The 54,952-nt window shown below is 57.5% G+C and carries 64 protein-coding genes and 1 pseudogene (1 of these 65 cut by a window edge); 40 read left to right on the top strand and 25 right to left on the bottom strand.

Features of this window, described 5'->3' with window-relative positions; translation table 11 throughout:
- The 22 genes from NL116_RS17075 to NL116_RS16970 form a co-directional block, all read left to right on the top strand.
- Positions 1 to 389, top strand: the 3' portion of a protein-coding gene (locus NL116_RS17075; RefSeq protein WP_494373206.1) for a hypothetical protein. It extends 142 nt beyond the left edge of the window; 389 of the gene's 531 nt are visible here — the last part of the coding sequence; the start codon falls outside the window, past its left edge; the stop codon is at positions 387 to 389.
- Positions 386 to 952: a phage baseplate assembly protein V gene (locus NL116_RS17070; RefSeq protein ID WP_494373205.1), complete on the top strand. Its 567-nt coding sequence runs from the start codon at positions 386 to 388 to the stop codon at positions 950 to 952. The genes NL116_RS17075 and NL116_RS17070 overlap by 4 nt, the downstream gene beginning before the upstream one ends.
- Positions 953 to 1,009: 57 nt before the next feature.
- Complete coding sequence (locus NL116_RS17065; protein WP_494373204.1) at positions 1,010 to 1,303, top strand: hypothetical protein; 294 nt, start codon at positions 1,010 to 1,012, stop codon at positions 1,301 to 1,303.
- A gap of 5 nt (positions 1,304 to 1,308) precedes the next feature.
- A complete protein-coding gene (locus tag NL116_RS17060) occupies positions 1,309 to 1,635 on the top strand; it encodes a GPW/gp25 family protein (protein ID WP_494373203.1) in 327 nt (108 codons plus the stop codon).
- The gene (locus tag NL116_RS17055) at positions 1,632 to 2,510 is read left to right on the top strand and encodes a baseplate assembly protein (RefSeq protein WP_494373202.1); all 879 of its coding nucleotides are present in this window, start codon (positions 1,632 to 1,634) and stop codon (positions 2,508 to 2,510) included. Before NL116_RS17060 ends, NL116_RS17055 begins: the two co-directional genes overlap by 4 nt.
- Position 2,511: 1 nt before the next feature.
- Positions 2,512 to 3,117, top strand: a complete 606-nt coding sequence (locus NL116_RS17050) for a phage tail protein I (RefSeq protein WP_494373201.1) — start codon at positions 2,512 to 2,514, stop codon at positions 3,115 to 3,117.
- Positions 3,114 to 5,504 (top strand): phage tail protein, encoded by a 2,391-nt coding sequence (locus NL116_RS17045; protein WP_494373200.1) that lies wholly within the window; start codon positions 3,114 to 3,116, stop codon positions 5,502 to 5,504. The genes NL116_RS17050 and NL116_RS17045 overlap by 4 nt, the downstream gene beginning before the upstream one ends.
- 16 nt (positions 5,505 to 5,520) lie before the next feature.
- A complete protein-coding gene (locus NL116_RS17040) occupies positions 5,521 to 6,138 on the top strand; it encodes a phage tail assembly chaperone (protein WP_494373199.1) in 618 nt (205 codons plus the stop codon).
- A 99-nt stretch (positions 6,139 to 6,237) separates the two neighbouring features.
- Complete coding sequence (locus NL116_RS17035; RefSeq protein WP_494373198.1) at positions 6,238 to 7,401, top strand: phage tail sheath subtilisin-like domain-containing protein; 1,164 nt, start codon at positions 6,238 to 6,240, stop codon at positions 7,399 to 7,401.
- Positions 7,402 to 7,413: 12 nt separating this feature from the next.
- Complete coding sequence (locus NL116_RS17030) at positions 7,414 to 7,917, top strand: phage major tail tube protein (protein ID WP_494373197.1); 504 nt, start codon at positions 7,414 to 7,416, stop codon at positions 7,915 to 7,917.
- A 10-nt stretch (positions 7,918 to 7,927) separates the two neighbouring features.
- Entirely contained in the window at positions 7,928 to 8,236 is a 309-nt protein-coding gene (locus NL116_RS17025; RefSeq protein ID WP_494373196.1) for a phage tail assembly protein, read from the top strand.
- A gap of 141 nt (positions 8,237 to 8,377) precedes the next feature.
- Positions 8,378 to 10,750, top strand: a complete 2,373-nt coding sequence (locus NL116_RS17020; RefSeq protein ID WP_494373195.1) for a phage tail tape measure protein — start codon at positions 8,378 to 8,380, stop codon at positions 10,748 to 10,750.
- Positions 10,751 to 10,762: 12 nt separating this feature from the next.
- Entirely contained in the window at positions 10,763 to 11,608 is an 846-nt protein-coding gene (locus NL116_RS17015; RefSeq protein ID WP_494373194.1) for a phage tail protein, read from the top strand.
- A complete protein-coding gene (locus tag NL116_RS17010) occupies positions 11,583 to 11,789 on the top strand; it encodes a tail protein X (protein WP_494373193.1) in 207 nt (68 codons plus the stop codon). Before NL116_RS17015 ends, NL116_RS17010 begins: the two co-directional genes overlap by 26 nt.
- 56 nt (positions 11,790 to 11,845) lie before the next feature.
- The gene (locus NL116_RS17005; protein WP_494373192.1) at positions 11,846 to 12,895 is read left to right on the top strand and encodes a phage late control D family protein; all 1,050 of its coding nucleotides are present in this window, start codon (positions 11,846 to 11,848) and stop codon (positions 12,893 to 12,895) included.
- Between the two features lie 66 nt (positions 12,896 to 12,961).
- A complete protein-coding gene (locus NL116_RS17000; protein ID WP_494373191.1) occupies positions 12,962 to 13,519 on the top strand; it encodes a glycoside hydrolase family 19 protein in 558 nt (185 codons plus the stop codon).
- Complete coding sequence (locus NL116_RS16995) at positions 13,519 to 14,136, top strand: hypothetical protein (protein WP_494373190.1); 618 nt, start codon at positions 13,519 to 13,521, stop codon at positions 14,134 to 14,136. Before NL116_RS17000 ends, NL116_RS16995 begins: the two co-directional genes overlap by 1 nt.
- Complete coding sequence (locus NL116_RS16990; RefSeq protein ID WP_494373189.1) at positions 14,133 to 14,636, top strand: DUF2514 domain-containing protein; 504 nt, start codon at positions 14,133 to 14,135, stop codon at positions 14,634 to 14,636. The genes NL116_RS16995 and NL116_RS16990 overlap by 4 nt, the downstream gene beginning before the upstream one ends.
- 34 nt (positions 14,637 to 14,670) lie before the next feature.
- Entirely contained in the window at positions 14,671 to 14,868 is a 198-nt protein-coding gene (locus tag NL116_RS16985) for a Cro/CI family transcriptional regulator (RefSeq protein WP_494373188.1), read from the top strand.
- Positions 14,869 to 14,955: 87 nt separating this feature from the next.
- Positions 14,956 to 15,807 (top strand): hypothetical protein, encoded by an 852-nt coding sequence (locus tag NL116_RS16980; protein WP_494373187.1) that lies wholly within the window; start codon positions 14,956 to 14,958, stop codon positions 15,805 to 15,807.
- Between the two features lie 50 nt (positions 15,808 to 15,857).
- On the top strand, positions 15,858 to 16,166 hold the full coding sequence (locus NL116_RS16975; protein ID WP_494373186.1) for a hypothetical protein: 309 nt from the start codon (positions 15,858 to 15,860) through the stop codon (positions 16,164 to 16,166).
- An 18-nt stretch (positions 16,167 to 16,184) separates the two neighbouring features.
- On the top strand, positions 16,185 to 16,979 hold the full coding sequence (locus tag NL116_RS16970) for a DNA adenine methylase (RefSeq protein WP_494373185.1): 795 nt from the start codon (positions 16,185 to 16,187) through the stop codon (positions 16,977 to 16,979).
- Positions 16,980 to 17,100: 121 nt separating this feature from the next.
- On the opposite strand, the gene NL116_RS16965 is transcribed toward NL116_RS16970, so the two are convergent.
- The 5 genes from NL116_RS16965 to NL116_RS16945 all read right to left on the bottom strand — a co-directional run bounded on the left by NL116_RS16965 (position 17,101) and on the right by NL116_RS16945 (position 19,730).
- Positions 17,101 to 17,379 (bottom strand): hypothetical protein, encoded by a 279-nt coding sequence (locus tag NL116_RS16965; protein ID WP_494373184.1) that lies wholly within the window; start codon positions 17,377 to 17,379, stop codon positions 17,101 to 17,103.
- A 37-nt stretch (positions 17,380 to 17,416) separates the two neighbouring features.
- A complete protein-coding gene (locus tag NL116_RS16960; protein ID WP_494373183.1) occupies positions 17,417 to 17,776 on the bottom strand; it encodes a helix-turn-helix domain-containing protein in 360 nt (119 codons plus the stop codon).
- On the bottom strand, positions 17,776 to 18,075 hold the full coding sequence (locus NL116_RS16955; RefSeq protein WP_494378080.1) for a type II toxin-antitoxin system HigB family toxin: 300 nt from the start codon (positions 18,073 to 18,075) through the stop codon (positions 17,776 to 17,778). Before NL116_RS16955 ends, NL116_RS16960 begins: the two co-directional genes overlap by 1 nt.
- A gap of 213 nt (positions 18,076 to 18,288) precedes the next feature.
- Positions 18,289 to 18,930 (bottom strand): hypothetical protein, encoded by a 642-nt coding sequence (locus NL116_RS16950; RefSeq protein ID WP_494373182.1) that lies wholly within the window; start codon positions 18,928 to 18,930, stop codon positions 18,289 to 18,291.
- Positions 18,931 to 19,094: 164 nt separating this feature from the next.
- Positions 19,095 to 19,730 (bottom strand): antA/AntB antirepressor family protein, encoded by a 636-nt coding sequence (locus NL116_RS16945; protein WP_494373181.1) that lies wholly within the window; start codon positions 19,728 to 19,730, stop codon positions 19,095 to 19,097.
- Between the two features lie 690 nt (positions 19,731 to 20,420).
- Here NL116_RS16945 and NL116_RS16940 point away from each other — a divergent pair.
- Positions 20,421 to 20,552 (top strand): annotated as a pseudogene (locus NL116_RS16940) (DNA adenine methylase); the annotation flags it as partial.
- 193 nt (positions 20,553 to 20,745) lie between these two features.
- On the opposite strand, the gene ehuA reads toward NL116_RS16940, so the two are convergent.
- From ehuA to ehuB, 4 genes are all read right to left on the bottom strand, one after another.
- Entirely contained in the window at positions 20,746 to 21,540 is a 795-nt protein-coding gene (ehuA, locus tag NL116_RS16935; protein ID WP_494378079.1) for an ectoine/hydroxyectoine ABC transporter ATP-binding protein EhuA, read from the bottom strand.
- 80 nt (positions 21,541 to 21,620) lie between these two features.
- Positions 21,621 to 22,277 carry an ectoine/hydroxyectoine ABC transporter permease subunit EhuD gene (ehuD, locus tag NL116_RS16930; protein ID WP_494373180.1) on the bottom strand — a complete coding sequence of 219 codons (657 nt, stop codon included), beginning with the start codon at positions 22,275 to 22,277 and terminating at the stop codon, positions 21,621 to 21,623.
- Positions 22,274 to 22,933: an ectoine/hydroxyectoine ABC transporter permease subunit EhuC gene (gene ehuC, locus NL116_RS16925; RefSeq protein WP_494373179.1), complete on the bottom strand. Its 660-nt coding sequence runs from the start codon at positions 22,931 to 22,933 to the stop codon at positions 22,274 to 22,276. Before ehuC ends, ehuD begins: the two co-directional genes overlap by 4 nt.
- A gap of 68 nt (positions 22,934 to 23,001) precedes the next feature.
- Positions 23,002 to 23,859 (bottom strand): ectoine/hydroxyectoine ABC transporter substrate-binding protein EhuB, encoded by an 858-nt coding sequence (gene ehuB / locus NL116_RS16920; RefSeq protein WP_494373178.1) that lies wholly within the window; start codon positions 23,857 to 23,859, stop codon positions 23,002 to 23,004.
- 280 nt (positions 23,860 to 24,139) lie between these two features.
- Between ehuB and ehuR the strand changes: the two genes are divergently transcribed.
- The 9 genes from ehuR (at position 24,140) to NL116_RS16875 (ending at position 34,666) form a co-directional block, all read left to right on the top strand.
- Positions 24,140 to 25,534 carry a MocR-like ectoine utilization transcription factor EhuR gene (ehuR, locus tag NL116_RS16915; protein ID WP_494378078.1) on the top strand — a complete coding sequence of 465 codons (1,395 nt, stop codon included), beginning with the start codon at positions 24,140 to 24,142 and terminating at the stop codon, positions 25,532 to 25,534.
- Between the two features lie 107 nt (positions 25,535 to 25,641).
- Positions 25,642 to 26,613 (top strand): hydroxyectoine utilization dehydratase EutB, encoded by a 972-nt coding sequence (gene eutB, locus NL116_RS16910; protein ID WP_494373177.1) that lies wholly within the window; start codon positions 25,642 to 25,644, stop codon positions 26,611 to 26,613.
- Positions 26,614 to 26,647: 34 nt separating this feature from the next.
- Entirely contained in the window at positions 26,648 to 27,640 is a 993-nt protein-coding gene (gene eutC, locus NL116_RS16905; protein WP_494373176.1) for an ectoine utilization protein EutC, read from the top strand.
- 43 nt (positions 27,641 to 27,683) lie between these two features.
- Positions 27,684 to 28,874, top strand: a complete 1,191-nt coding sequence (gene doeA / locus NL116_RS16900) for an ectoine hydrolase DoeA (protein ID WP_494373175.1) — start codon at positions 27,684 to 27,686, stop codon at positions 28,872 to 28,874.
- 3 nt (positions 28,875 to 28,877) lie between these two features.
- Positions 28,878 to 29,879: a N(2)-acetyl-L-2,4-diaminobutanoate deacetylase DoeB gene (gene doeB / locus NL116_RS16895; RefSeq protein WP_494373174.1), complete on the top strand. Its 1,002-nt coding sequence runs from the start codon at positions 28,878 to 28,880 to the stop codon at positions 29,877 to 29,879.
- Between the two features lie 95 nt (positions 29,880 to 29,974).
- Positions 29,975 to 30,454: an Lrp/AsnC family transcriptional regulator gene (locus NL116_RS16890; protein ID WP_494373173.1), complete on the top strand. Its 480-nt coding sequence runs from the start codon at positions 29,975 to 29,977 to the stop codon at positions 30,452 to 30,454.
- Between the two features lie 145 nt (positions 30,455 to 30,599).
- A complete protein-coding gene (locus NL116_RS16885; protein WP_494373172.1) occupies positions 30,600 to 32,072 on the top strand; it encodes an NAD-dependent succinate-semialdehyde dehydrogenase in 1,473 nt (490 codons plus the stop codon).
- Positions 32,073 to 32,095: 23 nt separating this feature from the next.
- On the top strand, positions 32,096 to 33,490 hold the full coding sequence (locus NL116_RS16880; RefSeq protein ID WP_494373171.1) for an aspartate aminotransferase family protein: 1,395 nt from the start codon (positions 32,096 to 32,098) through the stop codon (positions 33,488 to 33,490).
- Between the two features lie 477 nt (positions 33,491 to 33,967).
- Positions 33,968 to 34,666 (top strand): ion channel, encoded by a 699-nt coding sequence (locus NL116_RS16875; RefSeq protein ID WP_494373170.1) that lies wholly within the window; start codon positions 33,968 to 33,970, stop codon positions 34,664 to 34,666.
- Positions 34,667 to 35,821: 1,155 nt separating this feature from the next.
- On the opposite strand, the gene NL116_RS16870 is transcribed toward NL116_RS16875, so the two are convergent.
- The 8 genes from NL116_RS16870 to NL116_RS16835 form a co-directional block, all read right to left on the bottom strand.
- Positions 35,822 to 36,106, bottom strand: coding sequence for a hypothetical protein (locus NL116_RS16870; protein WP_494373169.1), 285 nt, complete (start codon positions 36,104 to 36,106; stop codon positions 35,822 to 35,824).
- A gap of 307 nt (positions 36,107 to 36,413) precedes the next feature.
- Entirely contained in the window at positions 36,414 to 36,644 is a 231-nt protein-coding gene (locus NL116_RS16865; RefSeq protein ID WP_007946177.1) for a hypothetical protein, read from the bottom strand.
- 129 nt (positions 36,645 to 36,773) lie between these two features.
- Positions 36,774 to 36,995, bottom strand: a complete 222-nt coding sequence (locus NL116_RS16860; protein ID WP_494373168.1) for a hypothetical protein — start codon at positions 36,993 to 36,995, stop codon at positions 36,774 to 36,776.
- Positions 36,996 to 37,067: 72 nt separating this feature from the next.
- Complete coding sequence (locus NL116_RS16855; protein ID WP_494373167.1) at positions 37,068 to 38,108, bottom strand: DNA topoisomerase IB; 1,041 nt, start codon at positions 38,106 to 38,108, stop codon at positions 37,068 to 37,070.
- Positions 38,109 to 38,186: 78 nt separating this feature from the next.
- Positions 38,187 to 39,266, bottom strand: coding sequence for a molybdenum ABC transporter ATP-binding protein (modC, locus tag NL116_RS16850; RefSeq protein ID WP_494373166.1), 1,080 nt, complete (start codon positions 39,264 to 39,266; stop codon positions 38,187 to 38,189).
- Between the two features lie 2 nt (positions 39,267 to 39,268).
- Positions 39,269 to 39,949: a molybdate ABC transporter permease subunit gene (gene modB / locus NL116_RS16845; RefSeq protein ID WP_494373165.1), complete on the bottom strand. Its 681-nt coding sequence runs from the start codon at positions 39,947 to 39,949 to the stop codon at positions 39,269 to 39,271.
- The gene (modA, locus tag NL116_RS16840; protein ID WP_494373164.1) at positions 39,950 to 40,717 is read right to left on the bottom strand and encodes a molybdate ABC transporter substrate-binding protein; all 768 of its coding nucleotides are present in this window, start codon (positions 40,715 to 40,717) and stop codon (positions 39,950 to 39,952) included.
- Between the two features lie 154 nt (positions 40,718 to 40,871).
- On the bottom strand, positions 40,872 to 41,936 hold the full coding sequence (locus NL116_RS16835; RefSeq protein ID WP_494373163.1) for an NAD(P)H-dependent flavin oxidoreductase: 1,065 nt from the start codon (positions 41,934 to 41,936) through the stop codon (positions 40,872 to 40,874).
- Between the two features lie 186 nt (positions 41,937 to 42,122).
- On the opposite strand from NL116_RS16835, the gene acuI reads away from it, so the two are divergent.
- Entirely contained in the window at positions 42,123 to 43,106 is a 984-nt protein-coding gene (acuI, locus tag NL116_RS16830; protein WP_494373162.1) for an acrylyl-CoA reductase (NADPH), read from the top strand.
- Here acuI and ada read toward each other — a convergent pair whose 3' ends face one another.
- The 5 genes from ada to NL116_RS16805 all read right to left on the bottom strand — a co-directional run bounded on the left by ada (position 43,107) and on the right by NL116_RS16805 (position 46,231).
- Entirely contained in the window at positions 43,107 to 44,171 is a 1,065-nt protein-coding gene (ada, locus tag NL116_RS16825) for a bifunctional DNA-binding transcriptional regulator/O6-methylguanine-DNA methyltransferase Ada (RefSeq protein WP_494373161.1), read from the bottom strand.
- 87 nt (positions 44,172 to 44,258) lie between these two features.
- The gene (gene alkB / locus NL116_RS16820; RefSeq protein WP_494373160.1) at positions 44,259 to 44,924 is read right to left on the bottom strand and encodes a DNA oxidative demethylase AlkB; all 666 of its coding nucleotides are present in this window, start codon (positions 44,922 to 44,924) and stop codon (positions 44,259 to 44,261) included.
- A 3-nt stretch (positions 44,925 to 44,927) separates the two neighbouring features.
- Positions 44,928 to 45,596: a 2OG-Fe(II) oxygenase gene (locus NL116_RS16815; RefSeq protein ID WP_494373159.1), complete on the bottom strand. Its 669-nt coding sequence runs from the start codon at positions 45,594 to 45,596 to the stop codon at positions 44,928 to 44,930.
- 125 nt (positions 45,597 to 45,721) lie between these two features.
- The gene (locus NL116_RS16810) at positions 45,722 to 45,898 is read right to left on the bottom strand and encodes a hypothetical protein (protein WP_155953714.1); all 177 of its coding nucleotides are present in this window, start codon (positions 45,896 to 45,898) and stop codon (positions 45,722 to 45,724) included.
- Between the two features lie 30 nt (positions 45,899 to 45,928).
- Positions 45,929 to 46,231 (bottom strand): DUF1883 domain-containing protein, encoded by a 303-nt coding sequence (locus NL116_RS16805; RefSeq protein ID WP_007946189.1) that lies wholly within the window; start codon positions 46,229 to 46,231, stop codon positions 45,929 to 45,931.
- A 212-nt stretch (positions 46,232 to 46,443) separates the two neighbouring features.
- Here NL116_RS16805 and NL116_RS16800 point away from each other — a divergent pair, with 212 nt between their 5' ends.
- Positions 46,444 to 46,800 carry a hypothetical protein gene (locus NL116_RS16800; protein WP_494373158.1) on the top strand — a complete coding sequence of 119 codons (357 nt, stop codon included), beginning with the start codon at positions 46,444 to 46,446 and terminating at the stop codon, positions 46,798 to 46,800.
- A 72-nt stretch (positions 46,801 to 46,872) separates the two neighbouring features.
- A complete protein-coding gene (locus tag NL116_RS16795) occupies positions 46,873 to 47,103 on the top strand; it encodes a hypothetical protein (RefSeq protein ID WP_027922990.1) in 231 nt (76 codons plus the stop codon).
- Between the two features lie 8 nt (positions 47,104 to 47,111).
- Here the strand turns inward: NL116_RS16795 and NL116_RS16790 are convergent, their stop codons facing one another.
- Both NL116_RS16790 and NL116_RS16785 read right to left on the bottom strand, forming a co-directional pair.
- Positions 47,112 to 47,393 (bottom strand): hypothetical protein, encoded by a 282-nt coding sequence (locus tag NL116_RS16790; protein ID WP_494373157.1) that lies wholly within the window; start codon positions 47,391 to 47,393, stop codon positions 47,112 to 47,114.
- A 139-nt stretch (positions 47,394 to 47,532) separates the two neighbouring features.
- Positions 47,533 to 47,721 carry an SH3 domain-containing protein gene (locus NL116_RS16785; RefSeq protein ID WP_494373156.1) on the bottom strand — a complete coding sequence of 63 codons (189 nt, stop codon included), beginning with the start codon at positions 47,719 to 47,721 and terminating at the stop codon, positions 47,533 to 47,535.
- Between the two features lie 294 nt (positions 47,722 to 48,015).
- Here NL116_RS16785 and galU point away from each other — a divergent pair, with 294 nt between their 5' ends.
- Positions 48,016 to 48,855, top strand: a complete 840-nt coding sequence (gene galU / locus NL116_RS16780) for a UTP--glucose-1-phosphate uridylyltransferase GalU (RefSeq protein WP_010460715.1) — start codon at positions 48,016 to 48,018, stop codon at positions 48,853 to 48,855.
- Between the two features lie 131 nt (positions 48,856 to 48,986).
- Entirely contained in the window at positions 48,987 to 50,345 is a 1,359-nt protein-coding gene (gorA, locus tag NL116_RS16775; protein ID WP_494373155.1) for a glutathione-disulfide reductase, read from the top strand.
- Here the strand turns inward: gorA and NL116_RS16770 are convergent.
- A complete protein-coding gene (locus NL116_RS16770; RefSeq protein WP_494373154.1) occupies positions 50,342 to 51,352 on the bottom strand; it encodes a DNA-binding protein in 1,011 nt (336 codons plus the stop codon). The two genes, gorA and NL116_RS16770, sit on opposite strands and share 4 nt — an antisense overlap.
- Positions 51,353 to 51,530: 178 nt before the next feature.
- On the opposite strand from NL116_RS16770, the gene NL116_RS16765 reads away from it, so the two are divergent.
- The 3 genes from NL116_RS16765 (at position 51,531) to ahpF (ending at position 54,886) form a co-directional block, all read left to right on the top strand.
- A complete protein-coding gene (locus tag NL116_RS16765) occupies positions 51,531 to 52,469 on the top strand; it encodes a site-specific integrase (protein ID WP_494373153.1) in 939 nt (312 codons plus the stop codon).
- A gap of 150 nt (positions 52,470 to 52,619) precedes the next feature.
- Entirely contained in the window at positions 52,620 to 53,183 is a 564-nt protein-coding gene (gene ahpC, locus NL116_RS16760; RefSeq protein WP_090183539.1) for an alkyl hydroperoxide reductase subunit C, read from the top strand.
- Positions 53,184 to 53,320: 137 nt separating this feature from the next.
- Positions 53,321 to 54,886 carry an alkyl hydroperoxide reductase subunit F gene (ahpF, locus tag NL116_RS16755; RefSeq protein ID WP_494373152.1) on the top strand — a complete coding sequence of 522 codons (1,566 nt, stop codon included), beginning with the start codon at positions 53,321 to 53,323 and terminating at the stop codon, positions 54,884 to 54,886.
- Positions 54,887 to 54,952 lie beyond the last annotated feature (66 nt).

The following is a 54,952-nucleotide window of genomic DNA, read 5'->3' as shown; positions in this document are numbered from 1 at the left end:
CCGCTGAGTTTGAACCGGGTGAGGACAGTGGTACCGGTGAAACGGTGCTCGTCCTACGGTTTGAAGCGCGGATCATCGTCGAGCCGGAGCGTGCACAACACCAACTGAAAGCGGCCCAGATGGCGGCGCAGCTGGCGGTGCTGCTGCGCGCTCAGACGTGGGGGCAACCGGTGGAGTTTGCGCAGTTCGTTCAGGCCCGGCAGGACTTTACCAAGCCTGAGCTGGATGGTTACACCGTGTGGTTGGTGGAGTGGTTCCAGACGATCTACCTCGGTGAGGTGGAATGGCCTTGGCCTGTCGAGCCACCAGGTACGTTGTACCTGAACATCGACGGCGAGACCGGTATCGGCAACGAAGAGAATTACTTCCGGCCGGAGGACTTGGTGTGAGTTACGCAAGCGCCGAGCACGACCGCATGATCGCCGGGCTGGTCAAGTCGTGTTACGTGGTAGCTGTCGATCTGGCTGCGTCACCGCCGGCATGTCGGGTTTCCGATGGTCAATGGGTCAGTGCTTGGGTGCGCTGGCACAGCGTGGCGGCTGGCAAGGCGCGTCACTGGCGGGCACCGAGCATGGGTGAGCAGGGCGTGCTGGTCAGCCCGAGCGGCGAGCTGGCGACAGGCACCTTTGTGCCGGGGTTGTACGGTGATGCCGGACCACCACCGGACAATCGTGATCACGTCGAGGTCTGGCGTTTTGACGATGGTGGGTCGCTGGTCTACGACTGGCAGGCCAAGACCTACACCATTGATTTGCCGAGTGGTGCCAGCGCAACGATCAAGGTGGGCGGCTCATTATTCGAAGTGACTCCCGATCAGGTTGGGATCGTATCCCCGCTGATCGCCATGGTCGGCAATGTGACGATCGATGGCACGCTGAACACCACCGGCGACATCAACAGCGCCGGAAAGATTATTGATGCGGGTGGCAACACACCGAACCATCAGCACTGATGTATCACTCTTTATCAGCCCGCCGCGTGCGGGTTTTTTTGTACCTGGAGAACAGTTATGTCCGACAAAAACAACGAGGACCGTTTGCCGATGATTGTCGAGCAAGAGGATGACCTTGAAGATGAGGTGCCACCGCAGGTGGTATCACGAGAGCAAAACTCAGGACGTGGCCAGAGACGCACGAGCACGCCTCAGACGTTCCGCGACAAGGTTTATACCTCCCGCGTTCTGATCCTTCCAGGTGAGCGTCAGTTGCCAGTCGCGAAGGGCCGCGTGACCGTTGCTGCCGATGACGTCGACGCGTTGGCCTACCTGCAGAAACATGCTGATTTCGAACCGCTGCTGGAGTAATCGGGATGATCGGACTGGATCGCCGCACCGGCCAGCTCATTTCCGGCCTTGATCATTTGCGGCAATCCATTGAGGACATCCTGACCACGCCATTGGGCAGTCGCCGGATGCGTCCGGCTTACGGCAGCAAGCTGCGGCGTTTTGTCGACCTGCCGGTTAACGATGGCTGGAAAAGCGCGGTACAGGCCGAGGTAGCCCGTTCCCTTGGTCGCTGGGAGCCGCGCCTGAAGCTCGAGCGGGTTCGGGTAGTGGCGGTTCTCGGCGGCAGTATTACCTTTCAGTTGTCTGGCCAGTACCTGGGCGATGATGTGTTATTGGAGGTGACCGCATGACCATGGATCTGGCGGCCTTGCCACCGCCGCAAGTACTGGAAGACCTCGATTTTGAAGCCGTATATCAGGAAGAGCTGGAAACATTTCGCCTGGCCATGGGCGATAATTGGAGTGCAGTGTTGGAAAGCGACCCTGTGCTGAAGCTGCTCGAGCAGGCGGCCTATCGCAAAATCCAGAACCGGGCACGGGTCAATGATGCGGGCAAGGCTTTGTTGTTGGCCCACGCGGAAAGGGCAGACCTAGATCAACTGGCGGCCAATGTCGACCTGCAGCGGTTGGTGATTCAGGCCGAGGATCTGACGACGGTACCGCCAACACCTAGGGTGATGGAGGAAGATGCCGCACTCCGTGAGCGGATCCAGTTGGCTTATGAAGGGTTGACCACGGCAGGCCCACGCAACAGCTATATATTCCACGCGCGCAATGCGTCGGGGTTGGTGGCCGATGCTACGGCAGAAAGCCCATCACCGGCAGTGGTGGTGGTCACGGTCCTGAGTCTGGAAGGCAACGGCGTGGCCAGTCCGGTGTTGATCGAACAGGTCCGGGTGGCGCTCAGCGACGACGATGTACGACCGGTGGCGGATCGACTCACGGTGCAAAGTGCGGCGGTGATCGAGTACAGCATTGAAGCGGTGGTGTATCCACAGGCCTCCGGCCCGGAAAATGAAGCCTATCTGGAAGAATGTAAGACTCGCCTGGCTGCGTGGATCAACCCACCACATCGACTTGGGTTGGAGGTGGCGCGTTCGGGCGTTCATGCCCAGCTGCATATTCCCGGGATCGCTCGCGTCGAACTGGTTGGCTGGACTGACCTCAAGCCGACCAAAGCCGAGGCCGCGTATTGCACCGGCTATGTCGTGACGCTGGGAGCCTGATATGAGCAGCCTGTTACCGCTCAACAGTACGCCGCTGGAGTTGGCCCTCGAGGCCGCCGACGAGGAGCGTACCGAGATTCCGTTGCGCTCGCTGTACAACGCCGATACCTGCCCGGTGCATCTGCTGCCGCATTTGGCATGGTCTTGGTCGGTGGATCGTTGGGATGATCGCTGGTCCGAGGAAGCCAAGCGTGCGGCGATCCGCAGTGCGTTTTTCGTCCATGCACGCAAGGGCACCATCGGCGCGCTGCGTCGGGTGGTCGAACCGCTGGGCTATTTGATCGAGGTGCAAGAGTGGTGGCAGACCACGCCTGAAGGGGTGCCGGGTACGTTCGCACTGGAGGTCGGCCTCAACGATGAGGGCATCACCGAAGAGATGTTTCAGGAGCTGACGTGGCTGATCGATGACGCGCGTCCGGTCACGCGCCATCTGACCAACCTCACGATCAGTCTTGAGTCGCAGGGAATCCTGGACATCGCCGTCTGTGTCTATGAAGGCGAAGAGATCGATGTGTACCCACCGACGCCCCTCGATATTGAAGTGACCGGCCATTTCGGTCCGGCGCTGTGCATTGATGAAACAGACACTATGGACATCTACCCATGATTGATCAGACCAGCCAGTTTTTCGCCATGCTCACGGCGGTAGGCGAAGCCAAGCATGCCAACGCGATCGCGCTTGGTTTGGATTGGATGTTTACCGAGATGGGTATTGGCGATGCCAATGACACCAACCCCATCCCGGATCGCCTGCAAACCCAGTTGATCAACGAATGGCGTCGGGCGCCGATCAACCAAATCCGAGTGTCACCGACGGATGCCCGCGTAGTGATCACCGAGCAGGTGATTCCAGCGGACGTCGGTGGCAAGTGGATTCGCGAAATCGGTTTGTACGATATCGATGGCGACCTGGTGGCGGTGGCCAACTGTGCGCCAAGCTTCAAGCCGTTGTTGTCGCAGGGCACGGGCAAGACCCAAGTCGTACGAATGAACTTTATCGTCAGCAGCTCGGCCAGCATTGTTCTGAAGATCGATCCGGCCGTAGTTCTGGCGACACGTGAATACGTCGACCAGAAGGTGAAAGAAGAAATCGCCAAGCTCGATCACAAGGAGTCGGTGCTGTATGCGACGACGGGCGCGATCGTGTTATCGGGGCTGAGCGTGCAGGCTGGCGGTGACTGGCCGGTAGCGTTATCTGCGGGCGCTCGGGTGCTGGTCAAGGACCAAGCGGCGGCCAAAGATAACGGCCTGTATAGCGCAGCAGCTGGGACCTGGGTTCGGACGGCAGACGCTGACAGCAATGTCGATGTCACGTCGGGACTGGTCGTTGCGGTTGAACAGGGCGCGACACTGGCCGACACCCGTTGGCAGTTGGTGACGGATGGCAATGTGGTGCTAGGCACCACGGCGCTGACGTTTAAAACGGCAAATAACCCGACAGCAACCACCGCGCCGCAGTTCGACAATAGCAAGTTGATTGCAACGACGGAGTTTGTGCGGCGACAAGGTTTGCAATACAGCGATGGGGTTGTGTCGGGAAGTGGTTCATCTTCGCTGAACGCCAGTCATATTGGCGGAATTGCGCATCTCTATCTCAGTGCGAATGGCACCATCACTCTGCCTCCGGTGGCTGGTGTGCCCGTGGGTGCCACCGTTACGCTGGCGGGGAATATGAGCGTAGGCGTCACTGCCACGCTGTTAGCTCCAGGTAGTGGCTCGCTTCGCCACGTCAGTGGTCTGCCTATGGTCGGACCGGTGACGATGAGGCGGGAAGAGGTCGCCGTATTTCAGATGTTTTCGGCCGGCGGGGAATGGCGCCTGATCGGTGGCACGGTCGCAGCGCGGTACGCGGCGGCTTCCCCAGAAGCCAACTTCATCACGATGCCGCAGTTTGACAATTCCAAGGCACTTTCGACGACTGAGTTCGTCAAGCGATCCAGTGGTAACTACTCCGGCCATATGGGGCTGACGGGAAATACCGCATTGACCCCGGCAGCCATCGGTACGGTGGTCGCGGTCGAAGGGGATCTATCCATCAGCTTGCCTGCGGCCAACACTACATCCGACGGCGGCACGATTAACTTCCGCAACATGGGGTTGGGTGTGGTCAACGTCGTATGTGCTGGCTTTGACTTGATCGCCGGCGGCAGCGGCAACTTGCCTTCCGGCATCGCGATGCAACCCGGCGCCACTTTGGAACTGACTAGTAACGGCGTAGACGTCTGGCTGGCGTCGGGGTCAGCGCAGTTGCAGTATTCCAAAGTGGATGGTGTTACGCCGCCATTGTTTGATAGCAGTAAGGCGCTGCCCACTACCGAATTTGTACAGCGAGCGCTGGGGAATAGAAATAGTTGCCAATGGCTGCAAGGCAGTCGCGCCATTGCGCTGACTGATTTTGGCGGTGAATTTGTTATTTCTGAGGTGGCGGGTTCGACGCTGACCTTTCCGGCCATTGGCTCGGTGCCTCTTGGCGCCAGTATTCGCTTTGTCAATTTGGGGTCGTCGAACTGTGTATTTACCGCGGCTGCTGGCGAGTTCTTTATTGGTGCTTACGATACCTCGGGTACGGCTACCTCGTTCACGTTGAGTCCGTCCGACGAAGTGTCGATTACCTGTTATGCCGGTGCCCATTGGGTGGTGGTGGGCAGCGGCTCGCTTAATGGTTCGCTCGCCTATGGCACGCGAACCCTTGGCGGTGGATTGATTTTGCAGTGGGGCACTGTGGTGGGGCCTGCGAACCCGCCGAGTGATCGTTGGGACTTCGATATTACGTTCCCACGCGTCTTTCCCAATCAGTGTTTTGGTGTCGTTGGCAGCCCTGGGATTGCGGCAGTTGACCTGGATCTTGTCGATGGAGGGGGTGGAACATACCGCTCCTGCCGATCAGATTCGGGGACCAGTATTCCCACTAACGCCGGGTTTGAGGCCGTGGTGCATTACACCACTGGCGCAGCAGACTCTCGTATTTTTATGTGGCAAGCCCTGGGTAACTGACCCGAAGGAAAACAACATGACGATTTATTATGGCGTAAGCCCGCGAGGTTTTTACGACGACGCGGATTTTGGACCGCGAACGATGCTGGTTCCTGACCCGGATTGGATTCGCCCTACCAAGAGCATTGAGCTTCTGTCGGGCGATTCCATCGACGTCGATGGCGAAACGATCACGAACACAGGCGAGACGCCGTTGATGGTCCCTGTATTGGATGACTCGTCTGTGCATCCGTTGATCCGCGTGGACAATCCAGCCTGCCGCATCCCGGCTGATGCCGTGTCGATTTCTAAAGAACGACATTTGGAACTGCTCGATGGTCAGGCTGCGGGACAGTTGATTCGCGAAGATGCTGGGGGAAATCCCATCCTGATTGATCTGCCGGCCCCTTCCATGGAGCAGTTGACTGCTTCTGAGCGGAGTTGGCGAGACATTGAATTGAGTGCCACTGACGGTGTGGTTGCGCGACATCGTGACGAAATCGAGGAGGGAACGAAACTAACCTTGGAGTCAGAGCAATACGTCGAGCTACAAGCTTATCGCCGGGGGCTGCGCGACTGGCCAAGCGCGGAGCATTTTCCGAATGCAGACCACCGGCCAGCTAAACCGACCTGGCTCGACCAGCCACCGTCATAACGGCCTGCACTGACGGGGCGTTTTCTTTTCCGTTATGCGTAACAACGAACATCTCACCAGCCCGCACTGCGGGTTTTTTTGTACCTGGAGAAAAGTCCTATGAGCTTCTTTCACGGCGTCACCGTCACCCTGGTCGATACCGGCGCGCGTACGATCGCGCTGCCGTCATCGTCAATCATCGGTCTGTGCAACACGTTCAAGGTGGCACCACCGGCGACGGCCAAAGCCAATGAGCTGCTGCTGATCACCCGCGAAAGCGAAGCCGTCGCTGCGTGGGGGGCAGACGCGGCGATCACCAAGGACTGCAAGGCCGTTTTTGCTCGAGCCAAGGCGGTGATCGTGGCAGTCGGTGTGGCTGAATTCGTGGACCCTGCGGAACAAATTTCCGCGATCATCGGTGGCGTTTGGGCGGACGGTACACGCACTGGCATGCAGGCGTTGCTCGATGGCAAGAGCAAGTTCAACGCCCAGCCGCGGCTGTTGATCAGCCCGAAATATACGGCGACGCAGGCGGTGGCCACCGCGCTGATCGGCCTGGCCGACAAACTGCGCGCAATGGCCATTCTCGATGGGCCGAACACCACCGATGAAGAGGCCATGGAATACGCTGCCAACTTCGGTAGCAAGCATGCCTACATGGTCGACCCGGGTGTGAAGTACTGGGATACGGAGTCCAGTGCGACGGTGGATGCGCCGGCCTCGGCGTGGACTGCTGGCCTTTTCGCTTGGACTGATGCGACTTACGGTTTCTGGGCCTCACCGTCGAACAAGGAATTTACCGGCATCACCGGTACCACGCGGCCAGTCGAGTTTCTCGACGGCGACGAAACCTGCCGGGCCAACCTGCTCAACAACGCCTTCATCACCACCATCATTCGAGACGGCGGCTACCGCCTGTGGGGTAACCGCACGCTGTCCGCTGACCCCAAATGGTCCTTTGTTACGCGCGTGCGGACGGTGGACATCGTCATGGACGCGATCCTGTACGCGCACAAATGGGCGGTCGACCGCTCGATCACGTCCACTTATGTCAAGGATGTGACTGAGGGGCTGCAGGCGTTCATGCGCGACCTGAAAAACATGGGCGCGATCATCAACTTCGAAGTCTATCCGGACGAGGAGTTGAACACGTCCAGCCAGCTCAGCCAGGGCAAGGTGTACTGGAACATTCGGTTCACGGATGTGCCGCCTGCCGAGAACCCGAATTTCCGCGTGGAAGTGACCGACCAGTGGATCACCGAAGTGCTCGACACTGCCGCCTAAGGAGGCCGCCCCATGATTCCTGAAGTGCTCTACAACACCAACATGTTCGTCGACGGCATCAGCCTGTCAGGCGAAGTGCCCAGCCTGACCTTGCCCAAGGTGACTCTGAAGACGGATGAATACCGTGCCGGCGGCATGGACGGTCCGATTGAAATCGATATGGGTATGGAAAAGCTTGAAGCCAGCTTCACCACCAATGGCGTGCGTAAAGAGGTGCTGAAGTTTTTCGGCCTGCTTGATCAGACCGCTTTCAACGGATCATTCCGCGGTGCTTTTAAAGGTCAGAAGGGGGCCGTCAAGCAGGTGGTCGCCACGTTCCGCGGTGGTCTGAAAGAAGTCGATCCAGGTGACTGGAAACCGGGTGATAAAGCTGAGTTCAAATATGCGATCGCCGTCAGCTACTACAAGCTCGAAATCGATGGCCGCGTGATGTACGAATTTGATCTGCTCGCCTCGGTGCGTGTGATCGATGGTGTCGACCAATTGGCCGCTGTACGAGCTGCCCTGGGCTTATAAGGAGTAATGCATGAGTAACGATAAGACCGCTGTACTGCCCAAGTGGCTTAAGCTGGATGGTGAAATCGCCACCGTAAGTCTGTCCAAGCCGATCGAGGTCAGTGGCGTGAAAGTCGACACGCTGACCATGCGCGAACCGACAGTAAAAGAGACGCGAGCTGCCACGCTTCAATCAAAAGGTGATGATGAGGAGCAGGAACTCAATCTGTTTTGTACCCTTGCCTCAATCACCAGAAACGAATTGGAGGGCCTGCTGATGCGTGACTATCGTCGTCTGCAGGCCGCGTATTTTCGTGTGGGAGCAGACGACGGGATTTAACCCCAAGCTGCAAAAGACATTGGCCAAGCGCTTGGCCGTCGAACTGAATTTTTCGGCGGCCGAGATTCAGGTCATGTCTTTTTCCGACATGGTGTGGTGGCTCACGGATTGAGCCCATTCCCGTATGGGTAGGTGGATCAGATGGCGAACAAACTCGCGATAGGCCTGGTGATCGGCGGCGCAGTCAGCTCAACAGTTGGGGCAGCTTTCAAGAGCGTCAGCTCCGGGATTCAGAAGCTGGAAGCCCAAGGGGCCAAGGCGCGGGTGCTGCAGAAGACTATTGGCGAAACAATTCGATTACGTGATGAGTTGAAAAAGGCGCATGCCAATGGTGCGGAAGGGGCTGACAAACTGCAGAAGAAGCTAGATGCAAATCTTGCCAGTTTGAAAAAGCAGGGCATCGAAGTTACGCAGCTGAACAAAGAGTACAAAGCGTTGGGTCAAGTCGCGCGTAGCGCCGATCTCAAAGCCAAGGGCATGGGACAAGTTCAGGCTGGCAAGGAAAGCCTGCGTAGTGGGATTGGCCAAGCTGTTGCTGGCACCGCGCTTGTTGCCGTGCCGACCAAGATCAGTGCTGATTTTCAAGCAATTATTCGAGACATTGCGATCAAGGCCAATGTCGCTGGCACGCCGCAAGAAGAAGAAATGGCCAAGGCCATGATCAAGATTTCACGCGACACCGGCATGGCTCGTAACGAAGTTGCGGATCTGCTGAACAACCTGGTCACTGGCGGTATGGACGTGAAAGAGGCGCTGCAGTTCGTCCCTGACGCAGCGAAGTTTGCGGTTGGGCAGGGATCCGCTGGCGGTGAAACCGCTGGCATGATTGGTGCGCTTCGCAAGAACGCCAAGATCCAGAACCCAAAGGAGATGCTGCAAGCACTTGAGACAATCGCGTACCAAGGGAAGGCTGGTAGTTTTGAAGCCGCTGATATGGCCAAGCATTTTCCAAGCCTGCTGGCCATGATGGCTGCTATGGGGGTGACCGGGCAGGATGCGGTCGTGCAATTGGGTTCGATGCTGCAGGTGCAGATGAACTCAGCGGGCAGCGCTGATGAAGCGGCCACCAACCTGAAGAACTTGATTTCAAAAGTCGGCTCGGGAGAGACGGTAAAAGCTTTTGACAAGGCTGGGATTAAGTTTAAGGAGTCGATGGCACTGGCTATTGGTCAGGGCAGATCTCCATTAGAAGCGCTGATTGATCTGACACAGGAATATGTCGAGAAAACGAATCCCACGAAAGCGGCAGAATTGCGTGAGAACGTTGCCAAGATTGATCAGGAGAAAGACCCGGCCAAACGTGATGCCATGATCAAGGCTTTCGAGGAAATGCTGCGCACTGGCGATATCATTGTTGATATGCAAGCTAAGACTGCACTGATTGCAGCCATACAAAATAGGGCAATGTACAAAGAACTAAAAACGAATTCTGGGTCTGCTGCTGGTGAGCTGGATAAGGGGCTGGCTGATCGTCGTGAGACTTCCGCACAGATCTGGAAAGAGACAGCGCAGTCCATTGATGATTCGATGCGAGCTATTGGTGATGCCATTCGCCCGGCTACGGACATGGCTGCCAAGGCCATTGGGTCGGTAGCCAAGAGCCTTGGCGACTTGACTGATAAGTCTCCTGGTTTGGTGATGGGTATTGGGTCTGTAGTGGCTGGTGTGGTCGCGCTGCGTAACGCATTGGCGGTTATCAAGATTGGCCGTGGATTGGCCAACGTTGCTCGTGGCTCAATGGGTGGTGGGGGCAATATCGTCCAGCGGGTATTCGTCACTAATCCCGCGATCGGTGGTACCGATACTGGTATTGGTGATGGGGGTGGTAGGGGGGGCAAGAAGGGTGGGGCGAAGGTGGGCGGGACGGTAGCCGCGAAGGCGCTTGATGTGGCCAAGACTGGAGCCCGCTCATTGAAGGGGTCCGCGCCTGTTGCGGTGTTAGATGCGGGCTTCAAGGTCGTTGATACATATCAAAATGCCGAGACTCGAAATCAAAAAGCAGAAGGTTACGGCGAGGCGGCTGGAGGGCTGGCAGGCACACTGGCCGGTGCCGCGATCGGTGCTGCGATCGGTTCGGTGGTTCCTGTAATTGGCACCTTCGTCGGTGGCCTTATTGGCGGAACGATTGGTGCGTTTGGGGGGAAGTCGCTAGGGAAAACTGCAGGTAGGGCTGCATTTGGTGAGGATGTTCCAGGTGCGTCAGGCCGGCCACTAATGATGCTCCCGGAAGATAATCCAGCAATGGGGGATGTGGTTCGCTCGATGACGGCGTCGTCACCACCAGCGGCTCCTGGGGCGTTGCTATTGGCCAAGGCTGCCGAATCGGCCAAGCCTGCGTTGACGAAAGTTGATCAGCAATTCAGCTTCGCTCCGCAATCAACGATTACTGTTCAAGGGGATGTGAAGGATCCCGAGCAGATGGCTCAGCAGCTGGCGCCATTTTGGCGGCGCCAATTTGAGGAGTTCAGTCGCGAAGTTAAATCACGCCAATTGTACGATGCCCCGGATGTTTGATAAGGAGGTTGTATGACCTATATGGAGCAGATGCAATCCGGGCTGACGTACATGGTCAGTGCCGGAGAAACGGGACGTCATAGCCTGGATGGCATGATCGGGCCGATTAATGGTGCGATCAGCGACATGAACGGAGCAGCCAGTGATCTGGAGAGTTTGCCCTTCATCGGACCTGAAGCTGCAGCGAAGGCGAAGCGGCTCATGGGTTCAGTAAATTCCGCCCAGAACAAAATCAACTCGGTGGTGAATACCTACAACAAAGCCCAGCGGGCGCTATCACAGATAGATGAACGAGTGACGGCTCTAGCGGGGCAAATTGCTCGTGCTGGGACCGCGCTTAAAAACATCGCCGGCAAGGTCAACGCCATGCTGGGCAACATTTTTCCGACGGAGTTTTTCGAGACGCCGCTAACACCGGAACCAGAGGCAGTGAAGCCGTTTCCGCATTTGCTGATCATCTATCCGCTCAGGCCGGATGAGCGCCCGTATTATTTTAACCTGGACACGGCGGCCTTCGATGAACTGCGTCGGCAGACCTCGTTTCGGTGGGCTTCGCAGGAGCGGCTGTCGCGTCGACCAGCGCAGCAGGCGGTAGGTTTCGGAGATGAGAAAATCACCATCAAGGGGGCGATTTATCCAGGTCGAGTAGGCGGGCTGAATCAACTCAATACCCTGCGCAGCATTGGCGCCAAGTTGCTTCCGCTCAATTTGACCACTGGTTATGGCGAAGTGCTGGGCAATTGGTGCCTGACCAGTATCGAGGAAGAGCAAAGCGCGTTGCTGCCGGGAGCTATTCCGCGCAAGCAGGGGTTCTCAATGGAGTTTGTCCGTTATGGTGAAGATATGCAGAACGTCTGATGGGGACCTGCTCGATACCCTTTGTCAGAACTTTTACGGCCATCTCGTTGGTACCGTTGAGGCGGTGCTAAATGCCAACCAAGGCCTGGCCGATGAGCCTCAGCCCTTTCGTGCAGGGCTGTTGATCAAGCTGCCGGAGCTGGTCACCGAGACCGATGATGTCATTCAGTTGTGGAGTTGATTCCGCAGTCGTAACCAGCCCGCCTAGTGCGGGTTTTCTTTTTCTGGAATGTCCCTATGAAACCAGTTTTTCGGATTGTTGCCGACGGCGCCGATATTTCTGCGCTGATCAATGACCGCTTGCTGTCGCTGCAAACCTCGGACAAGCCCGGCATGGAGTCGGACACGTTTGAGCTGCGCATTGATGATCGTGACGGTGCGATGTCACTGCCCAGTCGTGGTGCCAATATTGAAGTGTATCTGGGCTACGACGGCGTCGAGCTCACGCGCATTGGGCGCTATACCGTAGACGAAGTCACCTTGTCGGGTCCGCCGGACACTTTGGTCATCAGCGGTAAGGCCAGCGATATGCGGGGCAGTGGTAAGACCTCTCGCAGTGGCGGGTGGGAGAATGTCAGTCTGGCCACTATTGTCGGAGAGATCGCCGCGCGCAATGGCTGGCAACCGGCCTGCCCGGTCACCACCCTAGTGCCGCGGATCGATCAATCGAATGAATCAGATTTCAACTTCATCACCCGGCTGGCCAAGAAGCATAACTGCACCGCGAAGGTCGCTGATGGCAAGTTGTTGGTCATGCCCAGAGAGGGTGGATTGAGCGCGACCGGCAAAACGTTAAGTGTTATTTCCATAGGACGTAGCGACGTCAGTCGGTGGCAATTCCGCCTCAGCGACCGCAGTACCTATAAGGGTGTAAATGCCCAATACCAGAACAAGAAAAAAGGTGACTCGATCGTTCTCCATTTGGCGAACCCAGATGCACCTGATGGATTGCCTCCCGTACATACCGATCGCCATATCTATCCCAACAAGTCGGCCGCTGAGGCAGCGGCCAAGGCACGCTTGGTGGCCTTCAACCGCTCGACCGCCGGGATTCGGCTGGAAATGCCGGGGCGGACTGATCTATTCGCGGAGTGCCAGATTAATGCCCAAGGTTTCAAAACTGGGCTCGATGGTGAGTACCTGGTTGAATCGGTGGAGCAAACCTTTACCGCGGGCGGCTGGAGCACCACGGTCGAATGCAATGGTGGGAAGAAGGGCAAGTCCAAGGCCAAGGGCAAGAAGAAAAAGCCGGAGCCGGTAGTGCTACATCTTCCGCCGAACACCTGAACCTTTGCCTAATTTAATGCTGGCTACAAGTGCTGGCGTTTTTCTTAATTTTATGGTGGAAACAATATGTCCATTTCCAAGCAGCAGTTGCTGCAGATCCTTCCTAACGCCGGCGCCCAAGCCGGCGTTTTTGTAACCGCATTAAACGTGGCCATGGGGCGCTACCAGATTGTCGGCGCCAGACGCATCGCGGCATTCATTGCCCAGATCGGCCATGAATCTGGCCAGCTGAATTACGTTCGCGAGCTGGGCGGTAACGCCTACCTGGCGAAGTACGACACCGGCGCTTTGGCCAAGCGTCTTGGCAACACGCCCGAGGCCGACGGCGATGGCCAGAAGTATTGCGGGCGAGGGCTGATCCAGGTAACTGGTCGCCATAACTACCGTCAATGCAGCCTCGGGCTGTTTGACGATGAGCGTTTGCTGGACACGCCTGAGCTACTGGAGCAGCCGCAATGGGCGGCGATGTCGGCGGCCTGGTACTGGGCCACTAATGGGCTGAACACACTGGCGGACGCTGGCCAATTTGAAACTATCACTCGCCGCATTAATGGTGGGCTCAATGGCCTGGCTGATCGCCAAGCCCTGCATAAACGAGCGTTAACAGTTTTGGAAGCTGCGTAATGAAAATCGACTCTGGAGAGGCTGTGGGCCTGTTCAAATTTATCGTTAACAAGATGAGCTGGAAGCTGGCCGCGCAATTCATTGTGATCGGAACATTTTGTGGAGTTTCGTATTTCGTGTGGGAGGCGCGCTGGAAGATTTACACCGAGACCGCAAATCGATGGGCGCGGCCAGAGATTATCGAGGATCGATTGCCCCAGGTCATTGATGAGCTGGCCATAGAGGTACGACCAAAGACCATTTTTATTTGGGCTGCCAACGTCGCCGGCGATACGAAGCGGCCAATCTATGTGTGGGTCGATGGGCAGCGGCATCCAGAACTAGAAGGCCGCACTGAGCCGCTTTTTCCGGACGGCATCGATGGCGTCTTGCAAGTCGCTAGGCTCATCCGGGGAGAGGAGTTTTGCGGGGATCACAACCACTTGGCACGTGATCGGCCAATCCTACGTGAGGCGGGAGTGGTCTGGGGCTGTGCAATCAGTATTCCCCCTGAGTATGGCGCAATCATTGGCGCAATCACTGTCGGCTTCACGAGCGATCGAAGCGCTGATTACAGCACCATTCGATCATCGCTGGATCGCTGGTCGAAGTTCTCCACCGGTAGAGATCTTAAGTGAGCCTGAAGACTTTGCGATGGCGCCTGATCGGCGCTGTGGTGGTGGCCCTGTTCGTCTATCAATTCGGGCGCGGCACCATGGACACCGAATGGCAGGCACGCTGGGCTGAGTACGGCGAGTTCCAGGCCAAGGCCAGATCAAGCGCCGAGTCATCGGCCCGAATAGAAGAGCAGCGCCGTCAGACCGAAATCAACCAGGTGAGAAATGATGCGAGAGCACAAAGCAAAAACGCGGTTGCTGACAGCGTTGGGGCTGATGCTGCTGGTGAGCGGCTGCACATCGCCGCCGTCCAGCTGGCCGCCCATCAGTGCACCAGCGATACCGGAATTGCCAGAAGAGGCGAGGCAGCCACCCGCGCCTCCATGGTGCTCTCCGACCTGTTCCAGCGGGCTGACAAGCGAGCGGGAGAGCTGGCGAAGGCTTATGACAGCGCCCGAATAGCCGGGCAAGCCTGCGAGCGCAGTTACGACGCGATAAAAAAGAATAGACCGACTGAATGATGTAATTCCTCAAATCACTCCAGGGCTTGAAGTCATGATCGAAGTCACCCTTAACGAGTACGTGAAAAAAGTTACGCAAAAAGTTGCGGCATCTTCATTGAACGTCACGCCCGGAGCGATAGGTAAGGCCGTCAATTCCGATCGGAAAATCATCGTTCGAACGGACGACCAAGGCGTGGTGATTGCTGCCTATGAAGTAAAAAGTTTCGGCAATATACCTGCGGTATTTTAGAAAATTGCCCACCTGTACATGTCGTTCAATACTCGTTGTGCATGCCAAGGCGCTACTTAAACCAAGCGTCAGCAGCGGAGGTGAAGCATGCCGGAAGTCGATGGGACAACTCAGGCAGAACCTGCTCCTAAACCTGTGCATGAGCACAGGCACGAGCACAAACACGAGGATTTAGACATGGGCGGTATCAGTGAGCAATTGGACAAAATCAATATCAACATGCCGGGTGCGGACGGCGGCATGGGGGGCATCGGCGGCATCCTTGCTGCAATGATGGCAAACAAAGATCAGGGTGGTATGGGTGGCTCGATGTGGCCAATCCTCTTGCTTCTGCTGCTGCGTCGCGGCGGACTGGATGGCGATGTTGGAACTGTCGCTGCTGCAACCGGTGTCGATCGCTGCGAAATTACTGCGATCCTTTCCAAGCTGGGTGACCTGCAGGCTGCTGGCCCGCTGTCGACTGCACAGATCGAAACTTTTCTGGCAACTCAGACTGGTCAGATCAGCAATCAGATCAGCCAACAAACCTTGTTCATTTCGCAGGGCTTCGCCAACCTGGGCGACAAGGTCACCAATTCGGCCACTGCTGTTTTGGCGTCGGGCCAAGCCAACACCAACCAAATCCTGGTGGCGATCCAGGGCGTGAAGGATCAAGCCACCACGTTCGAAATGAGCAACCTGCAACGTCAATTGGCGGTGGCCGACTCTGCACTTTTGGATGAGCGTCACAGTCGTCGCAGCCGGGATGTTGAGGTCAACGTGACTCAGCAGGTCAATCAGCAACAACAGCAGTCTCAGCTGCAGGCGCAGATCAGTGGCTTGTTCAGCGCTTTTCAGTCGCTTTTGATCCAAAACAACCGTCAAGGTCAGGACATCGTCAACCTTGGCACCATGACTGCCAGCGGTACCCAGGCGGCGGCGAACACCAACGTTCGTTAATTGGGGGATAGGCGGGGGCTTCGGCCCCCGTTCTTTTGTGGGAGATTGAAATGGATCCGCTAACACAAGCAATTGAAGCTTTGCGTCAACTCATGATTCCGCCGGCGCCGGCCAGCAACATGGCCATGATTCGTCACCTGGTCAGCGCGGAGTACGCACGGCTCGAGGCACCTCAGGTCATCAGCTTTATTGGTGATGGTGAGCGTGAGCTGTTCGAGCAGCATAAGGATAAAGTGCAGGACTTCCTGCAGTCGCCCGATGGTGGCGATGCGTGGGGGCTGTTGGTACAGGCATTCCAGTCTTTTATCGATCCTCCGAAACAACCCGAGGATATCCCTGAGGATATCGAAGCAGAATAATCAACAGAGGTCGGCCTTATGTCTGGTCCGATTGTTCCATGGATGGGAGGAAAGCGCCGACTTGCAGATCGGCTGATCCCGCTCTTTCCTCCCCATGAGTGCTATGTCGAGGTCTTTGCTGGTGGTGCCGCGCTGTTCTTTCTTCGGCCTCAGCCCGCACCGGTGGAGGTACTCAACGATATCAATGGTGACCTGGTCGCTCTGTACCGCGTTGTGCAGAACCATCCTGAGGAGTTCGTGCGCCAATTCAAGTGGGCACTCAGTTCCCGGCAGATTTTTGAATGGCAGAAAATGACCCGGCCGGAGACCCTGACCGACATCCAGCGCGCGGCCAGATTCTTTTATCTGCAGCATCATGCTTTCGGCGCTAAGGGTTCCGGACAAACGTTCGGTACCGCCACTACTGGCCCGGCTATCAATCTGATGCGGATTGAGGAGAACCTATCCTCGGCCTGGCAGCGTCTTGCTGGGACCTATGTTGAGAACCTGCCATGGCTTGAATGTGCTGAACGCTACGATCGCGCTCACACATTCCACTACATGGACCCTCCGTACTGGCAGACCGAAGGCTATGGCGTAGAATTTTCTTTTGATAACTATGAGCGCATGGCCGACTTCATGCGTCGATGCAAAGGCAAGGTGATGGTCAGCATCAACGATCATCCAGACATCCGCCGGGTGTTCGATGGCTTTCACTTTGAGACGTTGGACATTCGTTACACCACAGCCAACCAGCGCCAAGCCAAGGCTGTGGTGACAGGGGAGTTGGTGATTATGAGTTGGGAGCCGGAGGCGCTAGGAGGATTGTTCTAGTTGGATCGTAGGGGATGAAGATTGAAAAATAAAGAGGTTCGCTGGGGAAAGCAAGCAATTGACGAGCTGGGAAACAGTCGCTTGCTGGCCCCTTCAGCGATTTTATATCCCGTACGTGTAATTAAAAATCCTGGGTGTGGCCTACAAGCTCCAGCTTCACCATTAGTTTGTGGACTATGTTGGTTTTTGTTTGAAATAAAAGGTGGTTGAGATCTTTAATTCTAAGCTCTATTTCGCCGTTTGGTAGCTTGCTCCAAACAGCATCAATTCCCCTATGATCGAAGCGATCACCGATGCTTAACGCCAAAAATGGGGTAGTTGTCGTAGCGTCCCACACAGGGTCGTTGATAAAAGAATCTTCGTAAACCTCGATGTGATATTCGATTGGCAGTAGGTTCATTATGTCTTTCCTTGCGTTATACGACATTGGGTTGCATTTAAGATACTTCACTCAATAGGCTTTCATAGGGAATTCGAAGACCATTGTGTAGTCGCTTTATCATGGCCAGGCTTAGCGAGCGCTTATGATTCAGCACCTCAGAAACACGCCCGCTCGAGCCGATGAACGCTTCAAGGTCGCGAGCATTTAGCCCTTGCTGTTCCATCATGAATTTGATCGCTTCGACTGGATCGCTTGGCCCGATCGGATGATGATCGTCTTCGTATTTTTCGATCAGCATCGAGAGCACTTCAAGCTCGTCGCCCTCTGGAGATCCTGCAGCAGCTCCCCAAAGCGCCTCAAGGCGAGCAAAAGCGCTATTGAGCTCGTCTTCGCTACGAATCGGTTTTAGGTTCATCACACAGTCTCCACATCAATTTGATCGTACTGGGCGTGGGTGCCTATGAACTTGACCCATGCAATTTGCAGGCGGTAATCAATGGCCGCCACCAGTCGATATTTGTTGCCAGCGATATTGAAGACGACTCTACCGCCTTTGATGATGCTCGCAGTGGCAATGTCAGCCTTCAGTTCCTGAGGGGTATCCCAAATCACTTTAAGCATCATGTTGTGCCATTCCGTGAGTGGTCGCTCAGCGTCCTTGCATCCTGGCTTCTCCCAGAAATCTTTCAGTGTTCGCTTGGCGATAACTCTCATTTCTTGCGGTTTCTCAAGGTTATCTCCCGTTATGGGAGAAGTATGGTGCCACCACCTATAGGTGTCAAGGCAAGGAATTTTGGTGTTTCTGAAGGGGGAATGGTAACGCATGGCAGAACGCCGGAGAGGGGGCCCGCTCCTGGCTGGTAGCGGGCAGTTGGAAGTATTGCTCAGCACGCAGTTTTCGTAAGGTTTCAGCTGATCTTGCTTGGGTCAAGACTTAGCTATTGAAGCTGGACAGGTCCATTCGCTGATGACTGGCTTTTCTTTGAGATGAACGATCTCCAGGCAACCATGAAATGGTGGGGTATTTTGTTTTGGTGGACCAGCTATAGTAACTGTAGGTGCAGGTTCATTTTGAGTTTGTTTGTTGCACTCGAGTGCATACTGATTGTAATTTCTAATGGCCTCATCGATAGGTTCTGTTTTTATAATGTCTGCTGATACATCCCATAGTACTCTTGCGTACATCCCAGCAGAGCGACAGGCGTGTAAACTTGTAGCTGGCTCACTGAAAAGTGTTCCGAATACCTCGCCCTCATTTTCAAGGCCAATCATTTTTTTGCTTGTGGCCACTAGCTCCTTGCCTTCAGGTACGTATTCCATTGCATCAATGGCTACCGCCATTTCGTGTACTTTGTTTATGTATTTTTTAGCGCTCGGAAGCAATACCTTGTAAGTGGAGATTTCGTATTTATTGTCCCCGGTTACGGCAAACTCGGTGCCTTCAGAGTTTTTAATTCTTGGTCCTGCTATTGATTCGATTGGACTTTTTTCACGCGCTAAATCGTACACGCCATACAGTATTACAAATGCTCCAAAGGCATAAAACAAACCAAAAAATATGTTCTTCACGCATGTCCCCTAGATAAATAAAAATGCAACACTAAAGTGGCTCGAGCCAGTTTGCATCTTCATGCTGTATCTAATTGTTTCTGTGTGGTGGTTTAGTCGGTGATTATCCTGCGCACGCACGCACGCACGCACGCACGCACGCAGGTATAGGCAAAGGGCACCGGTTAAGGCGTGGTTTGGCTGGAGCTTAGGTATCGCTGCTGAAGGATAGACATTAGTTTCATGGTGAGCTCAAACAGCTCAGGTCTTTCTAATGCCATTTCCTGCGGGCAAGTAAGGTACTCGACGAACCGCGGTACGGTCATGATGCAGGCATCCATCGGCAGTAGATGAGTGTGCTGCTGTCCAGCGCTATCGAAGGTCGTCAACCAGCGCTGGGCAATTAGCGGTGGGAGTTCGGGCGCGGGCTGGGCGGATGCGACCTCAAGTGCCTTTCGCTCCATTCTGATGAAGTAGCGGCGAGCCGCTCGGCCTTGCTCGTTGTTCTCCACCATCGATAGCTCTTTGGCCATGTCCAGAGTGAGATGGTAATCCTTTCGATTTTGTCCGCCGCGTTTTGCTTTGGTTGTCTGCAAAGCAATTTCGCTCCCCGGATTTGGGGAGCAAATCAAAAAATCTCGATTCTCTTCAAAGCCATACTTTTTTATGCGCTCGTTCATCCAGGTGGAGAAATCACGAGCGACCTCAAGGAAAGCATGCAGTTCACGGGCATTGCAGAGGCTGACATTGATGCCGTCGATCTGGCCGCTGAAGACGTGAACGAGTTGAGTTTCTGGTGTGGCGAGCGTGATGTTCGACATGGTGAATCTCCATTCTCAGATTGGAGTCCGCGACCATCGTTACCAAGCGAAAGGAGGCGAACTGTACGCAGGTTGGTAAACCGGGGAATGGAGACCCGGCAGCCCCGAAGGACTCCCACGCACAGCTCGCCATAAAGCGAGCACAAAAAAACCGCTTTCGCGGCACTGTGCGCCATTCATATCCGGGTTACCAAGCCCGTGTCACAGGATTGACTGCGACGGGTGAAAGGTAAACCGGGAGCGGGAGCGCGTCAAGTTTGGGGTGAAGGGCGTATGCACAAACGGCATACGAAACCAATTCTCGTTTGTCTGGTTAGCCAGGACGAGCCTGAGGATTTTTGATTGCAGTTTTCAGGGCCGCAATGGTTTTGCAGGTCTTGTAGCATCTGGCCTGTAAGGGCGTGGCTTTAGTAAGATTGCGGCCCCAGAATAACGCCGAAAGCCTTGTAAACCGGGCATCTTACTCAGGACTTAAAATCCCCCGCTCGTAAGGGCGTGCCGGTTCGATTCCGGCTTCGGGCACCATACATATCAAGGGCTTGCGTGAGATACCTCACGCAGGCCCTTGTTCGTTTCCGGTCCGCAATTATTGGATTGGTCCGCCAAGTAAGCAAGGTCCATCGCATCCCGAAGACCCACAAGGCGTTGGCCATGCTCAAGACCGACCGGGGTCTGGCCAGCACCGCGCGCGGTTCGGCCACCACCACTCCGACAATCCACCTCTTGCGCATCAAGGAAAACCTATCGGCCGCCTGGTATCGGTTCTCCGGCACGTTCGTGGAAAACCTGCCTAGGCTGGAATGCGCCGAACGCTACGATCGGGCGCCCTAGGCCCACAGCTCCGACAGGTTCTTTCCTTATGTTTACCATCCGCTTCAACGACCGCCGCAGATTCACCACAGGTCAAGCGAGTCATGAACTACTCCTTTTGGCTGTACCAATCCCCCGGCGGGACGATGAACAACGATCCAACGCGTAATCGATCCGACTGGTGGCCAGGGCTGATGGATTTTGCCTAGTTGGCTTCCTTTACCGCACTGAGAAATGCGCACGTGCGCTCCTGCTGCGGGTGTTCGAAGATTTGCGCCGGGGTGCCCTGCTCGTGAATCTGCCCTTTGTAGAAAAAGCACACACGATCAGCGAATTCCCGGGCGAAACCCATCTGGTGCGTGACCATCAACATGGTCAGGTTGTGTTCGGCGCCGAGCTTGCGAATCACGTTGAGCACTTCGCCGCACAGTTCCGGGTCGAGCGCCGAGGTCACTTCGTCGAACAGCATGACTTTCGGGCGCATGGCCAATGCCCGAGCGATGGCCACCCGTTGTTGCTGACCACCGGACAACTGCGACGGGTAATGCCCGAGTTTGCTGCCCAGCCCCACCAATTCCAGTAAATCCGCTGCACGTTCACGTGCCTCGGCGGGTTTCATGCCGAGGACTTGGACGGGCGCCTCGATGACGTTTTGCAAGGCCGTCATGTGCGGGAACAGGTTGAAACTTTGGAAGACCATGCCGATCTTGCCACGCACTCGCCGGATGTGCCGGTCATTGGCTGGCACCAATACACCGTTGCGATTGGGCATGTGGGTCAGCAAGTCGTCTTCAATGCGGATCAGTCCGTCATCGATGCCTTCGAGCGTCATCAGGACCCGTAATAGTGTGGATTTTCCCGAGCCGCTGGGGCCTATGATTGCGACTTTTTCACCCGGCGTGACGTCCAGGTTCAAGTGATCGAGCACAGTAAAGTTGCCGTAGCTCTTGGTGACATCCTGGAAGCTGACGATCGGCTTGACCGATTGGGTTTCCTGCATGGCCGTAGCCTCCTGCGGATGCAGTGGGGTAGGGTTGCTGTGCCGGGAAAGGTCGCTGGGTGTTGAGAGTGAAGAAGTCATTAGCGTAGCTCCAGGCGCACTTCAAGGCGCCGTACCAGATAAGCCAAGGCGATGCTCAGGGCGAGGAAAAACAGACCGACCATGGTGATCGGCTCCAGGTAGCGGAAGTTCTCGGAGCCGATGTTCTTGGCCTGTTGCATGATTTCCACCACGGTAATCGCCGACAGCACCGGCGTGTCCTTGAGCATCGCCACCAGGTAGTTGCCCAATGGCGGCAGGATTGGCCGCAAGGCCTGGGGCAGGATGATGTTGCGATAAGCGCTGTACGGGGCGATGTTCAGCGCGGTGACAGCCTCCCATTGCGCCCGCGGCACGGCGTCAAGGCCGCCGCGATACACCTCGGCGATGTAGCAGGCGTAATGCAGGCCGATGCCGAGAATCCCGACTTGCATTGCCGACATGCTGACGCCGTAGTTGGGCAGCACGTAGTAGAGGAAATACACCTGGATCAGCAGCGGCGTGCTGCGAATGAACTCGATCACGGCGGTAGCCGGCCACGACAGCCAGACTCTGCGGCTGCGTCGGCCGATGGCCAGGAACAGCCCCAGCACAATGGCGATCAGGAAGCCGATCAGGGTAATCCCCACGGTGTTAAGCGAAGCGCGAAGCAAATCAGGGAGGATCTGCCAGGCATAGGTCCAGTCGAACAGCGTCATGACAGACCTCCACGCATCCGCCCGCGAGCCAGGCGGCGTTCAATCTGGCGCATGCCGATGTTGATGGCTTGGGCCAGGACGAAATACATCACCAACGCCAGGCTGAAAATCTCCAGGGTCTGGAAGGTCGCCTGATCCAGTTGCCGAGCCCGGAAGCTCAGGTCAGACAACGTGATCAGCGACACCAGCGAGGTGTTTTTCAGCAGTTCGATCAGCAGGTTGGTGCCCGGCGGGATAGCCGCCAGCAATGCCTGTGGAAGAATGATGCGGCGAAAGCGCTTGTAGCCGCTGAAGTTCAGCGCCGTGGACGCCTCGTACTGACCCTTGGCGACAGAGCTGATTGCACCGCGCATCACCTCCGCGCCGTAAGCGCCGATGTGCAAGCCGAGGCCGACGATGGCCACGCTGTAGGGGCTCAGTTCAAGGTTGAACGGCGGCAGCGGCAGCACGAAAAACAGCCAGAACAATTGCACCAGCAACGACGTACCGCGAAACACTTCAATGTAGGCAATGGAAAACCAGCGCAATGGCCGCCATGGCGACATGCGCCCCAGGGCCGCGAGAATCGCCGCGACAATCGCCAGCAGCGAACCGAAGAATGTCACCTGGAGCGTGACCCAGGCGCCTTGTATCAATAGCGGAAGTAATTCACCCATGGTTAAACCTGGCCATCCGGACTAAGTAGGGAAATAGGGATCGCGCCGTGGCGCCATGCCTGTTTCGACTATTGAGCGCAGAGCTCGGCAGCCGTTTTGCTTGTCACGTTGGATTTGTCGAACCCGAAAGGTGCGACTGCCTTGAGGTGCTCTTCGGAGCCCAACCACTTTTTCATCTCGGCATTGACCGCATCGCGCAGGTCTTTGTCTTCCGGGCGGAAGGCGAGAGCACCGTAACCGATGTGCGACGGGTCGTCCTTGAACTCGGTGACTGCTTCGACTTTGTCGCCACCCTTGGCGGCCAGGCCTTTCATCGTCAATTGAGTACCCACGGCGGCATCGGCCCGACCGGCGCGCACGGCTTGCAACTGGGCGGTGGTGTCCGGTACCTGGAGGATCTGTGCGTCTTTCACGCCTGAATCCCGCGCATACGCCAGGTTCACCGTACCGGCCATGATCGCCAGTTTCACCTCGGGATTCTTGGCGATGTCTTCGTAGCTGTGCAGACCCTTCGGGTTGCCTTTGGCGGTCAGCAGCGCGTCCGGCAGTTGATACTGCGGATCGGTAAACAACACCTGCTTGCAGCGGGCCGGGGTGATGTACATGCCGGCAGCAATCACGTCGAAACGCCCAGCCCGCAGGCCCGGAATCAACGAGCCCCATTCGGTCAACACGCCGTCAACTTGTTTGATGCCCATTTTGGCGAAGATGGCTTTAGCGATTTCCGGTGACTCACCGGTGACCCTGCCATCGGTTTCGGTATAGGCGAACGGGGTTTCGTTGGCATAACCGATACGGATGCTGCTGTTTTGTCTGACGGTTTCCAGAGTTGTAGCGGCTTGGGCGCTGGCGGCCAGGCCGAACATCGCGCAAGCCACGAACAGACGACGCAAAGCATGGGTGGTGCCGGAGGGGAAATTGCTCATCGATAAAATCTCCTGTTTCTTGTGGATCCGTCGTTGACGGCTCTGTGGTAGGAGGCAGTGTTACAAGAGCAAAGCGTACAAAGACTGATCCCATGGAGCGGGGCGCAGTTCCGGTACAGATCGACTGGTTTTGTTGTGGGGCGTGAAACGTGCCCGGCTATCGACCTTGAACCGAGCATACAAAAGCCCTGAGCCTCATTGCATTGCACTAGGACAATTGCTTTGCATGGATTCTCGCGGGATGCTGTCCCGACGAGCACAGACGCGGGTTTTAGCGCTGATGGACAAGTGGAAAGCAGCATTGCAGATCGCCCGCAGCGGCGAGTCCAAATACAAGATTCTGGTGCAGTCGATTGCCGACGATATCGAAAAGGGTGTTTTGGCCAACGATCAGCGCCTGCCGCCTCAGCGCAATGTTGCCGATGCCATGGGCATCAGCGTGCAGACGGTCACCAACGCCTATAAAGAGCTGGAGCGTCAGGGGCTGGTGCGTTGCGAAGTCGGGCGCGGCAGCTTTGTGTCGCGGCGAATGAGCGATCGCGTGGCTACTTATATTCTCGATAGCCCCGAACGCGCGCTGGTGGATTTTTCCATCGCAAGGATCTTGCACACCCGCGAGCACGACCAGTTCTGGCGTGACACTTGCCGTGAGCTCAGCACGGAAGAGGATCAGCCGTGGATTCACGCATTTCGTCCGATTGCCGGTTTCGAGTCGCACCGCGAAGAGGCCATGCGCTGGATCGGACGGCAAGGACTGCGGGTTGAGCGCGACGACATCCTGATTACTAATGGCGCGGCCCACGGTATCTTCCTTGCGCTGGCCTCACTGGCTGGTCCCGATGACGTTGTGCTCTGCGAAGGGGTGACCGATCACGGAGTAATCGGCAACTCTCAGGTATTGGGGTTTACCCTCAAAGGCCTGGAAATGGACCGCTATGGCATTGACCCGGAACATTTCGAAGACATGTGCAGCAACGAGCGCATCACCGCGCTGGTGTGCACGCCGAACCTGAACAACCCGACCACCAGCTTGATGCCGGACAGTCGTCGGCGGGAGATTGCCGACATTGCCCGACGTTTCGGCGTGCACATCATCGAGGACGATGTATACGGTCCGTTGCTGGATGAACATCGCGCGCCGCCGATAAGCCATTACCTGCCAGAACTGTCGTTCTATTGCACCAGCATGACCAAGTCAGTGCTCACCGGTTTACGCATTGGCTACCTGGTGGTGCCCAAGCGTCTGGCGCTACGCACCGAGAGCATTTTGCGGGTCAATAGCTGGATGGCCACGCCCATGGTCTCCGAAATCGCCGCGCGCTGGATTCGCGACGGGCGCGCCGACACACTTGTGCGTTTGCAGCGCAAACTGTTGGCCGGCCGTCAGTCGATGGTCAGCGAATACCTGGGCGAGCACCTGCTTGGCCAGCATCCTTATGCATTGAATGCGTGGGTCGGCATTCCCCCGCATTGGGAGGTCGACAGCCTGGTGCGGGCCCTGCGTCACCGTCACATTGCCGTCACGTCTCCTGACCCATTCACCGTGCGTGGAACGCCTCGGGCTCGAGCGGTGAGGATGTGTGTCGGCGCCGAATGCAGCGACGAAGAAATGCGGGACGCATTGATGAGCATGCGCGAGATATTCGGGCAGTACCCCCAAATCCACGATTTTTGATCGGGAAAAGTCCGCCAAAAACTTTGTCGGCTAAATTGCCCTAGTACATTCATCGCGACAATCCAGCCCTCTTAGACTGCGCCCAACACCTCATTCGGGACGCGGTCATGTCAGCGCTGCAGCTAAACGATATTTACCTCGCTCGCCAGCGCATCGAATCGCTGGTACGGCGTACCGCCATGGAATACTCGCCGAGTCTTTCGCAGCGATTGGGCGTGGCGGTCTACCTCAAGCTCGAATCCCAGCAAATCACCGGCAGTTTCAAACTGCGCGGCGCGAGCAATGCCGTGGCGCAGCTCAGCGCCGAGCAGAAAGCACGTGGCGTGGTGGCGGCGTCGACCGGTAATCACGGTCGGGCACTGGCGTATGCCGCGTCCCGGCAAGGCGTGAAGGCGACGATCTGTCTCTCGCATCGGGTGCCCGCGAACAAGGTTCAGGCCATTCGGGATCTGGGTGCCGAAGTCTGCATCGTCGGCCAGTCTCAGGACGATGCCCAGCGTGAAGCCGAACGGATGGCCGACGAGCAGGGCGCGACCTTGCTGCCGCCGTTCGATCATACGGCCATCATCGCCGGGCAGGGCACCCTCGGTCTGGAAATCCTCGAACAGCAACCGGACGTGGCGCAAATCCTCGTGCCGCTGTCCGGCGGCGGGTTGTTTGCCGGCGTCGCGCTGGCAATCAAAAGTGCCAGTGCAAACATCGTCACTCACGGCATCAGCATGCAACGCGGTGCGGCCATGCACGCCAGCCTCGCAGCCGGGCATCCGGTGGACGTCGAAGAGCTGCCGACCTTGGCCGACTCGCTCGGCGGCGGCATCGGCCCGGACAACCGTTACACCTTCAACATGACCCGCAACCTGTGCGATCACTTGCATTTGCTCAGTGAGACGTCCATCGCCAATGCCATCCGCCATGCCTATCGCGAGGAGCGACTTGTGCTCGAAGGCGCGGCCGTGGTCGGGATTGCCGCGTTGCTGGAGGGAGTGATTGAGCCGCGCGGGCCGATCGTCGTGGTGGTCAGCGGCCGTAACGTCGACATCGATCAGCACCTGCGCGTCCTCGCGGGCGCAGAGGCGTGAACCCAAACAATAACAACTCAGGAGTGCCGCATTGATGAGTGAGATCACCTTATTGAGCGAAGCAGATCTGCGAGCTTGTGTGGCATTGGACCTGCCGAGCATCGAAGCCATCGAACAAGCCTTCGTGCTGCTGGCCACAGCGGCGGTGGCGATGCCGCCGATCTTGCGTCTGGACATCCCCGAACACAATGGCGAAGTGGACGTGAAGACGGCCTATCTGCCGGGCCTGGAGCGTTTTGCGATCAAGGTCAGCCCGGGTTTTTTCGACAACCCGAAACTTGGCCTGCCGAGCCTCAACGGCATGATGATGTTGCTGTCGGCACGCACCGGTTTGCTCGATGCCTTGCTGTTGGATAACGGTTACCTGACCGCGGTACGCACCGCGGCGGCCGGTGCAGTCGCTGCGCGAGCCCTGTCGCGGGTCGACAGTCGCAGCGTCGCGCTGATCGGGGCTGGCGAGCAGGCCGCGTTACAGCTTCAGGCGTTGCGTCTGGTGCGGTCGATTGAATTCGTTCGAGTCTGGGCCCGTGACTACGCCAAGGCCGAAGCCTTCAGCGCCGAGCTGGTGCGCGACAGCGGTCTGACGGTCACGCCTTGCGCGAGCATCGACGAGGCCATGACCGGCGTGGACATTGCAATCACCTGCACCCCAAGCCGCGCACCCTTGATTGAAGCGCGCCATCTGCACCCCGGCCTGCACATCACCGCCATGGGTTCCGATGCCGAACACAAAAACGAAATTGCCCCCCAGGCGCTGGCACAAGTCGACTGCTACGTGGCGGATCGCTTGAGCCAGACGCGAATCCTCGGCGAATTGCATCACGCTCTGGCGGCCGACGTTATTGCCGACGAATCGGGCTTGGCCGAGTTGGGGCAAATACTCGCGGGCCAGCGCCCGGGTCGGACCAGCGATACGCAAGTCACCTTGTGCGATCTCACCGGAACCGGTGCCCAAGACACCGCCATGGCCAATCTGGCCTTTGAGCGCGCGCGCTCGACCGGCAAGGGTTTTCAGTTCGGCAGCTAATCCACTTTTTTCATCCGTGCGTCATTTATCAGAGGGCATGTGCATGTCTCAGATAGTCGTCAATCTCCCGTTCGAACGGGAGGAATACGCCCAGCGTCTGGCCAAGGCTCGAGTGGCCATGCAGGTTCAGGGCATCGAGCTGTTGCTGGTCACCGATCCGTCGAACATGGCCTGGTTGACCGGCTATGACGGTTGGTCGTTTTACGTTCACCAATGCGTGTTGTTGGCGCTCGACGGCGAGCCGGTCTGGTTCGGTCGCGGGCAAGACGCCAACGGCGCCAAGCGCACGGTGTTCATGCAGCACGAGAACATCGTCGGTTACCCGGACATCTATGTGCAGTCCCGGGAACGCCACCCGATGGATTACCTGTCGCGGGAAGTCATCAGTGCCCGGGGGTGGGACGCGCTGACCATCGGCGTGGAAATGGATAACTATTACTTCAGTGCCGCGGCGTATTTGTCGCTGCAGAAAAATCTGCCGCAGGCCAGGCTGATCGACGCGGTCGGGTTGGTGAACTGGCAGCGAGCGATCAAGTCACCCCAGGAAATCGCCTACATGCGCATCGCTGCGCGCATCGTCGAAAACATGCACGGGCGGATCTTCGAACGGATCGAGCCGGGCATGCGCAAAAATGAGCTGGTGGCTGAAATCTACAGCAGCGGGATCCTCGGCGCTGATGGCCATGGCGGCGATTACCCGGCCATCGTACCGCTCTTGCCGACCGGTGCCGACGCCAGTGCCCCGCACCTGACCTGGGACGATTCGCCGTTTGAAAAAGGTGCCGGGACCTTCTTTGAAATCGCCGGTTGCTACAAGCGTTATCACTGCCCGCTGTCGCGCACGATCTATTTGGGCAAACCACCTCAGCACTTTCTGGACGGCGAAAAAGCTGTGGTCGAAGGCATCGCCGCGGGGCTGGAAGCAGCGAAACCGGGCAACACCACCGGCGACATTGCCGTCGCGTTTTTCAACGTGCTGGAGAAGTTCGGCATCCACAAGGACAGCCGTTGCGGCTACCCGATCGGCATCAGCTACCCGCCTGACTGGGGCGAACGCACCATGAGCCTGCGTCCCGGCGACACCAGCGTGTTGCAACCGGGCATGACGTTCCACTTCATGCCGGGCCTGTGGATGGACGATTGGGGGCTGGAAATCACCGAAAGCATTCTGATCACCGAGACCGGCGTCGAGACGCTGTGTAACGTGCCACGCCAATTGTTCGTGAAGGATTGAGCCATGAGCGAATTGCCTGACAATCCGATCAGCGCCACCGTGGATTTTGCCCGCGATGGCGTGCAGCACGGATTCCTCAAATTGCCGTACTCCCGGGACGACTCGGCCTGGGGTGCGGTGATGATTCCGGTCACAGTGATTCAGCGCGGTCAGGGTCCGACCGCGCTCCTCACCGGCGGTAACCACGGTGACGAATACGAAGGTCCGGTCGCGTTGAGCAAACTGGCCCAGGGCCTGACGGCCGCCGATGTCACGGGGCGGGTGATTATCATCCCGTTCATGAACACCCCGGCGTTCCATGCCGGGCGGCGCACGTCGCCGATCGACAAGGGCAACCTCAATCGCAGTTTTCCCGGTAAGCCGGACGGCACCGTGACCGAGAAAATCGCCGATTACTTCAACCGAACCTTGTTGCCCTTGGCCGACATCGTGCTGGACATTCATTCCGGCGGCCGCACCCTGGATTTCCTGCCGTTCGCGGCTTGTCATGTGCTGCCCGACAAAAGTCAGCAGGCGCAATGCGAAGCCGGCATGCGCGCCTTCAATGCTCCCTACAGCATGCGCATGCTGGAACTCGATGCCGGGGCGATGTACGACACCGCCGCCGAGCGTCAGGGCAAAGTATTTGTCACCACCGAGCTGGGTGGCGGGGGCACGTCCACGGCGCGCAGTGTGGCGATTGCCGAGCGCGGGGTGCGCAATGTGTTGATACATGCGGGGCTTCTGGAAGGTGAGATCCAGACCACGGCGTCAATCATGCTCGATATGCCCGATGCCACTTGCTTCATCGCCAGTGAACACGATGGCTTGCTGGAAATGTGCCGCGATCTGGGCGACAAAGTGAGCAAGGGCGAGGTGATCGCCCGCGTTTACGACGCCACTCGCAGTGGCGTCGCCCCAGTGGAGTATCGCGCCGCTCGCAGTGGTTTACTGGCTGCGCGGCATTTTCCCGGGCTGGTGCGCTGTGGCGACACCGTTGCGGTCATCGCCGATGTATTGACCTGACAGGTTGGACCGACACCTTGTGGAAGCGAGCCTGCTCGCTCCCGCAAGTCAGTGTTCCAGCCTAACCTCTTTAATCAACCGGAGTCCCCCGGACCATGCACAAGCTCGATCGGTATGACCTGAATATCCTGCGAATCCTCGCCGAAGACGGTCGGATCACCAAGTCGAGCCTGGCCGAGGCGATCAATCTTTCGGTGACCCCGGCATGGGAGCGAGTTCGCAAGCTGGAGGCGCTTGGGCTGATCAAAGGGTACCGGGCGCAAATCGACTGGAACGCGGTGTTCAAAAGCCAGCAAGTGCTGGTGGAAATCACCCTGGCCCGGCACACCGCCCAAGACATGCGGCGTTTCGAGCAACGCATGAACGAGGCCGCCGAAGTGGCGTTCTGTTACGCCACCGGTGGCGGTGTTGATTACATGGCAATGATTCAGGCGCGAGACATCGACCATTACCAGCGGTTTATCGACCAGTTGTTGCTCGATGACCTTGGCATTGAGCGCTACTTCACCTACATCGTGACCAAGATCATCAAGACCGCGGGTGCCCTGCCGACCGATCTGGCGCAAGAGCCATAAACCGTGGCAAAACCCTCACCGCAAAAAGCCCCTGTTTGTCGGTGCATAAACAGAAAAAAACGGGGGTTACACCCCGTCAAACGCCAAATCACCCGGGCTGTGCTGGCCTAGCATGGACTCACGCACACGGTTCGGAGTGAACGCCATGACATACAAACATCCGCTGTTGTTCAAAGCGCTCTGCTACGTCAACGGGCATTGGGTCCACAGTGACAGCGGCCACAGCGTCGCCGTGCACAACCCGGCCGATCAAACGTTGATCGGTCATGTTCCGATGCTCGATCAGCCACAGATCATCGCCGCCGTTGATGCCGCACACCGGGCGTTTTCAGCCTGGCGTGAACAAAGCCTGGATGCCCGCGGGACGATTCTGCGGCGCTGGGCGGCATTGATTCTTGAGCATCAGGAAGACCTGGCGCACATCCTCAGCCTGGAACAAGGCAAACCCCTGGCTGAGTCACGCGGCGAAATCGCTTACGCCGCCAGCTTCATTCCCTGGTTTGCCGAAGAGGCGCGGCGCCTTTACGGGCAGAACATCCCCAGCCATATCCCAGGAGCGCATTTGGGCACGATCAAGGAGCCGGTGGGTGTCTGTGCGCTGCTGACCCCGTGGAATTTCCCTTCGGCAATGATCACCCGTAAAGCCGCTGCGGCACTGGCGGCCGGTTGCACCGTGGTGATCAAACCGGCCCATGAAACGCCGTTTTCCGCGTTGGCTCTGGCGCAACTGGCCGAGGAGGCGGGCTTCCCGGCTGGCGTGTTCAACGTGGTGCTGGGCGAACCGCAAATGGCCATGCAAACCCTGGTGCAAGACAGTCGTGTGCGCTCGGTCAGCTTCACCGGCTCAACCCGCGTCGGTAAGTTGGTCCTGCAAGCGGCGGCCCAGGATGTGAAGAAGGTGTCACTGGAGTTGGGCGGCAACGCGCCATTCATTGTCTGCGCTGATGCCAACCTGGAACTGGCGGTGAAAGTCGCGGTGGAGGCCAAGTTCCAGACCTCCGGCCAGGATTGCTGTGCAGCCAACCGGATCATGGTCGAGCGGTCGCTCTACCCGGAATTTCTCAAGTGCTTTGCCGCTGCCGTCCGCTCGCTGCGGGTCGGCCCGGCGTTGGTGGGTGATCAGGAGCAAAGCGTCGACATCGGCCCGCTGATGCATCAGGCCGCGTTTGATGCCACGACTGCGCGCGTCGAAGACGCCCTGCAACTTGGCGCCCAGCGACTGGTGGGTGGCGAAGCACATGCCCTTGGTGGGTTGTTCTATCAGCCGACAGTTCTGTCCGGCGTTACGCCGCAGATGCGCATCTACCGTGAAGAGAATTTCGCACCCATCGCTGGCGTCATGCCTTTCGACACCCTCGAGCAAGCGATCGAAATGGCCAACGACACCGAATACGGTCTGGCTGCCTACATTTGTTCCAACCGCCTGGACCAGATCTACCCCCTGATTCGCCGCCTCGACCACGCCATGGTCGCGGTCAATGGCGTCAAGTTTACCGGCCATCCGATCCCGTTCGGTGGCATGAAAGCCTCGGGGCTGGGCCGCGAAGGTGGCACCGAGGGCTTCGAAGCCTTTGTCGAAACCAAATACTTTTGCCTGCACCATCAAGGCCAGTTCTAAGGCCAGTTCTCAGGAGACATGCCATGAACCAAGAACTCGATTCGTTGTTCGAACAAGACCGCGCGCACTTCATGCACCCGTCCACCCATGCCCATGACCACGCCAGCGGCGCGCTCAAGGGACGCATCATCAAGAGCGCGTCAGGCATTCGTATCCGCGATCACGAAGGTCGTGACTTTATCGACGCCTTTGCCGGGCTGTACTGTGTGAACATCGGCTACGGGCGCACTGAAGTTGCCGATGCAATCTACAAGCAGGCCAAGGAGCTGGCGTATTACCACACCTATGTCGGGCACTCGACCGAGGCCATTATCGAGCTGTCGAGCCGCATCATCGACTGGGCTCCGGAGGGGATGAAGAAGGTCTACTACGGCCTGTCCGGTTCCGACGCTAACGAAACCCAGGTCAAACTGGTGCGGTACTACAACAACGTATTGGGTCGCCCGCAGAAGAAGAAAATCATCTCCCGTGATCGCGGTTATCACGGCTCGGGCATCATGACCGGCAGTCTGACCGGCCTGCCGACCTTCCATCAGCATTTTGACCTGCCGGTAGAAGGCGTCAAACATACGGTTTGCCCGCACTGGTACCGCAAGGCACCGGCCGGCATGGATGAAGCGGCGTTCGTGCGCTATTGCGCCGACGAACTGGAGAAAATGATCCTGGCCGAAGGGCCGGACACCGTGGCCGCGTTCATCGGTGAACCGCTGATGGGCACCGGCGGCATCATCGTTCCACCGGCCGGCTACTGGGCCGCCATACAAGCGGTGTTGAACAAGTACGACGTGTTATTGATCGCCGACGAAGTGGTCTGCGCCTTCGGTCGCCTGGGTTCGAAGATGGGTAGTCAACGCTACGGCATGCGTCCGGACCTGATCACCACGGCCAAAGGCCTGACCAGCGCCTACGCGCCTTTATCGGCAGTGATCGTTGGTGAAAAGGTCTGGGACGTGATCGAAAAAGCCTCAGAATCCCAAGGTGCCATGGGGCATGGATGGACGTACTCCGGGCATCCGATTTGCGCGGCGGCGGCCTTGGCTAACCTCGACATCCTGGAGCGGGAAAACCTGACGGCCAATGCCGAGAAGGTCGGCAGCTACCTGAACCGTCGGCTGCGCGAAACGCTGGAAGGCCATCCGCTGGTGGGCGAAGTGCGCGGCGACGGCATGCTGGCCGCGGTCGAGTTCATGGCCGATCGTGAACAACGCACACCCTTCGATGCGGCATTGAAGGTCGGTCCGAAAGTATCGGCAGCCTGTCTTGAGCGCGGCATGATTGCCCGGGCGATGCCCCATGGCGACATTCTAGGCTTTGCACCTCCGTTGATCCTGACCGAGGAAGAAGCCGACCTGATCGTCGACATCACCAAAAGCGCGGTCGATCACGTGGCCAGCGAGATACTGGGTCAAGCCTTATAGCTCTCCCCGTAAAACCGCTCGATCTTTCACCGTCGGGTGGTTTTTTACCGCCAGTTTTGGCCTTGCCCCCCATCGATGAATAGCCCGCCTTGTGCGGGCTTTTGTTGACCTTGACTTCCCTCCCAAATCAATGAGCCCGCCAAACGTGGGGCCTTCTGTAGCCGCTTGTTCCGGTCGAGACTGCGTGCGTTGCGAGATCGAATGCCCTTCACAACAGGCTGCATACGGCTTATGCCGTCTTTCGATCCGCATCCCCGTAAAGAGGGGGCATTTGATAACACTCCTTGTTTTCACACATCGTCTCGATGTTCTCCGAGGGGGCAATCAGGTTGAAGCAGGTTTGCAACTGCCATCACTGGATCAGCTCCCACCTACCTTCGCGGCTAGAGTTGCACTTCCGACTATTCTAAAGCCAGGTCAGATTTCAACCGTGCAACGTCAGGTCTCGTGCGTTACTGCGACCTCTGGGAAACCGATATGACAATTCCGCAAGATAAAGCCGAATCCGACGAGGATTTAGCTCAGATGGTTATGGGGAAAGGTCCCCACACTTATCTATTGCTGCTCTTATTAGGATTGATCCTCCTGTTTCCCTTTCTTGAGGAAGGTATATTTGCTCGTACGTTGCTTGGCATTCTGTTTTCAATCGTGCTGCTCGTGGGGGCTTCCGCCACTAGGCAGACTCGGCGGGGGTTCATTCTCAAACTGGGCCTGGCGTTGCTGGGGGTTGGCCTTCAATGGACGGCGTTGTGGGCCGAGAGTGTCGCGATTCTTAACCTTGCCGGGATCGCTTATACGGCGTCTCTGGCAGTCTCGTTTAGCGGAGTGCTTCGCTATATTCTCAAGCGCGGGCCAATTACAGCCGACAAGCTGCATGGCGCGCTAGCGGGTTACATCATGCTGGCCTTCGGTTGGTCCTTCGTTTATGCACTGGTCGAGATATCCAGCCCTGGCTCATTTGGCCCTAGCCACCTCGACTTCGTACAGCCCGGCACTTTCTTCAAACTGATTTATTTTAGCCTCACGACGCTCACAACCACCGGTTACGGTGACGTAATCCCGTTGACCAACCATGCCCGCTCACTGGTGATGGTCGAAGAATTTTCAGGCGTCTTTTACGTGGGTGTTGTGATAGCGCGGTTTGCCGGTCTTTATCCATCGAATCAGACTAAGTGACTTTCGATTTAAGTGACTTTCGATTTGCCTGTGCCGCCTCCGGGCATTAATGATTGATCCGTCCCTGATTTAGCAGACACCTCCGACCGACTGCCAATGGTCGATTTCTATTTGTCAGGAAAGGCCAAAAACGACCCAGACTGTGTGCAAACTTTTTTGCGCGTGTCTGGCTGTACTGATGTCTCCACTATTTTGGAGCCCAGCACCGGATTTAGGGAAAGTTATCCCCCTGATGTGGGGAATTCACCATAAAGCAAAACGAATATATCGACCCGAAAGGGTTGCCTCGTTGCCGTGACCTGTCCCCAGATCTGAATAACAAATGGCTTGGATATTGCTCTGGTGCTCGTACTCAAACATTCAAGGATGATGGCAATAGGAGATTAGCGCTATGTGGAAACATCCTCTGCTTCATACCGTCATGTTTGGGGCGGCAGTTTTTGCAGTCGGATGTGCTTCAAGTTTTATCGTTTTTTATTCGATGCTGGAATGAGGCTGATGGCCTGCCGAACTGCAGAGAGTTGGCTAAAAGGTGTGGAAGCTTTGTCGCGGATGAATATTACTGCGCCTCTAGCGCACGATCAGCAACCTTGGCGTTCTGGACAAGTCGGCTCAGCGCTGCGGCGATGATGACCGACAGCAGCGGCCAGTAGATGAAAATCACTTTCAAAAACATGGCGTCACCTCGAACGAAACTGAGTCAAGCCGAATCGGCGGCCCATCATAGTGTCCACAACATGACAGGATGAGTATTGATCTCATTCGGGATGTTTGCCGGATTTATTAGCCCAACGTTCACTCGCCCAAACTCCCGTGTCCGTGGTGCGCCGCACATAATCGCTGAAGTCCCGCGCGGGGTTGGCCAAGTGCGCGCTGGACCCCATCGGCACTATAGAAACGGCATGAATAGCTACCCAGGATGCACAAGCGTTGCGCGAGGTCTATTCAGACCGGCTCGAGCAGTATTACGGCATCGCTCAAGCGCAGCCGGTGATGCGTGATATCGGGTCGGGGACGCAAACCGACCGCGCCTGAGGAGGGGCGGCGACTGTTCGAAGCATTCAAGCGCATGTCGCTCGCTGAAGTGATGGCGCCCGCTAGCGCGTTGATCAGCAGTGGGTCGAACGAAGTCGACCCCGCTGTCGAATGAGCCTGTTACACAAAAGGCTGGCCACTAAAACCACGAGGCAGTCTTTGCAACCCGGCCATGGCGGTCAGCCGTTCGGTCCAGGCGGCGCGCCAGTCATTGGCGGTGGGAGTGGCTTTGGCTTTGCGTGCGGCACGGCGTGTTGCATTGCGTTGCGCCTTGCGCGCTTCCTTGTACGCATCGGTGTTTCGGCAGCTTCTGCATTTCACGCGGTTCAGTTCTCGGGTGGACGTGAGGTTGCTGCCTTTGTGGCCGCAGGCCAGATGCCCGCTGACTTTGTAGTGGGTGATCATGGAACGTCTCCTTCGCGACGTGTGCTTGTTTGACCCATCGTAAACGCCAGCGTTCGATGGCTGCCCGGCGGGCAAAAAAAGGCCAGCATGCGGGCAGACCACGGTGATTCTTCAAAGGAGTGACTCGCTGCAGGGCGTGCGTGGTAAAGGCTGCGTGAAAGAGATGTCGCAAATAATAAGCCCGGCACAAGCCGGGTTGGAAGATGTAGCCGCAGGCATTCAGGCAGGCACATGCGCGGTGACAATAAGGTCGCCGTTCATGCGTCCTGAAACAGGCTCTGTTCTCGCGTCGCGTGTACGGCGCGAATCATCTGAACCGTGGGAGAGGCGGGTCGACAGGTTTTAACGACGACAGCGTGTTTCGAATCAGGGGAGTGTCTTTTTCGATGTCGTTCAGCCGATCACGAATTCTGAGGGCTGTCGGGTGCCCCCCCTGGTGATCGACCCAGTCGGCAATTTCCTTGCAGGCGGCAGCAAGTCGAGCCTGCCGCGAGTCAAGCAGGGTGAGGAGGGTGGTGATGGACTCTTTTTCGGACATGGAAAACACCTCCGTTGAAGAACCTGGAAAATGGCAGCAAATAGCCCGCCAAGTGCGAGCTTTCTGCCGTTGGGGTCGCCGATCCTTCAGCTTTTTAGTATAGACCCGGAATAGACAGGTACCTTTTCATCATCCTTGCCGGACCATCACTTGCAATGTGGCGTTCAACCGTTGGCATTCCCGCCTGGCATCGGCTTCCGCATCAAATCCGTCACCGATGAAACCCTGCGTTCGAGTGTCGGCGATGCGGTACCAGACGGCGGCGTCGGGCGGTGGGTGAACGGTTTCTCCGGCTCGGCGGCCATGAATGATGATCTTGTTGCAACGTTTCACAACGAAAATGTCTTCCATGGCGCCACCGTAGCTAATTCTTGTTCAGATCAACTATAGAAGTTCTTTGTGATCGTGCAAAAAATAGACAGGTCAATTCGTCGCTTCAGCGCTGGCGATCATGCGTTCAAGGAACATGGCCATCCCGACTTCCTCTGGCCTGAGCCCTTTACGCAACCTTGGTCGAGGCAAATCAGCCAGAGCACCGAGCATGTACGCGTCGAGTACCGCCGGGTGGATGTAGCATTTTCGGCACACCGCGGGCGTGTTGCCCAGTTGTCTGGCGACGTTCTTCACCATTTGAACAACCTGGCGTTTTGCATCCGACTCAGGCTCCCACTGCAATTCGCGCAACACCGACAACGCCATCACACTGCCCGCCCAGGTGCGGTAATCCTTGGCGGTGAAATCGGCGCCGGTGAGGGTTTGCAGGTAGGCGTTGACGTCGGCGGAGCTGACGGTGTGTCGCTCGCCGTTTTCGTCCAGGTATTGAAACAGGTTTTGTCCGGGGATTTCCTGGCAACGCTTGATGATCCGGGCCAGACGTCGGTCTCTCACGGTGATCTGATGCTCGACGCCACTCTTGCCGCGGAACTGGAAGCGAATGGCGCTGCCGTTGACCTCAACGTGACGGCTGCGAAGTGTGGTCAGGCCGTAGGAACGATTGTCCCGGGCGTACTGCGTGTTGCCGACCCGGATCAGCGTCGCATCAAGCAAGGTTATGACGGTTGCCATGACCTTGTCCCGGCTGAAGCCGGGCGCGGCCAACAGGGTTTCAAGCTGCTTGCGCAGTTTCGGCAGCGCCAGGCCGAAATCGCGCAGGCGCGAATATTTGTCGGCATCGCGCACTTCGCGCCAGCGTGCGTGGTAGCGGTATTGCTTGCGACCGCGAGCGTCGCGGCCGGTGGCTTGCAGATGGCCGCGCGGGTCGGCGCAAATCCATACATCGGTATAAGCCGGGGGCACTGCGAGGGCGTTGAGGCGTTTGATTTCGTCCGGATCGGTAATGCGCTGGCCCGCAGGATCGAAGTAACAAAATTTTCCACGCAGCAGCTTTCGGCTGATTCCGGGCTGCGTGTCCTCGACATAATGCAGGTCGGGAGGCAGTACATCAGGCAGCGTGGTATCGGGCATGGCGAGTCGTCCTCGGCTACAAATCAGGGGCCAGTACAGCCATTGACCGCACTCATTTGTCGTTGGTGCCAAAAAGACTCAGGCCAGCACCGCCACCGCTTTGATTTGTGCCCAGAGTTGCTGGCCGGGATGCACGCCCAACTGGTCCCGGGAGTAGCGGGTGATACGAGACAGTAGTGGCGTGCCGGCAGCGTTCAGACGGATCAGCACATGGGCGGCGTTGTCGGCGCCGATTTCACTGATCACGGTCACCGGCAAGCGATTGAGGATGCTGCTTTGCTCGACGCTTCGCAGGCTCAGGCTGACATCGCGCGCTTGAACCTTGCAACGCAATGCCTGGCCCAGAGGCATGGGCGCATGGGCGACGCGAATGCCCAGTTCGGTCTCGGGCAATTGCAGGGTCAGCAATTGATAGTGGGCGTCATACGCGCTGACATGTCCCTCGATCACCACCCCTGCGTCATCGCCCAACGCCAGTGGCAAGTCGAGACGGGCGAGGGTCTCGCCGATGGGGCCGCTGGCCAGCGCCTTGCCTTCGCTCAGCAAGACGATATGGTCGGCCAATCGGGCGACCTCATCCTGCGAGTGACTGACGTAAAGCACCGGAATGTCCAGCTCATCGTGCAGGCGTTGCAGGTAAGGCAGGATTTCGTTTTTGCGCTGACTGTCCAGCGCCGCCAGCGGTTCATCCATCAGCAGCAATTTCGGGCTGGTGAGCAGTGCGCGGGCGATGCCGACCCTCTGCCGCTCGCCGCCGGAAAGGTGCTGCGGGTGTCGTTCCAGCAGATGCCCGATCCCCAGCAATTCCGTGGCATGGCCCATGTCGACCCGGCGCTGCTGCTTCGGGATGCGCTTGAGGCCGAATTGCAGATTCGCCATTACTGATAAATGGGGAAACAGGCTGGCTTCCTGGAAGACATAACCCAGCGCACGTTTATGAGGCGGCACGAAAATCTTCTTTTCGCTGTCTTGCCAGACCTCATCGTTGACCTGGATAAATCCCTGTTGAGCTTTTTCCAGTCCGGCGATGCAGCGAAGGCAGGTGGTTTTTCCCGAACCCGAGTGTCCGTACAGCGCGGTCACGCCACGACCGGGCAATTGCAGGTCCAGGTCCAGGGCGAAGCCCGAATAGCTCAGTTGCAAACGCATCTCGATCATGATCAACCCCAGCCTGCTTTGGTTTTACGGCTGGAGTAGAGCACCAGCAACACCGCAAAGGAAAACACCAGCATCGCCCCGGCCAGCCAATGGGCCTGGGCGTATTCCATGGCCTCGACATGGTCGTAGATCTGCACCGACACCACACGCGTCTTGTCCGGAATGTTGCCGCCGATCATCAAGACCACGCCGAACTCGCCGACGGTGTGGGCGAAGCCGAGAATCGCCGCCGTGATAAAACCCGGTCGTGCGAGCGGCAGGATCACGCTGAAGAAGGTGTCCCACGGATTGGCGCGCAAGGTCGCGGCGACTTCCAAAGGGCGAGTGCCAATGGCGGAAAACGCGTTTTGCAGTGGTTGAATCACGAATGGCATCGAATACAGCACCGAGCCAACGACCAACCCCGCAAAACTGAATGTCAGGGTGCCAAACCCCAGCGATTGAGTGAGCTGGCCAACAAAGCCATGCGGCCCCAGCGCCAGCAACAGATAAAAGCCAATCACTGTGGGCGGCAGGACCAGGGGCAGGGCGACGATCGCCCCGACCGGGCCGCGCAGCCAGGAGTGGGTGCGCGACAGCCATAACGCAATCGGAGTGCCGATGACCAACAGGATGGCAGTCGTCAGCGACGCCAGTTTTAGGGTCAGCCAGATGGCGGAGAAATCGGCACTCGTCAGCGTCATTTAGAGTTGGTAACCGTAGGATTTGATGACAGCAGCGGCTTTCGGACCCTTGAGGTACTCAACCAGTGCCTTGGCGGCCGGGTTGTCCTTGCCTTTGTTGAGAATCACCGCGTCTTGTCTGATCGGGTCGTGCATGTCGGCTGGAACGATCCACGCCGAACCGCCAATGACTTTGCCGTCTTTGAAGATCTGCGACAAGGCTACGAAACCCAGTTCGGCGTTGCCGGTTGAGACGAATTGGTAGGCCTGGGTGATGTTCTGGCCTTCAACGATTTTGTCCTTGACCTTGTCGGTCAGGCCCAGCTTGGCCAGTACCTGAGTCGCGGCGAGGCCGTAAGGTGCGGCCTTGGGGTTGGCGATGGACAGATGCTGGTATCGATTGTCGCTCAGCACGTTGCCCTTGGCATCGACATAGCCGTCTTTGGCCGACCACAAGGCCAGGGTTCCAATGGCGTAGGTGAAGCGCGAACCCTTGACCGTGTCGCCTTCGGTTTCAAGTTTTTGCGGCGTGGTGTCGTCGGCCGAGAGGAACACTTCGAACGGCGCGCCATTCTTGATCTGAGTGTAGAACTGGCCGGTGGCACCATAAGCCGCGACCAGTTTGTGTCCGGTGTCTTTTTCGAAATCGGCAGCGATGGCCTGGATCGGAGCAGAGAAGTTGGCCGCGACAGCGACCTGGACTTCGTCCGCGTGTGCGGAGCCGAAAGCAAATACAGCAAGCAGGCTGGCGAGGCAAGTGGGGGCAAAACGTGAGGCACGCAGGGTCATGAAACGGCTCCGTTATAGGCAAGTGCAGCAAAGGGTGAGGCGCTATATAGAAGAATATATAGCGTAATGCCTTCAAACGGAATGCGTTGGTTTATGCCGTTGCATGGAGGTGCAGCCGCTGCTGCATGTTTCGGCAGCGGCTAAGGGGTGTGGTTTATCGACGGAGCAGCTTGGCCAGTGCTTCATCCGCCAGGCGTCGGGTCAACTCCGCCGTCGTCATTTCAGCGCTAAGCCTGAACGCCTGCCCGGCCCACAGGTTGCTGAAATCCGCTTCATCCTTGGCTCGCAACGGCATTAGCGCACCGCCGGCGAGTGGAAACTTCGGCGCTTTATCGCTGATCGGGCCAATGTCGCGCATCACCCGATTGAGAATGCCGCGTGCCGGGCGGCCGGTGAAAATGTTGGTGACAGCGGTCTCGCTTTCTTTGGCGGTGCGTAGCGCTTTGTAGTGAGATGCGCTGACTTTGGCTTCTGGCGTGAACAAATAAGCCGTGCCCACCTGCACTGCTGAGGCGCCCAACATAAAGGCCGCCGCAACGCCGCGCGCATCGCTGATCCCCCCGGCCGCAATTACCGGCACGTTCACCGCATCGACAATCTGTGGCACCAGGGCAAGCGTCCCCACCTGGCTGCTCAGATCTTCACTGAGGAACATCCCGCGGTGACCGCCGGCCTCGTAACCCATGGCGATAATTGCGTCGCAGCCGTGCTGTTCCAGCCAGAGGGCTTCCTCAACCGTGGTCGCTGAGGAAAGGATCTTTGCGCCGGTGGCTTTCACCCGGTCGAGCAAGGATCGTTCCGGCAGGCCGAAGTGAAAACTGACGACTTCAGGGCGAAACTCTTCGACGACCGCGCAGGCAGCGGCATCGAACGGAGCACGATTTGAAACCGGAGGCGGCGAATCGAAATCAGCACCCAGTTCCCGGTAGTAAGGTTCGAGCAGGTTCTTCCAATCCTGGGCGCGTTGCTCATCCGGGGCCGGAGGTTGATGGCAGAAATAGTTGATGTTGAACGGGCGCTGGCTGTGCTGGCGAATTGTCTTCAGCTCATCGCGCAGTTGCTCGATGCTCAGCATTGCTGCAGGCATCGAGCCCAGGCCACCGGCGTTACTTGCGGCGATGACCATGGCCGATCCATTGGCGCCGGCCATAGGGGCCTGGATGATCGGCAGCTCGATCCCGAGCAGGTCAAGAATGCGGGTGTCTGGCCATTCGCTCATTCAATAATTCTCCGACGTCAAAACAGGGCAGGGACGGTTGAACCGGTTTTTTACCAGCTATCGAGGGTGAAGGGCCAGTCGACTTTTGGCTGGTCAGCGGTTTGGCTTAAAGTCTTGTACGGCGAAATGTTTCTTTATGGTATTTCAAGGGTTCCACATCCTGATTGGTTCCATTGAGAGGCGACGATGTTCAAGGGTATTTTGATCGACAAAGACGACAGCGGTTATCGGGCCACACTGCAAGAGATCAATGACGATCAATTGCCCGAAGGAAATGTAACGGTCCGCGTGGCCTACAGCACGCTGAACTTCAAGGATGGCCTGGCAATCACCGGCAGCAGTCCGGTGGTGCGAAGATTCCCGATGGTGCCGGGGATCGATCTGGCAGGCGCGGTCGAAACCAGCGATCACCCGGACTACAAGGCCGGTGATCAAGTGATCCTCAATGGCTGGGGGGTGGGCGAAGGGCACTGGGGTGGATTGGCGCAGAAGGCGCGTTTGAACGGCGACTGGCTGATCCCGCTGCCGAAGGCATTTACCGCCGCCCAAGCCATGGCCATCGGTACTGCCGGCTACACGGCAATGCTGAGTGTTTTGGCGCTGGAGCATAACGGCGTGACGCCGGATCAAGGTGAAGTGCTGGTGACCGGTGCCAACGGCGGTGTCGGCAGTTTTGCCATCGCGTTGCTGAGCAAGCTGGGCTACCGCGTCGTCGCTTCCACGGGTCGCACCTCGGAACACGATTATCTGAAACAACTGGGCGCCAGCGAAATCATCGACCGCGCCACCTTGTCTGAACCCGGCAAACCGCTCGCCAAGGAGCGTTGGGCGGCGGTGATTGACTCGGTCGGCAGCCACACGCTGGCCAATGCCTGTGCCAGCACCAAGGCCAATGGCACAGTAGCGGCGTGCGGTCTGGCGCAAGGCATGGACTTCCCGGCCTCGGTCGCCCCGTTCATTCTGCGTGGCGTGACCTTGGCCGGGATCAACAGCGTGACCCAGCCCAAGGCCAAGCGAGTACTGGCCTGGAATCGACTGGCCAAGGATCTGGACTTCGCGTTGTTGCCGCTGATCAGTCATGAAATCGGTTTGAGCGAAGCCATCGATGCCGCGCCGCGCCTGCTGGCCGGGCAGTTGCGCGGGCGGGTGGTGGTCGATGTCAATCGCTGATCAGCGCGTCTCGCGTTCCAGCAACAGGCGCTTGCGCTCAACCCCCCAGCGATAGCCCGACAGATTGCCGTCGCTGCGCACCACGCGGTGGCAAGGAATCGCCACCGCCAGGCTGTTCGCACCGCAGGCCTGTGCCACGGCGCGCACGGCTTTCGGCGACCCGATGCGTTGGGCGATCTCGGCATAGCTAGCCGTGCAGCCGGCGGGAATCTCACGCAGAGCTTGCCAGACACGCTCCTGGAACGCAGTGCCACGCACATCCAGCGGCAAATCCAGACCAAGGGCCGGCGCTTCGATAAAACCTACCACCTGAGCGATCAGTTGCTCGAACACATGATCGGCACCGATCAGATTGGCACGCCGAAACTTGTCCTGCAGATCGCAGACCAGTTGATGCGGATCATCCCCCAGCAGAATCGCACACACCCCGCGTTCACTTTGCGCCACCAGAATGGCCCCCAGAGAACACTGGCCGACGGCAAAGCGGATGTCGTTGTTTTGCCCGGCAGCGCGATAGTCACCCGGCTTCATGCCGAGCAGATTATCCGCCGCTTCATAGAAACGACTGTTGGAATTGAAGCCAGCGTCGTACAAGGCATCGGTGACCGAGCCGCCATCGGCCAGACGATCACGAACCTTGCGTGAGCGATGCGCCGTGGCGTAACCCTTGGGTGTCAGCCCGGTGATGGCTTTAAACACTCGATGGAAGTGAAAGCTGCTGAGGCCCGCTGCGTCCGCCAGGTCATTGAGTGCCGGCAGATTGTCGGCGGATTCGATGTGCCGGCAGGCGGCTGACACGGTGGCCGCGTGTTGGGCGGCAACATCACTGTGGTCCTTAGCTGCACGTTTGCTGGGACGATAACCGGCTGCCTGGGCTTGCTCCGGCGTGTCGAAAAACTCGACGTTCTGCGGGTTCGGCAAGCGCGCCAGGCTGCTCGGGCGGCAATAGATGCCGGTGGTTTTTACTGCGTAGACAAACTGCCCGTCTGCGGCTGGATCGCGCGCAACGACGGCGGCCCAGCGAGGATCGATTTCGGTAGCTGTTTTAGTCGAATGAGTTGTCATGACTGTAGTTCCATTGACCCGTTTCATTCAGATTAATCAGGCGGGAGGGGCGTGGCACTCCGGGTCTTGCGGTCAAATTCGAGCGATTCATCCGGCGGTGCGAAAGGTGAAGTTGATCCGTTGTTCCCCCAGCCTCGGATGATACCCATCCTTGATCGGCAGTACGCCGTGATAGCGCAAGCGGTCGACGCCACCCCAGACCACAATATCGCCATGCAACAGGGCTACACGCTGGCTTTTATCGCTGCGCTTAAAACCACCGAACAGGAATGTCGCCGGCAGCCCTAGCGATACTGAAACGATCGGCGCTGCGTAGGAACGTTCGTCTTTATCTTGGTGCAAAGACATTTTGGTGCCGGGGACATAGCGGTTGATCAGGCACGAATCTGGAACAAAATCCGCGAATCCTGCTTCGCGTGCCGCGGCTTGGGCCAGTTCGAAAAACACCTCTGGCATCGCAGGCCAGGGCTGTCCGGTCTGTGGGTCTTTGGACGTGTAGGTGTAGCCGCTTCGGTCGGTGGTCCAGCCCAGGGCTCCGCAACTGCTCAAGGCCACAGACATGGTGAAACCGCCGGGGGTGACCATCTGCCGAAACGGCGCGGCCGTCAGAATCGCGTCCAGCGCGACCAATAACGAGTCCAGCCAGGGCAGCGCAAAGCCGCGCAAGACGCAGGCTTGTTCACTGATCTGCTCGCGCCGTGGCGGTTGCTCGGGGGCGATGTCGGCAAACAAATCCAAGGTAGAGGGGCTCATGGCTCATAACGCATCGTGAAAGATAATTCCAAGGGTATGCCGTTTTCCGCTGTGCAGGCGACTGATGCCGTGGCGCATGTTCACCCGGTGATACCCGCGAACACCTTTGACCGGCCGCTGGCTGACGGCAAAGATCAAGGCATCGCCTTTCTTCAGGTCCATGACCAGAGGGCGTGACTGCATTCGTGGACGTTGCTCGGTGAGCACAAATTCGCCACCGGTGAAATCTTCGTCAGGTTCTGACAGAAGAATCGCCACTTGCAACGGAAAGACATGTTCGCCGTACAGGTCCTGATGCAGGCAGTTGTAGTCCTGCGGACCATATTGCAGCAACAAGGGTGTCGGGCGTTCCTGACCGGCGGCATGGCAGCGCTGCAGAAAGGCTTCATGCGTGGCGGGAAATCGCGTTGGCAGGCCCATGCATTCGTGCCAGCGATTGGCAATCGGCACCAGACTGGGGTAGAGCTCGCTGCGCAGGCGAGTGACGGGATCCGGCAGAGGGTATTTGAAGTATTTGTACTCGCCGCGGCCAAAACCGTGACGAGCCATGATCACCTGTGAACGAAATAGCCCGGGCTGCGCGTAGAAGGCGCTGATCTTGTCGCAGTCTTCGGCGCTCAGGAGCGATCTGATAATGGCGCAGCCATCCTGATCGAGTTGTTGCTCCAGCATGTTCTGACTCCTAACCAAAGGTTGAGGTGGCCAGTCTAGGCAGCGGCGGCGGGGCGAACACTCCGGCGCTTGCGGTCAAACTCCAGACACGGGAGCAGACATCCATGCTGTCGCTCCGGGGGCTGTTACAGGGCTTTGCTGACGCTGATCTCGCTGATGACATCGTCGCTCTGGCCATGAATGGCGTCGAGCGCAGCCTTGGCTTCTTCGGCGGTGCCGTTTTCAAGCTGGGCAAACTCGAAGCGGCGTTCACCATTGAGTTTGTATTTGATGACGTATTTGGTCGTTTGAGCCACGGTCATACCTGCCTTGTTTCGTGTGCGGGGCGTTACTCAGCTGAGTTTCGTGCTGGAGCGACGGATGATCTTGATCGAGTGAGTCAGGGTCGGCTTGCGGGTCACGCTGATCGGTCGGCGGTTGACCGTGTCGATGGTGATGTTCCAGAAACCGGTGCTCGGCGCGGTAATCCGGGCCGGGAAGGTATCGAATGCACCGCCGTGGTAAGTGTGACGGCCGCCGTTCTTGAAACTGCGGAAGTTGGCGTCGTTCATCAAGCGGATGTTGCACGTTTGGGAGCACTGGATGACGACGATGTCGTCTTCATTGAGGTGCTCGCGCTGGTGGATAAATTTCATGAGGCGCCTCCAGATGGGCTTTTTCTACAAAATCAAAACGATAGCATGGTCGATTGGCGCAGTTTATCAGCCCGGACAGGTTATTATCGGGTCGTCATGGTTCGCTTTGACAATTAAAAACAGTTAATCGGAATTCTGTGAGCGATAAAAGCGGGGCGCCTCGGAGAAAATCAGCATTTGTGCTGTCCGAGGGTCTTTATCGGAGGTTTTGTATGAAATGGGGTGTGCTAGTCCTGCCGTTGGCGTTAGTCGTGAGTGGCTGTGCCAGTGTTACGGAGATCAACGAGACGCTGCCGACCATGAACGTGATCTCAGGCAAGAAGCCCCATGAGTATGCCCAGTGCCTGGTTGAGCAACTGGCCGATAGCCGTGGTGCATTGCAAGTTGAGCCGCACAAAGATGGGGTGCGCGTGATTGTTCCGGCGAAGTTTTCGTCAGACCCGGCTGCCGTCTTTGATATTGAAGAGCGCTCCGGTGGCAGCAGCATCAAGCTGCATGAGCGTATGTCCAATGTGCCGGTGCGTCCCAAGGACGTGCAGAAAGCAGCGAATACCTGTATTTCCGGCTGATAGACTAGCGACAATCTACATCGATGCCGTCAAGGCTGTGCTTTGACGGCATTGTCATTTCTGGAGTCAGGCATGAAGCGAGAGCAAGTTCGGGAGCGACATGCAGAGGGTCACATCTCTGCCACCCACGTGATTCAGAATCCGGCGAATCCAGGGGAGTGGATCGTGTTTTTCAAGAAAAGCGCCGGGCGCAGTTATTTTCTGGTGGACGATAACGACGAAGTGGAATCTTTCAGCCGTCTCGACGACTTGATCGAGACCGTGCGCGGTCTCGGGATCAAGTTCGCTGAAATCCATATGTAGCGTCGGGCTTACTTGCAGACCACCACGACGCTGCGGTTCTTGAAGTTGCCAACGTCAACGCCCAGGGTCTTGTCGCTTTCCTTGGTTGACGGCGTGCCATCGGTCCCGACGATTCGGTAGCCGGTGCCAGCGCAGGAGGCATCGGCTTTTTCATAGCAGGTGGCCCAGGAGTTGGCTTCGCCGGAGCAATCGATGGCCAGCCCCTGTTCACCGTTTTTCAGGTAAGCGGTTTCTGAGGTGGCGCAGCCGCTCAGGGCCAATACTGCAATCAGAGGCAAAAATTTAGTCATGTCGTGGTCGTCGTCAGGATGATGGGGCTAAGCCTGTGACAGCGCTGGCATCAAAAGGTTATAGCGAAGGGCCACTTCTTTGCAGGTGGCCACAAAAAAGCCCTGCGCAAAGCAGGGCCTGGTCAGAAACCGGTTCAGATCAAGTCTTGTCTTTACCGCGGCGTTTGACGGTTGGGTGTTCGAGCTGCAATACGGATGCCACTTCAATCGCCAGTGCTTCGGTAGGGAACGGGCCGGTGATAGTCTCGGTGCCGCCGAAGTTCTCTATCCACCATTGGCCGTCTTTCTGTTTGATCAGGAACCCGTTGATGCTTTTTGCTTCCGACATCTATCTGCCTCGTTGGCTTGTTCAATTGCGCCATGATAGCGCCAAATGCACCCAGAGAGTGCTGATGGGCGTATGGTGGTGCGATTGCATGCCTGGCGGGATCGCCAGTGCAGGTTCCGGGTTATCTGCTATCTATTAGAGGCAACGGAACAATCTGCGCAGCAATATGCGGAACTATCCGCGGGAATATTTCTCTATGTTGGCATCGGTTAGCCAGTGCGGGGCATTGTAAGGTGCACGCCGCCTGATTAGACTGCGCCGAAACTCGTACACACAGCCCTTTCAAGGACTTATATGATCAAGAAATGCTTGTTCCCAGCAGCCGGTTACGGTACTCGCTTCCTGCCAGCGACTAAAGCCATGCCCAAAGAAATGCTGCCGGTGGTAAACAAGCCACTGATCCAGTACGGCGTTGAAGAAGCTCTGGATGCCGGTTTGACCGAAATTTCCATCGTTACCGGTCGTGGCAAGCGTGCTCTGGAAGACCACTTCGACATTAGCTATGAGCTGGAAAACCAGATCAAAGGTACCGACAAAGAGAAATACCTGGTCGGCATCCGCAAGTTGCTCGACAACTGCTCGTTCTCCTACACCCGTCAAACCGAAATGAAAGGCCTGGGTCATGCGATCCTGACCGGTCGCCCACTGATCGGTGACGAACCGTTCGCCGTGGTGCTGGCGGATGACTTGTGCGTAAACCTTGAAGGTGACGGCGTTCTGACCCAGATGGTCAAGCTGTACAAGCAGTTCCGCTGCTCGATCGTCGCTATTCAGGAAGTCGACCCACAAGAGACTCACAAGTACGGCGTTATTGCCGGCGAGATGATTCGCGATGATATTTATCGCGTTCACAGCATGGTCGAAAAACCAAAGCCGGAAGATGCGCCGTCGAACCTGGCGATCATCGGTCGCTACATCCTGACTCCGGACATCTTCGACCTGATCGAACAAACTGAGCCAGGCAAGGGTGGTGAAATCCAAATCACCGACGCCCTGATGAAGCAAGCCCAGAACGGCTGTGTGATGGCCTACAAGTTCAAAGGCAAGCGTTTCGACTGCGGTGGTGCTGAAGGCTACATCGATGCGACCAACTTCTGCTTCGAAAACTTTTACAAGACTGGCAAGGCTTACTGATAGCGTTTGACCTGCTTGTACTGAAAAAGCCACCTTCGGGTGGCTTTTTCATTTTCTGGCCCCATATCGTTTGCAACACTTGCCCGGCGAACGTCTGCGGGTATGCTTGTGGACTGCCGAGGAGATTGAAAATGGCCGTTGATTTTGATTTGTACGTGATTGGCGCCGGTTCCGGTGGTGTGCGAGCTGCGCGGTTTGCCGCCGGTTTTGGCGCGAAAGTGGCCGTGGCCGAGAGCCGCTATCTGGGCGGCACCTGTGTTAATGTCGGCTGTGTGCCGAAGAAGTTGCTGGTCTACGGTGCGCACTTCGCCGAAGACTTCGAACAGTCGTCCGGTTTTGGCTGGACGCTGGGCGAGGCGCAGTTTGATTGGGCCACGCTGATCGCCAACAAGGACCGTGAAATCAATCGCCTGAACGGCATTTACCGCAACCTGCTGGTCAACAGCGGCGTCACCTTGCATGAAGGTCACGCCAAAATCGTCGATCCGCACACGGTCGAGATCAATGGCGAGCGCCACACCGCTAAAAACATTCTGATTGCGACCGGTGGCTGGCCACAGATCCCGGAAATCCCGGGGCACGAACATGCAATCAGCTCCAACCAGGCGTTCTTCCTCAAAGAGCTGCCAAAGCGCGTTCTGGTGGTCGGCGGCGGGTATATTGCCGTTGAGTTCGCCGGCATCTTCCATGGGTTGGGCGCCCAGACCACATTGCTGTATCGCGGTGAGCTGTTCCTGCGCGGTTTTGACGGTGCGGTGCGCAAGCATTTGCAGGAAGAGCTGACCAAGCGTGGCATGGACCTGCAATTCAACTCCGATATTGAACGTATCGACAAGCAGCCTGATGGCAGTCTGAAGGTGACGCTCAAGGATGGTCGCGAGCTAGAGGCGGATTGCGTGTTCTACGCGACTGGCCGGCGTCCGATGCTCGATAACCTCGGGTTGGAAAACACCGGTGTCACACTCGACAAGAAAGGTTTTGTCGAGGTCGATGATCAGTATCAGACGGCTGAACCGTCGATCCTGGCGCTCGGCGATGTGATCGGTCGTGTGCAGCTGACGCCAGTTGCCTTGGCTGAAGGCATGGCCGTGGCTCGACGCTTGTTCAAGCCTGAGCAATATCGCCCGGTGGATTACAAGATGATTCCGACCGCCGTGTTCAGCCTGCCGAACATTGGCACCGTTGGCTTGAGCGAAGAAGACGCGCGAGAAGCCGGCCACGAGGTGGTGATCTACGAAAGCCGTTTCCGCCCGATGAAGCTGACCCTGACTGAATGCCAGGAGCGCACGTTGATGAAGTTGGTAGTGGATGCCAAGACCGACAAGGTATTGGGTTGCCACATGGTAGGACCGGATGCTGGTGAGATCGTCCAGGGCTTGGCGATTGCCTTGAAGGCAGGGGCGACCAAGCGCGATTTCGACGAAACCATCGGGGTGCACCCGACGGCGGCTGAAGAGTTCGTCACCATGCGTACGCCTGTCGCCGGTTAATCGTCCTTAGCTGCGTCTGGCGCTGTTGCAGCCGCCGCCGCCAGGCGCACGCTTTCATCGAGGCTCGCCTGAGTCTTGAGCAATTCAACTTCCAATGCTTTGTTAGCCTGCGACTGCTCGTCGACACTTTGCTTCAGCGACTGACTTTCCAGCAGGGCGACGCGCAAGCGTTCCTGGAGGAGGGTACGTTCGCTATCGATGCGGTTGACCTGTTCCAGCAGTTGGTCCTGCCGGCTATTGGTTTGCTTGAGTTGATCCTGCAGCAGGCTCAGCTCCCTCTGAGATCCGCGGTTTTCGGTGAACAAGCGCTCATTGTCGCGGTGTAACTGCGTAATCTCGTCCTGGCGCACCATCGCGCTTTGCTGCGCCTGACGCAGCTCCATCTGAATCTGCTGAACCTGGCTTTCGTGGCGGCTTTGTTCCTGCTCGCGCTGCTCCTTGACGGCATTGCGGTAGTGCTCCAGGGCCTCGCGGGCGTGCAGGTGTTTTTCTTCCAGTGAGCGAATCTGCTCGTCCTTGTCCTGCAAGCGCAATTCGAAGCCAGCCAGCGCCTGATTCAAGCCGGCGTTGCGGGTTTGCTCGGTTTGCAGCATAGAGCGGGTTTCTTGCAGTGACTCGGATTCCTGGGTCAGCGCCAGGCTTTGCATCTCGTACTGTTGATGCAATTCGGCATTGGCTTCCTGGGCTTCTGTGAGCTGGTTTTCCAGTGCTTTGCGCTGCTGGTCGAACTGCTCGCGAGCCTGGTCGATAGATTCCTGGGCCTTCTCTTTCAGGCGATGGGCCAGGCGCGAAACCAGGTCCGTCAGCTCGTCATCGATGGCTTCTGTCACGGGCTCGGCCCGTTCGCGACCGTCATCCAGTTCCTTCAGGTAGCGATGGATCGTGGTTTTCGAGCCAGTGTTGCCCATTTCGATCCGCACTGCATCGATGCTTGGGTTCTCGCCACGGGCGAGTATCGCCAACCGTGCTGCTTGCACCACTGCTTTATTTACGCCGCCACGAGCCATGAGTTCTCCTACGATTTCGTACTGTGGTACATGCCACTAAAGTACACAGTGTACCATCTGAATGATAAAGTTAAATGATGTCAGTTTGTCATGCGGGATATACTGGTATTACCCCGTGTCATGCAGTGCACGGCACGATTGCGCCCGTCAACGCGGTACGTTTTAGAGAATTGAGCTCATGACTGATCTGGATCGATACCTTCAGGCCGCCACGCGCGATAACACCCGGCGCAGCTACCGGGCAGCCATTGAGCATTTCGAAGTCACGTGGGGCGGGTTTCTGCCGGCCACCGCCGACAGCGTTGCGCGCTATCTGGTGGCGTATGCCGGGGAGTTGTCGATCAACACGCTGAAGTTGCGTTTGTCGGCGCTGGCGCAATGGCACAACAGCCAGGGGTTTGCCGATCCGACCAAGGCGCCGGTGGTGCGCAAGGTCTTCAAGGGCATTCGCGCGTTGCACCCGGCTCAGGAGAAACAGGCCGAACCTTTGCAACTTCAGCACCTGGAGCAGGTGGTTGCGTGGCTGGAGCTGGAAGCGCAGACCGCCAAATCTCAAGATGATCAACCGGCTCTGTTAAGAGCAAGGCGCGACATGGCGCTGATTCTCCTGGGATTCTGGCGCGGGTTTCGCAGTGATGAGCTGTGCCGTGTACAGATCGAGCACGTTCAGGCGATCGCCAGTTCGGGCATCACGCTTTACTTGCCGCGCACCAAGAGCGATCGCGAGAACCTTGGCAAGACTTACCAGACCCCAGCCTTGCAGCGCCTTTGTCCGGTGAACGCCTACATCCAGTGGATCACCGAGGCTGCATTGGTTCGCGGGCCGGTGTTTAGAGGCATCGACCGCTGGGGTCACTTGAGCGAGGAGGGGTTGCACGCCAACAGCGTCATCCCGCTATTGCGCCAGGCGCTGAAGCGTGCAGGCATTTCCGCCGAGCACTACACCAGCCACTCCCTGCGCCGCGGTTTTGCCAGTTGGGCTCATCAGAGCGGTTGGGACTTGAAGTCGTTGATGAGTTACGTGGGCTGGAAGGATATGAAGTCCGCCATGCGCTATGTTGAAGCGAGCCCGTTTCTCGGTATGGCTCAACTCAAGGAAAAGCCCTTGACGCTGTAGATCACGTTTTCTTCTATTAATACCGTCGGTTAATAGCGAAAACAAATCAGCAGCATGAGGTTTGCCAATGAGCCATCCGGGGATCGAGTGGGTAGGATTCACCCCATCAACTTGTTAACCCAACTTTTCAACCCTGACGGAGAGTCATCGATGCCTATCATCAACAGCCAAGTTAAACCGTTCAATGCTACCGCCTACAAAAATGGCGACTTCGTTCAAGTGTCGGACGCTGACCTGAAAGGCAAATGGTCTGTCGTTTTCTTCTACCCGGCTGACTTCACCTTCGTTTGCCCGACCGAATTGGAAGACCTGGCTGATAACTACGACGCGTTCCAGAAACTGGGCGTCGAGATCTACAGCGTTTCCACCGATACCCACTTTGCCCACGCTGCCTGGCATAACACTTCGCCAGCCATCGGCAAAATCCAGTACACCATGATCGGCGACCCGACTCACGCCATCTCCCGCAACTTCGACGTGCTGATCGAAGACGCAGGCCTGGCTGACCGTGGCACCTTCGTGATCAACCCTGAAGGCCAGATCAAAATCGTTGAACTGAACGATGGCGGCGTTGGCCGTGACGCTTCCGAGTTGCTGCGCAAGATCAAGGCTGCCCAGTACGTCGCTGCTCACCCAGGCCAGGTTTGCCCAGCCAAGTGGAAAGAAGGCGAGGCCACTCTGGCTCCGTCCCTGGACCTGGTCGGCAAGATCTAAGTCTGTGGGTCGCAACATCAGGGCGGGTTTCCGCACTTAAGTAAGCTGCAACCGCCCCCAAAAACGCCCGGGCGAGATTCGCTCGGGCGTTTTTTTATGTCTGTTTTTCATGAAATACCAGAAAGGAAATCGCCCGTATGTTGGACGCCAATCTTAAAGCCCAGTTGAAATCGTACCTGGAACGGGTCACCCAGCCGATCGAGATCGTTGCTTCCCTCGACGACGGTGCGAAATCCCGGGAAATGCTCGACCTGTTGAAAGACGTTGCCAGTCTTTCCACCCAAATTACCTTGCTCGATAACGGTGATGATGCACGCAAGCCATCGTTCTCGATCAATCGCCCTGGCGCCGACATCAGCCTGCGCTTTGCCGGCCTCCCGATGGGCCACGAATTCACCTCGTTGGTGTTGGCGCTCCTGCAAGTCGGCGGCCACCCTTCGAAGGCCAGCGTTGAAGTGATCGAACAGATTCGCTCACTCAAAGGCGAGTTCAGCTTCGAGACGTACTTCTCGCTGTCCTGCCAGAACTGCCCGGACGTGGTCCAGGCGCTGAACCTGATGGCCGTGTTGAACCCCAACATCCGCCACGTCGCCATTGACGGTGCGCTGTTCCAGGCCGAAGTCGATGAACGCCAGATCATGGCGGTGCCCAGTGTTTACCTGAACGGCGTGAACTTCGGCCAGGGGCGCATGGGCCTGGAAGAAATCCTCGCCAAGCTCGACACCACTGGTGTCGAGCGTCAAGCCGAGAAGCTCAGCGCCAAAGAAGCCTTTGATGTATTGGTCGTCGGTGGTGGTCCAGCGGGTGCAGCAGCGGCTATCTACGCGGCGCGCAAGGGCATTCGCACCGGCGTGGCGGCAGAGCGTTTTGGTGGGCAGGTGCTCGACACCATGGCCATCGAAAACTTCATCTCCGTGCAGGAAACCGAAGGGCCGAAACTGGCCAGCGCGCTCGAAGAGCACGTCAAACAATACGACGTCGATATCATGAACTTGCAACGTGCCACGGCACTGATCCCGGCGAAAAATTCCGGCGAGTTGCACGAAGTCCGTTTTGAAAGCGGCGCAACGCTGAAAACCAAGGCGCTGATTCTTGCCACGGGTGCGCGCTGGCGTGAAATGGGCGTGCCGGGCGAGCAGGAATACAAAGCCAAAGGCGTCTGTTTCTGCCCGCACTGCGACGGTCCGCTGTTCAAGGGCAAACGCGTGGCGGTGATCGGTGGCGGTAACTCCGGCGTTGAAGCGGCCATCGACCTGGCCGGTATCGTCAGCCACGTCACGCTGCTGGAGTTCGACAGCAAGCTGCGCGCTGACGCGGTGTTGCAACGCAAACTGTTCAGCCTGCCGAACGTCACCGTCATTACCAGCGCACTGACCAGTGAAGTGAAGGGTGATGGCCAGAAGGTGACCGGTCTGGTCTACAAGGATCGTGATTCGGGCGAGTTCAACACGGTCAACCTAGAAGGCATCTTCGTGCAGATCGGCTTGCTGCCTAACACCGATTGGCTCAAGGGCACTATCGAGCTGTCGCCACGTGGCGAGATCATCGTCGATGCTCGCGGTGAAACGTCGATGCCGGGCATATTCGCCGCCGGTGACGTGACCACCGTGCCGTACAAGCAGATCGTGATTGCGGTGGGTGAGGGTGCGAAGGCTTCCTTGAGCGCATTCGATCACCTGATCCGGACTTCGGCCCCGGCCTGAACGTCGTCGCTGAAAACACAAAACCCCATGAGTGATCATGGGGTTTTTTGTGTGCCTTGCGCAGTT

The sequence above is a fragment of the Pseudomonas sp. FBCC-B1667 genome (genome assembly GCF_059133255.1).
Note: the sequence above shows the minus strand (reverse complement) of the source record. Positions and strands in the feature narration are given on the sequence as shown.

Coding starts and splice junctions, on each gene's coding strand:
- NL116_RS16975 (WP_494373186.1), top strand. CDS start 15,858: ATGGATCCGCTAACACAAGCAATTGAAGCTTTGCGTCAACTCATGATT.
- NL116_RS16980 (WP_494373187.1), top strand. CDS start 14,956: ATGCCGGAAGTCGATGGGACAACTCAGGCAGAACCTGCTCCTAAACCT.
- ahpF (WP_494373152.1), top strand. CDS start 53,321: ATGTTGGACGCCAATCTTAAAGCCCAGTTGAAATCGTACCTGGAACGG.
- NL116_RS17015 (WP_494373194.1), top strand. CDS start 10,763: ATGACCTATATGGAGCAGATGCAATCCGGGCTGACGTACATGGTCAGT.
- NL116_RS16790 (WP_494373157.1), bottom strand. CDS start 47,393: ATGACTAAATTTTTGCCTCTGATTGCAGTATTGGCCCTGAGCGGCTGC.
- eutB (WP_494373177.1), top strand. CDS start 25,642: ATGTCAGCGCTGCAGCTAAACGATATTTACCTCGCTCGCCAGCGCATC.
- eutC (WP_494373176.1), top strand. CDS start 26,648: ATGAGTGAGATCACCTTATTGAGCGAAGCAGATCTGCGAGCTTGTGTG.
- NL116_RS16985 (WP_494373188.1), top strand. CDS start 14,671: ATGATCGAAGTCACCCTTAACGAGTACGTGAAAAAAGTTACGCAAAAA.
- NL116_RS16955 (WP_494378080.1), bottom strand. CDS start 18,075: ATGAGAGTTATCGCCAAGCGAACACTGAAAGATTTCTGGGAGAAGCCA.
- NL116_RS17010 (WP_494373193.1), top strand. CDS start 11,583: ATGGTGAAGATATGCAGAACGTCTGATGGGGACCTGCTCGATACCCTT.
- galU (WP_010460715.1), top strand. CDS start 48,016: ATGATCAAGAAATGCTTGTTCCCAGCAGCCGGTTACGGTACTCGCTTC.
- NL116_RS17060 (WP_494373203.1), top strand. CDS start 1,309: ATGATCGGACTGGATCGCCGCACCGGCCAGCTCATTTCCGGCCTTGAT.
- NL116_RS17050 (WP_494373201.1), top strand. CDS start 2,512: ATGAGCAGCCTGTTACCGCTCAACAGTACGCCGCTGGAGTTGGCCCTC.
- NL116_RS16865 (WP_007946177.1), bottom strand. CDS start 36,644: ATGTCCGAAAAAGAGTCCATCACCACCCTCCTCACCCTGCTTGACTCG.
- NL116_RS16815 (WP_494373159.1), bottom strand. CDS start 45,596: ATGCTGGAGCAACAACTCGATCAGGATGGCTGCGCCATTATCAGATCG.
- NL116_RS16860 (WP_494373168.1), bottom strand. CDS start 36,995: ATGGAAGACATTTTCGTTGTGAAACGTTGCAACAAGATCATCATTCAT.
- NL116_RS16855 (WP_494373167.1), bottom strand. CDS start 38,108: ATGCCCGATACCACGCTGCCTGATGTACTGCCTCCCGACCTGCATTAT.
- NL116_RS17020 (WP_494373195.1), top strand. CDS start 8,378: ATGGCGAACAAACTCGCGATAGGCCTGGTGATCGGCGGCGCAGTCAGC.
- NL116_RS16995 (WP_494373190.1), top strand. CDS start 13,519: ATGAAAATCGACTCTGGAGAGGCTGTGGGCCTGTTCAAATTTATCGTT.
- ehuC (WP_494373179.1), bottom strand. CDS start 22,933: ATGGGTGAATTACTTCCGCTATTGATACAAGGCGCCTGGGTCACGCTC.
- NL116_RS17065 (WP_494373204.1), top strand. CDS start 1,010: ATGTCCGACAAAAACAACGAGGACCGTTTGCCGATGATTGTCGAGCAA.
- ehuR (WP_494378078.1), top strand. CDS start 24,140: ATGGACAAGTGGAAAGCAGCATTGCAGATCGCCCGCAGCGGCGAGTCC.
- doeA (WP_494373175.1), top strand. CDS start 27,684: ATGTCTCAGATAGTCGTCAATCTCCCGTTCGAACGGGAGGAATACGCC.
- NL116_RS16965 (WP_494373184.1), bottom strand. CDS start 17,379: ATGAACCTACTGCCAATCGAATATCACATCGAGGTTTACGAAGATTCT.
- NL116_RS16885 (WP_494373172.1), top strand. CDS start 30,600: ATGACATACAAACATCCGCTGTTGTTCAAAGCGCTCTGCTACGTCAAC.
- NL116_RS16805 (WP_007946189.1), bottom strand. CDS start 46,231: ATGAAATTTATCCACCAGCGCGAGCACCTCAATGAAGACGACATCGTC.
- NL116_RS16890 (WP_494373173.1), top strand. CDS start 29,975: ATGCACAAGCTCGATCGGTATGACCTGAATATCCTGCGAATCCTCGCC.
- NL116_RS16785 (WP_494373156.1), bottom strand. CDS start 47,721: ATGTCGGAAGCAAAAAGCATCAACGGGTTCCTGATCAAACAGAAAGAC.
- NL116_RS17045 (WP_494373200.1), top strand. CDS start 3,114: ATGATTGATCAGACCAGCCAGTTTTTCGCCATGCTCACGGCGGTAGGC.
- NL116_RS16800 (WP_494373158.1), top strand. CDS start 46,444: ATGAAATGGGGTGTGCTAGTCCTGCCGTTGGCGTTAGTCGTGAGTGGC.
- NL116_RS16880 (WP_494373171.1), top strand. CDS start 32,096: ATGAACCAAGAACTCGATTCGTTGTTCGAACAAGACCGCGCGCACTTC.
- NL116_RS17035 (WP_494373198.1), top strand. CDS start 6,238: ATGAGCTTCTTTCACGGCGTCACCGTCACCCTGGTCGATACCGGCGCG.
- ada (WP_494373161.1), bottom strand. CDS start 44,171: ATGACAACTCATTCGACTAAAACAGCTACCGAAATCGATCCTCGCTGG.
- ahpC (WP_090183539.1), top strand. CDS start 52,620: ATGCCTATCATCAACAGCCAAGTTAAACCGTTCAATGCTACCGCCTAC.
- NL116_RS17055 (WP_494373202.1), top strand. CDS start 1,632: ATGACCATGGATCTGGCGGCCTTGCCACCGCCGCAAGTACTGGAAGAC.
- NL116_RS16765 (WP_494373153.1), top strand. CDS start 51,531: ATGACTGATCTGGATCGATACCTTCAGGCCGCCACGCGCGATAACACC.
- ehuA (WP_494378079.1), bottom strand. CDS start 21,540: ATGCAGGAAACCCAATCGGTCAAGCCGATCGTCAGCTTCCAGGATGTC.
- NL116_RS17005 (WP_494373192.1), top strand. CDS start 11,846: ATGAAACCAGTTTTTCGGATTGTTGCCGACGGCGCCGATATTTCTGCG.
- NL116_RS16875 (WP_494373170.1), top strand. CDS start 33,968: ATGACAATTCCGCAAGATAAAGCCGAATCCGACGAGGATTTAGCTCAG.
- gorA (WP_494373155.1), top strand. CDS start 48,987: ATGGCCGTTGATTTTGATTTGTACGTGATTGGCGCCGGTTCCGGTGGT.
- NL116_RS16795 (WP_027922990.1), top strand. CDS start 46,873: ATGAAGCGAGAGCAAGTTCGGGAGCGACATGCAGAGGGTCACATCTCT.
- modB (WP_494373165.1), bottom strand. CDS start 39,949: ATGACGCTGACGAGTGCCGATTTCTCCGCCATCTGGCTGACCCTAAAA.
- NL116_RS17030 (WP_494373197.1), top strand. CDS start 7,414: ATGATTCCTGAAGTGCTCTACAACACCAACATGTTCGTCGACGGCATC.
- acuI (WP_494373162.1), top strand. CDS start 42,123: ATGTTCAAGGGTATTTTGATCGACAAAGACGACAGCGGTTATCGGGCC.
- NL116_RS16945 (WP_494373181.1), bottom strand. CDS start 19,730: ATGTCGAACATCACGCTCGCCACACCAGAAACTCAACTCGTTCACGTC.
- modA (WP_494373164.1), bottom strand. CDS start 40,717: ATGACCCTGCGTGCCTCACGTTTTGCCCCCACTTGCCTCGCCAGCCTG.
- NL116_RS16970 (WP_494373185.1), top strand. CDS start 16,185: ATGTCTGGTCCGATTGTTCCATGGATGGGAGGAAAGCGCCGACTTGCA.
- NL116_RS17025 (WP_494373196.1), top strand. CDS start 7,928: ATGAGTAACGATAAGACCGCTGTACTGCCCAAGTGGCTTAAGCTGGAT.
- NL116_RS17000 (WP_494373191.1), top strand. CDS start 12,962: ATGTCCATTTCCAAGCAGCAGTTGCTGCAGATCCTTCCTAACGCCGGC.
- doeB (WP_494373174.1), top strand. CDS start 28,878: ATGAGCGAATTGCCTGACAATCCGATCAGCGCCACCGTGGATTTTGCC.
- ehuB (WP_494373178.1), bottom strand. CDS start 23,859: ATGAGCAATTTCCCCTCCGGCACCACCCATGCTTTGCGTCGTCTGTTC.
- NL116_RS16960 (WP_494373183.1), bottom strand. CDS start 17,776: ATGAACCTAAAACCGATTCGTAGCGAAGACGAGCTCAATAGCGCTTTT.
- NL116_RS17040 (WP_494373199.1), top strand. CDS start 5,521: ATGACGATTTATTATGGCGTAAGCCCGCGAGGTTTTTACGACGACGCG.
- modC (WP_494373166.1), bottom strand. CDS start 39,266: ATGATCGAGATGCGTTTGCAACTGAGCTATTCGGGCTTCGCCCTGGAC.
- NL116_RS16870 (WP_494373169.1), bottom strand. CDS start 36,106: ATGATCACCCACTACAAAGTCAGCGGGCATCTGGCCTGCGGCCACAAA.
- NL116_RS16770 (WP_494373154.1), bottom strand. CDS start 51,352: ATGGCTCGTGGCGGCGTAAATAAAGCAGTGGTGCAAGCAGCACGGTTG.
- alkB (WP_494373160.1), bottom strand. CDS start 44,924: ATGAGCCCCTCTACCTTGGATTTGTTTGCCGACATCGCCCCCGAGCAA.
- ehuD (WP_494373180.1), bottom strand. CDS start 22,277: ATGACGCTGTTCGACTGGACCTATGCCTGGCAGATCCTCCCTGATTTG.
- NL116_RS16835 (WP_494373163.1), bottom strand. CDS start 41,936: ATGAGCGAATGGCCAGACACCCGCATTCTTGACCTGCTCGGGATCGAG.
- NL116_RS16810 (WP_155953714.1), bottom strand. CDS start 45,898: ATGACCGTGGCTCAAACGACCAAATACGTCATCAAATACAAACTCAAT.